Annotated in this window: 38 protein-coding genes and 3 pseudogenes (2 of these 41 only partly in view); 26 read left to right on the forward strand and 15 right to left on the reverse strand. The window is 73.2% G+C overall.

The genetic code is table 11. The features are described 5' to 3' along the window. Positions 1–664, reverse strand: the start of a protein-coding gene (locus tag OG272_RS03900) for a hypothetical protein (protein WP_405892553.1). It extends 1,466 nt beyond the left edge of the window; the window shows 664 of its 2,130 coding nt (coding positions 1–664); the start codon lies at positions 662–664; its stop codon lies off the left edge, out of view. A 409-nt stretch (positions 665–1,073) separates the two neighbouring features. Further along, complete coding sequence (locus tag OG272_RS03905) at positions 1,074–1,601, reverse strand: hypothetical protein (RefSeq protein ID WP_326584966.1); 528 nt, start codon at positions 1,599–1,601, stop codon at positions 1,074–1,076. A 625-nt stretch (positions 1,602–2,226) separates the two neighbouring features. Here OG272_RS03905 and OG272_RS03910 point away from each other — a divergent pair. From OG272_RS03910 to OG272_RS03935, 6 genes are all read left to right on the forward strand, one after another. Next, positions 2,227–5,028 carry a M4 family metallopeptidase gene (locus tag OG272_RS03910; RefSeq protein WP_405892554.1) on the forward strand — a complete coding sequence of 934 codons (2,802 nt, stop codon included), beginning with the start codon at positions 2,227–2,229 and terminating at the stop codon, positions 5,026–5,028. A gap of 467 nt (positions 5,029–5,495) precedes the next feature. Beyond that, positions 5,496–6,362, forward strand: a complete 867-nt coding sequence (locus tag OG272_RS03915) for a DUF4132 domain-containing protein (RefSeq protein ID WP_327731183.1) — start codon at positions 5,496–5,498, stop codon at positions 6,360–6,362. Next, positions 6,359–11,272 carry a DNA-binding protein gene (locus tag OG272_RS03920; protein ID WP_405892555.1) on the forward strand — a complete coding sequence of 1,638 codons (4,914 nt, stop codon included), beginning with the start codon at positions 6,359–6,361 and terminating at the stop codon, positions 11,270–11,272. Before OG272_RS03915 ends, OG272_RS03920 begins: the two co-directional genes overlap by 4 nt. An 82-nt stretch (positions 11,273–11,354) precedes the next feature. After that, positions 11,355–12,515 (forward strand): AAA family ATPase, encoded by a 1,161-nt coding sequence (locus OG272_RS03925; RefSeq protein ID WP_326584962.1) that lies wholly within the window; start codon positions 11,355–11,357, stop codon positions 12,513–12,515. Beyond that, positions 12,512–16,465, forward strand: coding sequence for a vWA domain-containing protein (locus OG272_RS03930; RefSeq protein ID WP_405892556.1), 3,954 nt, complete (start codon positions 12,512–12,514; stop codon positions 16,463–16,465). The genes OG272_RS03925 and OG272_RS03930 overlap by 4 nt, the downstream gene beginning before the upstream one ends. Then, positions 16,462–18,555, forward strand: coding sequence for a hypothetical protein (locus tag OG272_RS03935; protein WP_405892558.1), 2,094 nt, complete (start codon positions 16,462–16,464; stop codon positions 18,553–18,555). Before OG272_RS03930 ends, OG272_RS03935 begins: the two co-directional genes overlap by 4 nt. A 153-nt stretch (positions 18,556–18,708) precedes the next feature. Here the strand turns inward: OG272_RS03935 and OG272_RS03940 are convergent. After that, a pseudogene (locus tag OG272_RS03940) lies at positions 18,709–19,421 on the reverse strand (response regulator). Then, positions 19,418–20,344 carry a sensor histidine kinase gene (locus OG272_RS03945; protein ID WP_405892559.1) on the reverse strand — a complete coding sequence of 309 codons (927 nt, stop codon included), beginning with the start codon at positions 20,342–20,344 and terminating at the stop codon, positions 19,418–19,420. The pseudogene OG272_RS03940 and the gene OG272_RS03945 overlap by 4 nt, the downstream one beginning before the upstream one ends. Before the next feature lie 73 nt (positions 20,345–20,417). Here OG272_RS03945 and OG272_RS03950 point away from each other — a divergent pair. From OG272_RS03950 to OG272_RS03965, 4 genes and pseudogenes are all read left to right on the forward strand, one after another. Beyond that, a pseudogene (locus OG272_RS03950) lies at positions 20,418–20,828 on the forward strand (ABC transporter ATP-binding protein); the annotation flags it as partial. After that, complete coding sequence (locus OG272_RS03955; protein WP_405892561.1) at positions 20,825–23,137, forward strand: ABC transporter permease; 2,313 nt, start codon at positions 20,825–20,827, stop codon at positions 23,135–23,137. The pseudogene OG272_RS03950 and the gene OG272_RS03955, both read left to right, overlap by 4 nt. Positions 23,138–23,467: 330 nt before the next feature. After that, positions 23,468–23,611, forward strand: coding sequence for a hypothetical protein (locus OG272_RS03960; protein ID WP_327731176.1), 144 nt, complete (start codon positions 23,468–23,470; stop codon positions 23,609–23,611). Between the two features lie 52 nt (positions 23,612–23,663). Continuing rightward, on the forward strand, positions 23,664–24,518 hold the full coding sequence (locus OG272_RS03965; RefSeq protein ID WP_327731175.1) for an SDR family oxidoreductase: 855 nt from the start codon (positions 23,664–23,666) through the stop codon (positions 24,516–24,518). 255 nt (positions 24,519–24,773) lie between these two features. Here OG272_RS03965 and OG272_RS03970 read toward each other — a convergent pair whose 3' ends face one another. Continuing rightward, positions 24,774–25,352: a TetR/AcrR family transcriptional regulator gene (locus OG272_RS03970; RefSeq protein ID WP_405892563.1), complete on the reverse strand. Its 579-nt coding sequence runs from the start codon at positions 25,350–25,352 to the stop codon at positions 24,774–24,776. A 227-nt stretch (positions 25,353–25,579) separates the two neighbouring features. Further along, positions 25,580–27,238 carry a DNA alkylation response protein gene (locus tag OG272_RS03975; protein WP_327731173.1) on the reverse strand — a complete coding sequence of 553 codons (1,659 nt, stop codon included), beginning with the start codon at positions 27,236–27,238 and terminating at the stop codon, positions 25,580–25,582. 75 nt (positions 27,239–27,313) lie between these two features. On the opposite strand from OG272_RS03975, the gene OG272_RS03980 reads away from it, so the two are divergent. Continuing rightward, complete coding sequence (locus tag OG272_RS03980; protein WP_327731172.1) at positions 27,314–28,276, forward strand: PaaX family transcriptional regulator C-terminal domain-containing protein; 963 nt, start codon at positions 27,314–27,316, stop codon at positions 28,274–28,276. 187 nt (positions 28,277–28,463) lie between these two features. Beyond that, positions 28,464–29,669 (forward strand): hypothetical protein, encoded by a 1,206-nt coding sequence (locus OG272_RS03985; RefSeq protein WP_327731171.1) that lies wholly within the window; start codon positions 28,464–28,466, stop codon positions 29,667–29,669. Between the two features lie 89 nt (positions 29,670–29,758). On the opposite strand, the gene OG272_RS03990 is transcribed toward OG272_RS03985, so the two are convergent. Together OG272_RS03990 and lnt are read right to left on the reverse strand one after the other, a co-directional pair. Further along, on the reverse strand, positions 29,759–30,232 hold the full coding sequence (locus tag OG272_RS03990; protein ID WP_405892565.1) for an NUDIX hydrolase: 474 nt from the start codon (positions 30,230–30,232) through the stop codon (positions 29,759–29,761). Between the two features lie 67 nt (positions 30,233–30,299). Further along, positions 30,300–31,916: an apolipoprotein N-acyltransferase gene (gene lnt / locus OG272_RS03995; protein WP_326584948.1), complete on the reverse strand. Its 1,617-nt coding sequence runs from the start codon at positions 31,914–31,916 to the stop codon at positions 30,300–30,302. Between the two features lie 283 nt (positions 31,917–32,199). On the opposite strand from lnt, the gene OG272_RS04000 reads away from it, so the two are divergent. After that, positions 32,200–33,189 (forward strand): O-antigen ligase family protein, encoded by a 990-nt coding sequence (locus OG272_RS04000; protein WP_405892567.1) that lies wholly within the window; start codon positions 32,200–32,202, stop codon positions 33,187–33,189. A gap of 99 nt (positions 33,190–33,288) precedes the next feature. Here the strand turns inward: OG272_RS04000 and OG272_RS04005 are convergent, their stop codons facing one another. The 3 genes from OG272_RS04005 to OG272_RS04015 form a co-directional block, all read right to left on the reverse strand. Continuing rightward, entirely contained in the window at positions 33,289–34,566 is a 1,278-nt protein-coding gene (locus OG272_RS04005) for an IS701 family transposase (RefSeq protein WP_327728809.1), read from the reverse strand. A gap of 113 nt (positions 34,567–34,679) precedes the next feature. Continuing rightward, positions 34,680–35,237 (reverse strand): hypothetical protein, encoded by a 558-nt coding sequence (locus OG272_RS04010; protein ID WP_327731168.1) that lies wholly within the window; start codon positions 35,235–35,237, stop codon positions 34,680–34,682. 50 nt (positions 35,238–35,287) lie between these two features. Beyond that, on the reverse strand, positions 35,288–36,094 hold the full coding sequence (locus OG272_RS04015; protein ID WP_326584945.1) for an aspartate/glutamate racemase family protein: 807 nt from the start codon (positions 36,092–36,094) through the stop codon (positions 35,288–35,290). Between the two features lie 57 nt (positions 36,095–36,151). Between OG272_RS04015 and OG272_RS04020 the strand changes: the two genes are divergently transcribed. Then, positions 36,152–37,327 (forward strand): glycosyltransferase, encoded by a 1,176-nt coding sequence (locus OG272_RS04020; RefSeq protein ID WP_327731167.1) that lies wholly within the window; start codon positions 36,152–36,154, stop codon positions 37,325–37,327. Positions 37,328–37,364: 37 nt separating this feature from the next. Here OG272_RS04020 and OG272_RS04025 read toward each other — a convergent pair whose 3' ends face one another. After that, positions 37,365–38,657, reverse strand: coding sequence for a TerD family protein (locus tag OG272_RS04025; RefSeq protein ID WP_327731166.1), 1,293 nt, complete (start codon positions 38,655–38,657; stop codon positions 37,365–37,367). A 315-nt stretch (positions 38,658–38,972) separates the two neighbouring features. Here OG272_RS04025 and OG272_RS04030 point away from each other — a divergent pair, with 315 nt between their 5' ends. The 5 genes from OG272_RS04030 to OG272_RS04050 all read left to right on the forward strand — a co-directional run bounded on the left by OG272_RS04030 (position 38,973) and on the right by OG272_RS04050 (position 45,304). Beyond that, the gene (locus OG272_RS04030; protein ID WP_326584942.1) at positions 38,973–39,410 is read left to right on the forward strand and encodes a DUF6643 family protein; all 438 of its coding nucleotides are present in this window, start codon (positions 38,973–38,975) and stop codon (positions 39,408–39,410) included. Positions 39,411–39,464: 54 nt separating this feature from the next. Next, entirely contained in the window at positions 39,465–40,289 is an 825-nt protein-coding gene (locus OG272_RS04035) for an MOSC N-terminal beta barrel domain-containing protein (protein ID WP_327731165.1), read from the forward strand. 241 nt (positions 40,290–40,530) lie between these two features. Beyond that, positions 40,531–41,154 carry a hypothetical protein gene (locus OG272_RS04040; RefSeq protein ID WP_327731164.1) on the forward strand — a complete coding sequence of 208 codons (624 nt, stop codon included), beginning with the start codon at positions 40,531–40,533 and terminating at the stop codon, positions 41,152–41,154. Between the two features lie 111 nt (positions 41,155–41,265). Continuing rightward, a complete protein-coding gene (locus OG272_RS04045) occupies positions 41,266–43,698 on the forward strand; it encodes a right-handed parallel beta-helix repeat-containing protein (protein WP_327732344.1) in 2,433 nt (810 codons plus the stop codon). A 97-nt stretch (positions 43,699–43,795) separates the two neighbouring features. Next, positions 43,796–45,304, forward strand: coding sequence for an alpha/beta hydrolase (locus OG272_RS04050; protein ID WP_405892569.1), 1,509 nt, complete (start codon positions 43,796–43,798; stop codon positions 45,302–45,304). A gap of 24 nt (positions 45,305–45,328) precedes the next feature. Here OG272_RS04050 and OG272_RS04055 read toward each other — a convergent pair whose 3' ends face one another. Next, positions 45,329–47,785: a hypothetical protein gene (locus OG272_RS04055; protein WP_405892571.1), complete on the reverse strand. Its 2,457-nt coding sequence runs from the start codon at positions 47,783–47,785 to the stop codon at positions 45,329–45,331. A 350-nt stretch (positions 47,786–48,135) separates the two neighbouring features. Here OG272_RS04055 and OG272_RS04060 point away from each other — a divergent pair, with 350 nt between their 5' ends. Beyond that, positions 48,136–48,969 carry a DeoR/GlpR family DNA-binding transcription regulator gene (locus tag OG272_RS04060; protein WP_326584937.1) on the forward strand — a complete coding sequence of 278 codons (834 nt, stop codon included), beginning with the start codon at positions 48,136–48,138 and terminating at the stop codon, positions 48,967–48,969. A 70-nt stretch (positions 48,970–49,039) separates the two neighbouring features. Here OG272_RS04060 and OG272_RS04065 read toward each other — a convergent pair whose 3' ends face one another. Next, on the reverse strand, positions 49,040–50,170 hold the full coding sequence (locus OG272_RS04065; protein WP_328222346.1) for a PLP-dependent cysteine synthase family protein: 1,131 nt from the start codon (positions 50,168–50,170) through the stop codon (positions 49,040–49,042). A 354-nt stretch (positions 50,171–50,524) separates the two neighbouring features. Here OG272_RS04065 and OG272_RS04070 point away from each other — a divergent pair, with 354 nt between their 5' ends. From OG272_RS04070 to OG272_RS04080, 3 genes and pseudogenes are all read left to right on the forward strand, one after another. Then, positions 50,525–50,848, forward strand: a complete 324-nt coding sequence (locus OG272_RS04070) for a hypothetical protein (protein ID WP_326584935.1) — start codon at positions 50,525–50,527, stop codon at positions 50,846–50,848. Between the two features lie 275 nt (positions 50,849–51,123). Then, positions 51,124–51,675 carry an ATP-binding protein gene (locus OG272_RS04075; RefSeq protein ID WP_326584934.1) on the forward strand — a complete coding sequence of 184 codons (552 nt, stop codon included), beginning with the start codon at positions 51,124–51,126 and terminating at the stop codon, positions 51,673–51,675. A 393-nt stretch (positions 51,676–52,068) separates the two neighbouring features. Next, positions 52,069–52,131 (forward strand): annotated as a pseudogene (locus tag OG272_RS04080) (DUF1272 domain-containing protein); the annotation flags it as partial. Between the two features lie 178 nt (positions 52,132–52,309). Here OG272_RS04080 and OG272_RS04085 read toward each other — a convergent pair. Continuing rightward, positions 52,310–53,782 (reverse strand): ketol-acid reductoisomerase, encoded by a 1,473-nt coding sequence (locus tag OG272_RS04085; RefSeq protein WP_405892573.1) that lies wholly within the window; start codon positions 53,780–53,782, stop codon positions 52,310–52,312. Positions 53,783–53,872: 90 nt separating this feature from the next. Between OG272_RS04085 and ilvY the strand changes: the two genes are divergently transcribed. The 3 genes from ilvY to OG272_RS04100 form a co-directional block, all read left to right on the forward strand. Then, on the forward strand, positions 53,873–54,742 hold the full coding sequence (ilvY, locus tag OG272_RS04090; RefSeq protein ID WP_328222348.1) for an HTH-type transcriptional activator IlvY: 870 nt from the start codon (positions 53,873–53,875) through the stop codon (positions 54,740–54,742). Positions 54,743–54,903: 161 nt separating this feature from the next. After that, positions 54,904–57,570, forward strand: coding sequence for a YfhO family protein (locus tag OG272_RS04095; RefSeq protein WP_328222350.1), 2,667 nt, complete (start codon positions 54,904–54,906; stop codon positions 57,568–57,570). 22 nt (positions 57,571–57,592) lie between these two features. After that, a protein-coding gene (locus tag OG272_RS04100) for a glycosyltransferase family 2 protein (protein WP_327731157.1) crosses the window boundary here: on the forward strand, positions 57,593–57,671 show its start. The gene runs 917 nt beyond the window's last position; only the first 79 of its 996 coding nucleotides appear in the window; the start codon lies at positions 57,593–57,595; its stop codon lies off the right edge, out of view.

Below are 57,671 nucleotides of genomic sequence, written 5' to 3' on the forward strand. Positions count from 1 at the left end.
CGTGCCGGTACTCGCCCACCAGCGTGCCCCGCGTCGCCTGGCCGGGTATCGCCGCCTCGACATAGGGAGTGAAGTCGGCTCCCGTCACGGGCTTGGACAGGTAGGCGTAACTCTCGCCGACGGCCGGGTCGTTGTCCTCGAAGGGCACCGCGCCGTCGAGGTAGCCGAAGGGGCCCGTCCTCCCGGCGTCGGTCACCTGGGCCTCGGCGCCGTCGATGCTGCCGGAGTAGCCGCCGTGGACCGGGTACTGCAAACCGGCTTCTGGACGCGCGTAGGTGTAGGCGTCGACCTGGGGGATCGCGTACGTCTGCTCGTACGCCGCGAGGGCCGTCATCTCGGTGGAACCGGCCGGGAACGGGTTGTCGTTGGGCAGCACGACGGCCTGGAACCTGGCGCGTGGGCGGCCGTCGACGGTGTCCGCGAGGAAGCCGGCGTCGATCACGGGCCGGTCGGAGCTCGTCAGGTCGATCTCGGTGTACGGCGTGCCGGCCGCGGTCAGTTCGGCGGCGATCGCGTCGGTGGCCGGGCCACCGTCGCTCACCACCAGAACCCGCAGGTCGACACGGGGTGCGGTGTCGTCGGCCCGGGCCGGTCCGGCCGGCAGGCCGAGCGCGGTGATGAGCGCGCCCACCGTGAGCACGGTGGTGCGTGAAGTCCGCTTCATGCGGTGAAGTCCCCTCCCCGGGCAGGGGTGAGCACGCCTCTCCTGGAGCGGACGCACCCCCTTGCGTGACGCCGGCGTCCCCCTCCAGAACCCAGTCGTCGACGCATCCGTCGCGTCACATAGTGGTGTCTGTGTGTGGCTTTCGTGGTCATGCTGCGAAACATGACGGAAAAGTGCAGGTGTCCAACTGGGCGAACCTGGAACCGAATTGGTCGTTTTCTCATCCGCCGGTGAGCGTGGCGGGCGACGACCGCGAAGGCCCGGCGCGCTGGTCCGGGCCCCGCGAGGCGCACCGGCGGACCGCCCGGGTCCGCCGGCCCTGTCGCCAGTGGTCCAGACCATGACGGAAGCCTGATCGCAGATCATTTCAGGTCACTCCCGTCACGGCCGTCCATCTCCTCGGCGGCCGTCAGCCGCAGAGCACCCGGGTCTCGGGTGTGTACACCGGGCCGCCGCTGACGTTCGTACTGTCGCTGAACTCGGCGTAGAAGTACGAGTAGAAGCCGATGTTCCCGTTGCAGCCGGAGTCGGCGGCGACCTGGAGCGTCAGCGTGACGGTACGGCTCTGGCCGGGCGGGACGGTGGCGCCGTAGTTGGTGCCGAGGTTGGCGGGGCCGGTCCCGGAGCAGGGGGTGGCGCCGGCGGCCGTGGCGAGGCTGCAGCCGGTGAAGGAGTACTTCAGGTCCGGGCGTTGGTTGGTCAGCCAGGTGGGCTCGATGGTCTGGTAGATGAACCAGACGTCGTAGGTGTGGTTGTTCGTGATCGTCATCGACAGGTTCACCGTGCCGCCGGGCGTGGTGGTGGCGCTGTCGGTGGCGAACGTCAGCTCGGCGGGTGCCGCGGCGACCGCGCTCGCGCTGGGGGCCATACCGAACACGGCGAGGGCGAGGGCCAGGACGGCACCGAGGCCGAAGCGTCTCATCAGTGGTGATCGCATGGGCCGGGAGGCTAGGCATCCGGCGAGCGCACCGTCTGCCCCGACGGACACCGAACGGACGCCACTCGGCCGGAAGTGCATGCCACGTGAAGGCCGCGTGCCGGATCGGTGTCGACCACTCGGTGGCCCGCATAAGCGCACTGTAACGGCTGTGTGACGGGGGGTGCGAAGGGGAGCGGTGATGCCTGCCCGCCTCATGATGCGGACGGGGCCGCATTGGCGCGTATCGCACCGTGCGGGCCGCTCCCTCGTCGCCGCGTGGTGCGCGCTTTCTCGGCCATCCACCGATTTCCGGCCCCGCCCGACCGCGTGCCGCCCAGCCCTACGGCACCACGCCTCCCCCTGCCCTGCCTCCCGTTGCCCTCACGGGGCCGGAAGTCATCCGTGGAACCCCTCGCCCCGTTGATGCGTCGGCGCATCGCCTGTTCCATGGCCCTGCCCGGCGGTCGACCGCCGCCGGTTTTTCGATTCTTGGGGGAATGGGGGGACTGTGCGTCGGTCCACGACGAGCGGAAGAACCGGCTCGGGGAAAGCCGGTTCGGGGAGAGCCGTTTCAGGGAGAGCCGTTTCAGGGAGAGCCGTTTCGCGGAGGCAGGCAGGGTTGTCCAGGGCACGACCAAGCCGCATGTCCGGTGCGGCTGCTGCGCTGTTGGGCGTCGCCGCGCTCGTCGTCCCGGCGGTCCCCGCCGACGCGGCGACAGGGGGGACGACACCGCCGCCGCCCCCGGGAGAGCTGATCCCGGGACAACGGACGGCGACACCCGCGCTGGTGGAGGGCATCCGGGAGCCCGCCCCGGACGCCCCGAACGCGGTGGGCGCGGCCCGCGCCCACCTCGCCGAACAGCGGGGCCGCTACCGGATCGCGAACCCGGAACGGGACCTGGAACCGGCGGGGACCGTCACGACGGACGGCGGCCACGAGATCGTACGGCTCCGGCAGGAGCACCGGGGTGTACCGGTCCTGGGCGGGCAGTATGTCGTCCGCATGGAGAAGCGGGACGGCGAACGGGTCGTCACCGGCACCTCCGGCAGGTACTTCACCGGTCTGCGGACCGGCACCACCGCCGAGGTCGACGACGCGCTCGCCGTCGAACGGGCCGTGGACGCCGTGCGATCCGAGCTGGGCGCACAGGACTTCACCGCGTACGCGGAGGACGGCGCGGAGGACGCGACCCCGTTCACCGGAACCTCCCACGGCCTGGTCGTCCTGCCCACCGGCATGGGTGTGCTCACCCGGCACGTCACCGTGCGCGGCGAGCACCCCGCGGGCGGTGAACCGGTGCTGCGTGAGGTGTACGTCGACGCCGGGGCCGGCTATCCGGTCCTCCACTACAGCGGTATCAAGACGTTCGGCGCGCCCGGAACGGCCGCGGGAACAGCTCCGGGCACGGCCGCCCGGACGGCCGTCGAGGGGAACGCGGCCGACCGTCCCGCCCGGCGGGCCGACGCGGCGGGCTCCGGCGTCAAGCTGGACGGCCGGACCGTGGGCCTGGAGGTCACCCTCGACGAGACGCGTGGCGCCCACGTCCTGCGCGACCGGTCCCGGGCCGACCAGGAGACCGGCCGCCCCGTCCTCTCCACCTGGGACGCGCGCGGCAGGCAGGTCACCGACGTGGCCGGCCAATGGCCCGCCGACATGCAGGAGTTCGCCTCGCCCACCCCCGACTTCGGCGCGGAGGCGACCGAGGCGGGCGCGGTGGACGCGCACTGGGCGGCCGGGCAGGTGTACGACTGGTTCAAGGACAAACAGGGCCGGGACAGCCTCGACGGACGCGGCCTGTCGGTCGACTCCCTCGTGGGAGTGACGAATTACGGGCAGCCGTACGTCAACGCCTTCTGGGACGGCGCGAAGATGGTGTACGGCACCGGCGACGCCGAGTACCGCCCGCTCTCCGCAGGACTGGACGTCGTCGGCCACGAGATGACCCACGGCGTCATCGACCACTCCGCCGACCTCGTCTACGCCGGCCAGTCCGGCGCCCTGAACGAGGCGATCGCGGACTACTTCGGCAACGCCGTCGAGACGGACGTGTACGGCGTCCCCATGGACGACCCGGAGGCAGGGCTGCTGGGCGAACGGCTCTGCCGTACCAGGACACCGGGCGAGTGCGCCCTCCGCGACCTGAACGACGGGCGGACCACGGCCAAGTCCTTCCTCGGTGTGGGGTTCGGCACGGACAGCGGTGGCGTCCACCTCAACTCCACCATCTTCTCGGGTGCGTTGTGGGACATCCGCGAGGACCTCGGTGCCGAACTCACCGACAGGGTCGTGTACAAGGCGCTCACCGAGTACCTCACCCCGCTCGACGGGTTCACGCAGGGCCGGGACGCGGTGGTCGCCGCAGCCAGGGCGACGGGGGTCGACGGTCAGGATCTGAACGCCGTGGTGCGCGCGTTCAACGCCCATGGCATCGTGGCCAACTGGGAGCTCGCCCTGGGCGTCGACTCCGACCTGCTCCTCGAACGGGTCAACACCAGCGACTCCCGCCTGGGCGCGGGCGGTGACTGGTGGGTGGCCTCGTCCTCGAACGAGGCGGGCACCGAGGCGTACTCGGTGTGGGCCGGGCGCACGGACGGCACCGGCCGGCTGAAGCTGATGAGCCCCAACGACGGCCGCTACCACGTCAATCCGGCGACCGACGGTAGGACGGTGGTGTGGGCGGCGTACGGTTCCGGCCCCGTGGAGGTCCTCGCGCGGCCGCTGGCCGGCGGTCCCGTCCAGAAGCTGTGGTCCGGCCGGGACGTGGGGTCCTCGATGGCCGTCGAGGGCGACACGGTGGCCTTCGAACACCACAACCACGGCGGGCGCCGGGGCGTGACCTATCTGAGCCTCGAAAATCCGGCGGGCAAGGTCTCCGTCGGGGGCGGCACCTACCGCCGGGCGTCCTTCCCGTCGCTCAGTGACGGACGCGTCGTCTACCAGGACTACCGGCGCGTACGGGCGACGTACGCGTACTCCACCCGGATCATCGACGTCGCGACCGGCGAGGACACCCTGCTCCACCGGTCGGAGTCGACCACGAGCCTCGGCCCGACCGCCGTCAACGGCCGGTACGCGTACTGGCTCGCCAACGAGGTCCGAGGCGACGGCAGGACGCTGCTGCGGCGTGCCGCCCTGGACGGTTCCGGGGTGGTGGACCTGAGCCCGGAGACCGGCCCGAACGCCCTCAACGTCTTCGATGTGACGGCCTCCGAGAACACGGTCACGGCGGGGGCCCGCACGGGCGACCCCGCGATCCGCAACGAGTCCCTGGCCAAGCTCTGGCAGTTCTCCGGCGACGACGGCACTCGCGGCCGCGTCTCCTGCAACCGGGGCGAGCAGCTCTCCGCTGCGGCGGCCACCGGCACCCGGGTGGTCTGGCTCGACGCGACCACCGGCATCAGCCAGGTGGTGACACGGGCCCGGCCGAGCGGCAGGTGCGACTGACCCGACCCGTCCGGGCCAGAGGGTGAGCGCCCGGCCGAGGATCGGGCGCTCACCGTTCCGAGCCGCGTCCCCGATCCGGGGCGCGTCACCTGTTCCGAGCCGGGGCGCGTCCGGTGCGCGCACCCCCTCCGCGGCGGCGCCTCACCCGCGCGCCGCTGCGGAGGGTGAGCACGCCGACCGTACGGCGCCGGGATCGGCGACTGGCCGGTAATACGTACTCCGGTTACGTAGGTCTACGGATGCGTCGGCGTGCTCGCTTCGATTGGCTTGCCGGACGCCGGAGGGATCCTCTCGCGTGCCCGTTCGGCGTCGGGGTTCCCGGCGCGTCGCAGGGGGCTCGCGCGGAGGCTCCCGGACCGATTGTCAGTGCCTGCCGCTAGCGTTCCGCACATGGTCGCACTTGGGCCGGGATTCCCCGGCTGAACTGTGCTTTCTTCTTGTGGAACTGACGCGGAGGGCTGGGGAGCGTGGGTTGGCTGTCGGCGGGTGACGGGTATGAAGTCGCCCTTGTGGAGGGGCGGGTGGCGGCGCGAGCCACCTCGGGCCGGGCGGCGGGACGGCAGTTGAAGTCACTGCCGCGCGCACTGAAGGACCACCCGGAGGTGGACCGGCTGCGCCGGTTCGCCGAGTGGCTGGATCGGCACGCGGCGGCGTGCGTCACGCAGGTGGACGCCTGGATGGTGTCGTCACTGCCCGTACCCACCGGTCTGCTGGCCCGGGTGTGGCCGGACGAGGCGTGGCAGGCCGCGCTGCGCGACCTCGCGGTGGTCGGCGACGACCCGGACGAGGTCGGTTTCCTGCGGGGCGCCACCGACTCCGGCGAGCTGCGGGTGGTGAACCTGGACGGTGAGACGGTCCGCCTCTCCCCGCGTACGGTGACCCTGCCTCACCCGGTGCTGCTGCCGGACCTGGACGACATCCGGGAGTTCGCGGCGGAGCTGGGCATCGTCCAGCGCGTCGAGCAGATACACCGGGCGACCTGGCGGCGGCCGGACGGCCTCGCCGCCAAGGCCACGCAGGTGCGGGACTTCACCGGGGGACAGTTCCGCTCCCGCTTCGCCCTCGCCGCGCGCGCCACCTCACTGGGGTACCGCGTCTCCGGGGGTTACGCCACCGCCCGCGTCCGGGACGGCGAGCGCACCGTCGAGGCCTCCGTGTGGATCGGGGAGCCGTACTGGGACGACGAGGTGGAGACCGGCGGCCTCACCTGGCAGGACCAGGACGGCCGTGCCCTGCCACTGGGCGAAGTGGGCCCGGTCGCCTGGTCGGAGGGGATGCGGATGGCCGCGGCGCTGTACGCCGGGCGAGTGATCGAGGAGGGCAAGGACGCATGAGCGGGGGGACGCGGGTGTCGTACGAGGAACTGCTGGCGGCGGGCGGGGTGCTGCCGCCGGACACCGAGGAGGCCGGGGAGCGGGCGGTGCCGCTGACCGCGCGGACGTACCGTCATCCGGGCCTGGACGACCGGGTGGTCGTGCGGCTGGTCGCCGGGGAGCTGGGCGCGGCGGAGGATCTGGCCGCCGGGTTCCTCGGTCTGGAGCAGGACGCGGAGCCCGCGGTCGTGGGGCTGGGGCTGCGCCAGTCGCTGGGGTTCCCCGAGTGGGTGCTGGTGCACCACCCGGCGGACGGGCACCACGCGCTGGGCGTCGTGCCGGACCTGGAGCGGGCGGCCCGGCAGGCGAAGACCAAGCCGAAGCTGGCCATGGACGCCTACCTGGAGCTCGGCGAGCGGCTGGCGGCGTCGGTGCCGCACTTCCTGCCGACCTTCTACGAGCAGGCCGGGCGGGTGTTCCTCGAGGAGGAGAACGCCACCTACGCGGCGCAGTTGTTCACCCGCGCCCGCAAGGCCGAGGCGGAGCACGGGCTGACGGTCGAGGAGGAGCGGCTCGACGCCGTGTTCCTGGAGTTCGCGCTGGCCGGGGCGCTCCCGGTGAAGGTGCTGTCGGCGTACGCGAAGGAGCTGGCCGCGCGGGTCCCGGCCGAGGAGGCGCTGCGGCGCTTCACCACACTGTGCCTGCGTCGCACGGCGGGCGGTCTGCCGCCGTCGGCGCAGATGGCGGGCGATCTGCGCCGGCTGGCGCGAGCCGCCGGCCGGGACCCGGACCTGACCGAACAGGCCTATCTGGCCGAGCTGCTGGTGCTGCCCTCCACGCTGCGCGCCGCGGCGGGCTGGTGGAAGGGCCACCGTACGGCGCTGGCGGCGCTCGCGGTGCGCGAGCCGAGCATGCGCGGCACCCTGCTGGACACGCTCCCCTCGTCCCACGACGACGACATGCCCGCGATGTGGCTGGACATGTTGCGGGTCTCCGGCGCCACGGCCGGGCTGTGGGACGGCTCCCTGCCCGAGGAGCAACGGCCGCACGACGGCACGGCGGGCTGGCTGGAGCGGTTCCTGACGTACCGGGAGCGGGCGCGGTCCTGGCGCGGCTCCACCCGGATGCCTGAGCTGTACCCGCTGGTGGAGCGGGCGGCGGACCAGTTGCGTACCGAACTCTCCTCGTCCGGGCGGGAGTTGAAGGTCACCCACGACATCGACCTGATGGACCTGTTGCTGTCCCTGGACGTGCCCGTGGCCGCCCCGGGGAAGGGCGACGGGCTGCCGCTGGAGCAGTGGGCCTCGGGTGACGGGCACCGCGAACTGCTGTCGTTGACCGCCGACTCCCGGTTCCACGAGGCCTTCCAGCGAGGTGCGGACCGGTTCAGCGACGACGACTCCGGGCGGCGGGCGATCCGTGTGCTGGCCGCGTCGCCGGGCGGGCGCCCGCTGCTGGCGGAGTGGGTGAGCGGGGTCGTCCGACGGTTCGCCGCCGTGGGTCTGCCCCAGTTGCCCGACGCGCTCACCCGGCTGAAGTGGCTGCCCGCCGAGGCGTTGGCGCTCGCCGAGGACGAGGTGCGCGCGGCCGTCGCCACCGACCTTGCGCCGGTGCTGTCGCGCACGCTGCGCGCCGGGCTCTTCGACGAACTGGGCTGGCCCGCCTGGGAGGACGCGACCGCCGGCCTCGTCCCGAAGGACGACGTCGAGGACCTGATCGTCGCCGACGCCTGGCCGCACCTCGTCGTGGCGGGCGCCGCACAGGCCCGCGTGATCGGCGCCGAGGGCACGCTCCTCACGCACGACCTGCGTATCCCGGCGGACGACAAGTGGGGCGACCCGGGATTCCACCACGTGGACGGCGAACTGCTCGTCTACTGGCGGTCCCGCAACGGCGGCCTGCGCGGCTACTGGCACACCCGCGCCGACCACCCCCAGACCATGGAGGGCCCGGGCGGCACGCGGGGCACGGAGATGGACTGGTACAAGGCCGACCTGAAGCTCACCCTGCCCCTGCCGGGCGGCGGCCGCACCACCGGCGCGGGCGTCCTGCACGTCGGGGACACCACGATCCCCGACGAGCGGTGGCTGGCCTTCGACGGCGCCTCGTACTGGGTGTGGCACGCGGAGGGCGAGCAGGACACGCACGGCTGGTACGAGTACGACCCTGGGTCGGGCAAGCGCGGGCGCATGAGCATGCCCGCCTTCCTGGCCGACGCGCTGCGCGACGCCCCCGAGGGCAGCGCCTTCGACAGCGGATGGCTCGGCCCCTCGCCGACCGTCGGCCACGCGCCGGTCTCCGCGCCCGTGGACGGCGTGGTCGGTATCCGCACGGTCCAGCTGCCCGACGGCTCCCGGCGGACCCAGGATCTCGCCGGGCACTCCGTCACCCTGCCCGCGGGCCGGGGCAGGCCGTCCGCGCTCGTCGTGTTCCCGGGCGCCGACCGGGCCCGTGCCGTCGTCCGCAACGGCTGGCAGCTCGAAGTCGTCGACACGGACGGCGTCGTCACCTCCGTCGCGAAGACGGACCGTACTCCGGGCGTCTTCGGCGAGGGCACGCTGCTGCTGCCGCCGGTGCAGTTCTGGGAGTGCATGACGGCGCGCGACCCGGAGGGCTCCGCCGCGCTGCGCCGCATCGACGGGGGGACATCGGCGGCCCTCCTGGCGGCCGCCGCGAAGGACGACAAGGAGGCGCTGCCCGACGCGATCCGCGCCCTCCTGCCGGTCACGCATGACGCGCTCGTCGCGGGCATCGCCGGAGTCGTGCGTTACGCCGCCGGCCAGCAGGCGGTCCTCGACGCGGCGGCGGCCCGCCTCACCCGGGCGCTCGACGGAGGCGTGGAGGAGCTGGAGGGGCCCGCCGGGCCGGCGGACACCGTGCTCCAGGACGCGATGAGCGGCCTCGGCGAGTCGACGCGCTCCTGGTGGAACCGCGACGCGGAGGCCGACACCGTCTTCCGCACCCTGCGTGCGATGACCAGGACGGCCGGGCTCCTCCCCGGTACCGCCGCGCCGGAGGGGCCGACCGTGCGCCTCCACCTGGACGGGCCCGGGCTGCCGACCGGGCACCCGGAACTGGCGTCGCTGACCGACCGCGTGGCCGCCATCGCCTTCCGAGCGGCGGCCGGCACGACCGCGGAGGAGCACCGGGAGGCGCTGCGCGCCCTGCTCGACCGGTTCGAAGCGCTGGGGCTCGGTGTCGGCACCGCGTCCGAGCGGTGGCGCAAGGTGGTCCTGCACCTGACGGCCGATCAGCTGCGTACCCCGTCGGGCGAGTGGCGCGAGGGCTCGTGGAACGGGCTGCTGCCGCTGGGCGGCGGCGCCTTCGTCGCGATCGTGGGACGCCGCTCCCTGGACGACGACGGCTGCGCCTTCACCGGGTTCTTCCACGACCCGGCGGGCCGGTTCGAGGCACCGGAGCCGTACACGCTCCGAGAGTCCTCTCCGCTGGGCGGGAAGGGGGAAGCGGCCCGGCTCGGCGCGTTCCTCTCGGAGCTGGCCGCGCGCGGACCGGCGCCCTGGTTCCCGGAGGCCGCCGAGGAGTTCGCGCGCCGCACCGGCGTCACCGAGACGATGGCCAGGCTGATCGTGGCCGGGCTGCCGCGGATCGACGTCTACGAGCGCACGTTCCTGACCACGGAGGCACGTGGCACCCTCGGGGTGAAGGCCGCCCCGGCGGCCGTCGCCAAGGACGAACTGCGCGGCGTCGACGGCGGGATCCGTGCCGCGGTGGTGGCCGCGCTGCTGCCCGCCGACCCCGCCCGGCTGTGGACCGAGGGGCCGGACGTGGCCGCCGCGGCCGAGGTCTGGAACAGCGAGGTGGGCCGGCGGACGGCCGTCCCCGAGGAGCTGTTCGGCGACGCGATCCGCGCGGTCAAGCACTCCCCGTGGCCGGTGCGGAGCGCCCTGCCCGCACTTCTGCACCCGGCCGGTGAGCCCCGGCTCACCCGGGATCTGGAGTGGGCGGTGAACGGCGACCGGGTCCGGCCCGTCGGCGACGACGCGGTCGGGTTCACCGCAGACACACTGGTCGGCTCGGTCGGCCTCGCCGCCTGGCTCGCCCACCGGCTGCCCGCCGGCGATCCGCTCCGGGCCGCGCTGCCCGCCGCGCTCACCGCCGTACGCGAGCGGCTGGCCCATCCCGGGCTGGTGCTGGACCTCGGGCGGTACATCGGCCTCTCCCGGTTCCGGAAGACCGCGGGTCACCCGACCGAGGTCGGCGAAGGCTTCGAGCGGTACGGCGCCGTCATCCTGGCGACCCACGACGACCAGCCGGCGCCGGGCCTCCGGGTCGCCCTGCTCGACGAGGCCGGCCAGGACCCGTATCTGCCCGCGCTGCGCGTCGAGGACCAGCAGCCCTTCGCGGCCGAGGTGGCACTGCGCCTGGCCCGCGACCCCCGGTACGCGGCGCTCCTCTCCGACCCGGGCGACCCGGCGGCGGGCGAGCACGGCGTGGACGGCACCTGGTGGCCGCAGGACCCGAGCCGTTCCGTGCCCGAGCTGGTGACGGAGGTGGCGAAGGAGTACGGCGTGAGCGAGGACGCCGCCACGCTCTATCTGATGCTGCTCGCCATGCCCGACCCCACCGACCGTATGACGGCCCGTTGGACGGGGTGGAAGCCGGCCCGGCTCAAGGCTGCCCGTGCCGAACTGGCCGGGGGCGAGCTGGTGGTGGAGGCCAGCCGTACCCGGGCCGGGCGTTCGCTCTTCCTGCCCGGCGCCTGGGCCGACCCGAAGGCGCCGCGACTGCCGCTGGAGCGGTGGAAGCTGCCGCTGTTCGGCGAGCTGATGAGCGACGAGCACGCGACGTTCGGCGTGATCGTGCCGACCGAACCGGCCGCCGACCTGTACCGCAGGGCCTGGCAGCGGATCCAGGACGGCGACGCGCCCCGGTTCGAGGAGCTGAAGGTGCGGCGGGGCCGCCGCCGCTGAGGAGCCGGGGGCGCCCGGTCACCGGGCGCCCCCGGCCTCCCTCCCCATCTACGACCGACGGACCTACCGAGCAAGGACATTCATGACCCCGACCGACACGGCGACGGCCCTCCCGGCCCGGCAGACCCTGCCCGCCGAGGAGCGCCACGCCACCGAACTCGACTTCCTCGCCGCCCATGACGAGGGCCCGCGCCCGCCCGGCTGGCGCCTGACGCCGCGTTCCGTGGTCACCTTCGTCTGCGGCAGCGGCGGCGAGACGCTGAAGCTGGCCAAGCCGCACGAGACACTGCCCGACAAGCTGGTGATCGCGCCGAAGTTCGTCGGCGAACGCGCCTTGGTGGAACGGTGCGTGGTCACCCTCGCCGGTGAGCGCGGGCTGCTGCTCGTCGGCGAGCCCGGTACGGCCAAGTCGATGCTCTCCGAGCTGCTGTCGGCCGCCGTGAGCGGCACCAGCGCGCTCACCGTGCAGGGCACCGCCGGCACCACCGAGGACGCCTTCCGCTACGGCTGGAACTACGCCCTGCTACTCGCCCAGGGCCCGTCCCCCGCGGCGCTGGTCGACTCGCCGGTGCTCGGCGCCATGCGCTCCGGCCGGGTGGCGCGGGTCGAGGAGATCACCCGCTGTCTGCCCGAGGTGCAGGACGCCCTGGTGTCGATCCTGTCCGACCGCCGGGTGAGCGTGCCCGAGCTGTCCGGCACGGACGACGCCCAGGTCCCGGCCGCGCCCGGTTTCACCGTCATCGCCACGGCCAACCTGCGCGACCGTGGGGTCTCGGAGATGTCGGCCGCGCTCAAGCGCCGCTTCAACTTCGAGACCGTGCACCCGATCGCGGACGTCGACGCCGAGACGGCCCTGGTCCGGCGGCAGGCGGAGGCGGCCGTCCAGCGGGCGGGCGCGGCCTTCGGCGTGGACGACGCGGTGCTCGACGTGCTGGTCACCGTCTTCCGCGATCTGCGCGAAGGGCGCTCCGCCGAGGGCTGGGACGTGGAGCGGCCCGGCACGGTCATGTCCACCGCCGAGGCCGTGCAGGTCGCGGCCTCGCTCGGGGTGGCCGCCGCGTACCTGCCCGGCGGGGACGCGCTCGACCTCGTGCCGGGTCACCTCCTGGGCGTGGTCCGCAAGGACGATCCCGCCGACCACGCCCGGCTCCTCGGCTACTGGGACGGTCCGGTGCGCCGCCGTGCCGAGGACGGCTCGGCGATGTGGCGTCGCCTCTGGGACCTGCGGGAGAACCTTCGGTGACGACCACTCAGGACCCCCGGGCGGCCGTCACGGCCCTCGCCGACTCCGGGCTGCCGTATCTGCTGGGGGTACGGCACCACAGCCCGGCCCTCGCCTCGGCCGTGCCCGCCCTGCTGGACGCCTCCGGCGCGGAGGTCGTCTGCGTGGAACTCCCCGCCGACTTCCAGCGCTGGCTCCCCCACCTCGCCGCCCCGGGCACCCTCGCCCCGGTCGCCCTGGCCGGGGCGAGTGAGGGCGGACGGCTCGGCTTCTACCCGTTCGCCGACTTCTCCCCCGAACTCGCCGCGCTCCGCTGGGCGCGTGAGCGGGGCGTGGAGGTGGTGTGCTGCGATCTGCCGATGTCGGATCCGGCGTGGAGCGCGGACCGAGCGGAGTCGGGCGCGGGCCGTCAGGGGGCGAGCGCGGACGGGCGGGCGTCGAGCCCGGACGGACCGTCGAAGGACACGGCCCGGCCGACCCCCGGCCCGGGCGGGCCGGGGGCGGACGCCGACCATCCGGAGTCGGGCGCGGGCCGCCCGGGGAAGAGCACGGAAGCGGCGGAATCGGGCGCGGGCCGCCCGCGGTCGGACACGGGTCGCCCGGGAGCGGCCGCCGACCGCCCTGAGGAAGCCGCGGACGGGCCCGGCCCGGCCAGGGACACGCGGAGCGCACTCGCCGATGCCGCTCCCCTCGTCTCGCCCACCGCCTTCGCGGCCGCGCTCACCGCCGCCGGGACGGGACGCGACGGGGACGATCTGTGGGACCGCTGCGTGGAGGTGCTCGCCCCCGGCTGCGCCCCCGAAGCGATCCGCCGAGCCGCCCTCGGCGTGGGATGGGCGCTGCGTCGCGACGCCGAGTCGGCGGGCGGCGTGCCGCCGGTGGACCTGGCCCGTGAGGCCCACATGCGGGACACGATCGCCCGCGCGGCGGCGGGCGGACGCCGGGTGGCGGCGGTGATCGGCGCGTTCCACGCCCCGGCGCTGACGGACGTGGCCGGAGCGGTGGGGACCAGCGCCGACAGTGCCGGGGCCGAGAGCGCGGCATCTGCCCCGCTCGCCGTCGGCGCCTCGCCCGGGGCCCGGGGAGCAGGGCTCGTCGGGGAGCACCCGCCGGTCGTCACCTCGCTCGTGCCGTACGCCTTCGACCTGCTGGACTCCCGTTCCGGGTACCCGGCGGGCATCCGGGACCCGCGCTGGCAGCAGGCGGTGTTCACGGCCGGGGGCGATCCCGAGCTGCTGCACGGCGCCGCCGCGCGGGCGATCACCGATGTGTGCCGGGAGCTGCGCGCGGCCGGGCACACCGCGGGGACGGGTGAGGCCACCGAGACGCTGCGGATGGCGTGCGACCTGGCCAGTCTCCGGGGGCTCGCGGCCCCCGGCCGGGGCGAGGTGCTGGAGGCGCTGACGGCCGTGATGGGCCAGGGCGAGCCGCTCGGCCGTGGCCGGGCCCTGGCCCGGGCTCTCGAAGTGGTCCTGGTGGGCACCGACCGGGGCCGGATCGCGCCGGGCACGCCGCGTTCCGGTCTCGGCCCGTCCGTGGAGGCGGAGTTGGTCGCGCTGCGGCTGCCCGGCCCGGACGACCCCGCCGCGCGCGAACTCCGGCTCGACCTGCTCCGCTCCGCCCTCGACGGCCGCCGCGAGATCCTGCTCCAGCGCCTCGCGGTGTGCGGCGCGGGGTACGGCGAGGCCGTGGAGGTGGCGGGCACGGGCGACGGTACGGCGCTCACCACCCGGTGGCGGCTGTCGTGGACGCCCGCGGTTCCGGTACGGCTCGACCTGGCCGGGATAAGGGGCGTGACGGCGGCCCTGGCCGCCGAGGGCACCCTGCGGGAGACCTTCCGCCGGGAGGCCTCGGACGGCGGGCCCACCTGTGCCCTGGTTCTCGCCGGGCTCCGGGCGGCGGCCCGCTGCGACCTGCCCGCGCTGGTCGCCGACCGGCTGGCCGACGCCGCCGCCGTGCTCCCCGCCGCGGCCACGCTGCCCGAACTCCTCGAAGCGCTCGACCTGTTGGAGGCGCTGCGCCGGGGCCATCTGCCCGGCACCACGCCCGAGGGCAGGCGGTCGGCCGCCGAACTGGCCGTCGATCTCCTGGAGGCAGCCGTCCGCGCGCTGCCCGGCCTCGCGGGCAGCGACCAACCGGAGGACGCCGCCGCGCTCGTCGCGCTCGCCTCGCGGGCGGGCGAACACCGCCTCGGCCTGCGCATGGACGACGCCCTGGGCACGCTCGCGCGCACCGGCTCCCCGCTGATCCAGGGTGCCGCCCTGGCCGCCCGGGTCCTGCTCGACCTCGACGCCGCCGACGTCCTCGGCGCGCGTGCCGCCGGCTGGATCGACACGGCCACCGGCCCCGAAGGCCGCCTCGCGCTGGCCCGCCGACTCACCGGCCTGCTCAGCGGTGCGGCCCCGCTCCTTCAGTCCGCGCCGACCGCGCTGGATCCGCTGCTCGACCGTATCGACACGCTCACCGACCAGGGTTTCCTGGACCGGCTGCCCGCCCTCCGCGGCGGCTTCGACACGCTCACCCCGGCCGGCCGCGACCGCCTCCTCGACACCGTGACCGAGCGTCTCGGCGACCGCCTCGACCTGTCCCTCACCGCCTCACCGACGCTCCTCGCCCTGTGGACGGCGGCGGACGCGGCGGGCCTGGCGGCGGTCGACTCCCTGCGGCTGCCGACCGGTACGGACACCGTGGAGCCGCCCACAAGCACCGGCGTCCCGGAGGCCCCGGTGATCACCGAGGCCACCGGCGCTCCGGTCCTCGTCGGCACGTCCCGCCCTGCCGCAGCGACTCCTCGGACGGCCCCCCGTCCTGCGAAGACGCCCCCCGTCACGCCCCCTTCCCTCCTCCACCTCACCCCCACCGACCGCTGGCGGCTGCTCCTCGGCCGGGAGAGCGAGAAGCTGCCGCAGGGCGCCCGTCGTTACGCGCACGCGCTGGACGAGTTGTACGGCACCGGCCGCGGCGAGGGTTCCTCGGACCTCGGCCGGGGCGGCGGGCGAGGTCGGGGCGGCGGCCAGGACGCGTCCTTCCCCACGGCCCGGGAGTGGGCCGAGGAGTTGGACGCCCTGTTCGGCGCGGAGGTCCGCGAGGAGGTGCTGGCACGGGCGGCCGACCAGGGCCGTACGGACGTACTGGCCGAGCTGGACCCCGAGGCCGTGCGCCCGTCGGTCGACCTGCTGTCCTCCGTGCTGTCCCTGGCCGGCGGGATGCCGGAACAGCAACTGGCCAGGCTGCGCCCGCTCGTACGGCGTCTGGTCGACGAGCTGGCCAAGGAGCTCGCCACCCGTATGCGCCCGGCGCTCACCGGTCTGGCGACTCCGCGCCCCACCCGCCGCCCCGGCGGCCGGCTCGACCTGCCCCGCACCCTGCGGGCCAACCTGGCCCACACACGCCGGACGGCGGACGGCCGCACCGTGGTCGTACCGGAGCGGCCGGTGTTCAGCACCCGGTCCCGCAAGGAGGCGGACTGGCGGCTGGTCCTCGTCGTCGACGTGTCCGGGTCGATGGAGGCCTCCGTCATCTGGTCGGCGCTGACCGCGGCCGTCCTGGGCGGGGTGCCCACGCTGTCGACGCACTTCCTGGCGTTCTCGACCGACGTGATCGATCTGACCGACCGGGTGGACGACCCGCTGTCGCTGCTTCTGGAGGTACGGGTCGGTGGTGGCACCCACATCGCGGCGGGGCTCGCGCACGCCCGTTCCCTGGTGACCGTGCCCAGCCGGACCCTCGTGGTGGTGGTGAGCGACTTCGAGGAGGGGTATCCGCTGGGCGGGCTCCTCGGCGAGGTACGGGCCCTCGCGGGTTCCGGGGTGCACCTCATGGGCTGCGCCGCCCTGGACGACACCGGCACCCCGCGCTACTCGGTGCCCGTCGCCCAGCAGCTCGTCGCGGCCGGTATGCCGGTCGCCGCCCTCAGTCCCCTCGCCCTCGCCCGCTGGGTGGGCGACCGCCTCCGCGGAGAGACCCGATGAACGCCGAACTGCCCCCGGCGGCACCCGACGTGGTGGCCGCCGCCGTCGAGAGCCTGACCTCTCGGCTGCGCAAGAAGCTGGACGCCGCGATCGAGACGTACGCGGCCGTGCCCGTCACCGTCGACGGCGGCGCCCTGCGCGTCCGGTGCGGCGAGGACGCCGAGGTGATACTCACGCCCGGACCTACGGGCACGGTGACCGACGCCGAGCGGGCGGTGTGCAGCTGCCTGCTCGCACCCCGCTGTCTGCACCGCGCCGCCGTCCTGAGCGCCTGCCCGGTGGCCGACGCCGACGCGGACGCCGACGGGGAGACCGAGCCCGGACCGTCCGGCACGGCAACGGGTCTTCACGGAAGCCGAGGTGAGGCCCCGTCGGCCGACGGCCCGCAAGCCGCGGGCGCGATCGGCACACCGGCGACCGGCGAGCCCGTCGAAGCCGGCGTACCGATCGCGGGCACAGCTCCGCTCCACGCCGTCGGAGCCACCCGCGCTGCCGGAGCCGACCCCATCGGCACCACCGGCGCCCAGGGCTCCGACGGCTCCGGAAGCACCAGCGGCACGGGACGCGGCGAGAGCACCACGGACGCGCCCCGCACCACCGAAGCCCAACCCCCCACCCCCGCCCAGGTCGCCGCCGCGGCCGGCCTCTGGGCGGCGACCGCGGCCGTGCTCGCCGCCGGAGTCCCGGCGGCGGGAGCGGTGCCGCAGGCGGAGTTGTTGCGGGCCGCGCACACCGCCCGGCTCGCCGGGCTGCACCGCGCCGAGGCGGCCGCCCTGCGGGTCGTGCGCGGGCTGCGGGGCGCCCGTGCCCGGCACGACGGCCACCGGCTGGCCGACCTGGTCGCCAACCTGCGCGAACTGCTGCTCACCACCGGCCTGTTGTCGGCGGCGGACCCCGAGCCCGCCCTCGTCGGCACGGCCCGCCGCGCCTACCGGCCGGGCGGCAGCCTGCGGGTGCACGGCGTGTGCCGGGAGCCGGTGATCTCGGCCACCGGATACGGCGGTGTCGTCACCCATCTCGTCTCCGACGACGGGGGCTGGTTCTCGATCGCCGACGTCAAGCCCGGGGGCCCGGCCCGCGCCCGCGGTGCCGCCACAGCCACGGTCGCCCTCGGCTCCGGGACCCTCGACCACGCCCAGCTCTCCCGCGGCGGACTGTTGATCTCCGGCGCCACGCTCTCACCGGACGGCCGCCTCGGCTCCGGCAAAGGTGTGCGGGCCACGCCGCTCGCCGGTCTGTCCTGGACGTCGGGGCCGCTGGCCGCCCTGTTCACGCGTCCCTTGGCGGAGGCGGTCGCGGAACGGCTGACGGGCAGCCCCGGCGCCGACCCCGAGCAGGCGGAGCAGACGGCGCGCAGGCTGATCGGCTGCGACCTGGTCCTCGTCGGCGCGGCGGGCGACCACCTGCTCGCCCGCGAAGTGTCCTCCGCCGGAAATTCGGCCGACGACGGCCTCCTCGTCCGGCTGACACCGGCCCATGGCCACCCCGACCTCGCCCACACCGCCAACTTCCGTCAGCTCGCCGCCCGGCCCGGTCTGCGGCTGCGCGTGCTCGGCCGCCTCGAACCCGACCGCGCCGCCACGCTCCGCCCCCTCGCGATCGGCCCGGCCCCGGACGCGGAGGCGACCCTGCGGCTGCCGGACGACTGGCAGGGCCACGCCGACCTGGGCTACGACCGCCTCCAGGGCGCGCACTTCCCGCCGCCGGACGCCCTGCCCACCGTGGACGGCCTCGCCGGCCTCGCCGGCGTCCCGGCCGACCCGCTCGCCGAGGCCCCGTTGTGGCGACTGCGCCGGCTGGTCGAGGTCGCCGTCTCCGGGGGCCGCCGCGCGGTCGCCGAGCCGGCCCGCGACGGCGACCGGAACGGCGGCGGCGCGGCCCTGCGGCGCAGCGGGTTCCGGGCGGCCGCCGACCTGGCGACCGCGCTCACCGCGGAGGCCGACCGCCGCTCCCGCGATGTCTTCGGCCGCGTCACCGACCCCGATCCGGACCGCTACGCCCGCGCCTGGCTCGCCACCGCGGTCTACCTGGCCGGCACCGAACGCGCCCTGGTCCAGGCCACCTGGCGGCACCAGCCCTCCGATGCCTGACCGTCGGCCTCCCTCCACGGCCGCCCTCCACGGGCTCCCGCGACGGCCTCCCTCCACGGGCTCCCTCCACGGGCTCCGCCACCCGTGGAGGGAGCCTCGGGCGTGTGGCTGAAGCAGCCCGGACCAGACGTGGCGCAGCCGACCGATCCCCGATCACCCGGACCCGGCGCGGCGCTCCCCGCCGCTTCCGGAGTCGCTGGCTCTGACCAGCCCCTTCTCGTACGCGATCACGACGGCCTGGGCGCGGTCGCGCAGGTTGAGCTTGGAGAAGATCCGGGCCACGTGGACTTCACGGTGGCTTCGCTGAGGGTGAGTTCGACGGCGAGTTCCGCGTTGGACAGGCCGCGGCCGAGGAGGGTCAGGACCTCCCGTTCGCGGGGTGTCAGGGTCTGGAGGTCGGCGTGCACGACGGCCGGGTGGGCGGCTTCCGTGGCGAAGCGCTCCACCAGTCGCCGGGTGATGGTGGGGGCGAGGAGGGCGTCACCGGTGTCGACGAGCCGTACGGCGGCCGCCAGGTGCTGCGGGGTGACGTCCTTCAGGAGGAAGCCGCTGGCGCCGAGGGACAGGGCCGCGTAGACGTAGCGGTCGAGGTCGAAGGTGGTGAGCATGAGCACCCGGCACTCCGGGGCACGGTCCAGGATGCGGCGGGTGGCCTCCAGACCGTCCATGTTCGGCATCCGGATGTCCATCAGCACCACGTCGGGTTCCAGCTCGCGGGCCATCGTCACCGCTTCCACACCGTCGGCGGCCTCGCCCACCACCTCGATGCCCCGGGCGGTGAGGATCAGCCGGAACCCGGTCCGGATCAGCGTCTGATCGTCGACGACCAGCACCCGGGGCGCCGAGACCGTGTCCGCCGCCGTCACGGCCGGTCCAGAGGGAGACGTGCCCGGACCCGGTAGCCACCGCCGAGACGGCGTCGGGCGTCCGAGTCGCCGCCGTACACGGCGACCCGCTCGCGCAGGCCCAGCAGCCCGCGCCCGGTGCCGTCCCGGTGGCGCGGGGCGGTCCGTGCGGGGTGCGGCCGGGTGGGGTCGCCGCCGGTCAGCACGCTGGGGCCGGTGTTCAGCACCTCCACGCGCAGCGCGTGGTCGGCGTACCGCACGGTGACCTCGGCCTTGCCGCCGTCGCCGTGTCGGAGCGCGTTGGTGAGCGCCTCCTGCACGATCCGGTACGCCGTCACGTCGATGCCCTGCGGCAAGGGGCGCGGGTCACCGGAGATCCGTACCTCGACGGGCAGACCGGCGAACGAGATCCGGTCGACGAGCGGGCCGGGCCGGTCGAGTCCGGGCTGTGGCGCCAACTCGGCCAGCTCGCCCGAGTCGGCCGAGTCGCCGCCGAGTCGGCCCGCGCCGGACTCGACCACCGCGTTCCCGTCCCCGGCCATGTTCTCCTCCGTCTCCTCGCCGTTCTGCGAGGGCGCCAGCAGACCCAGCAGATGCCGCAGGTCGGTCATCGCGCCGCGCCCCGCGTCCTCGACGGCCAGCAGCGCCGCCGCGGCCTCGTCCGGCATGGTGCCCAGCACCTCGCGGGCCGCCCCCGCCTGGACCACCATGAGGCTGACGTTGTGGCTGACGATGTCGTGCAACTCCCGCGCGATACGGTCGCGTTCGGCCACGACCGCGGCCGACGCGGCACTCTCCCGCTCCCGTTCGAGCAACCAGCCGCGCTCGCCCACGGCCCTCTGCCAGCGCCGCCGTGTACGCACCAGCTCCACCGCCAGCCAGGCCGCGACCGCGCACGCCACCGCCAACGCCGCTGTCGTCGCGTCAACCCCCCACTCCCACATGGGGTTCACCTTCGCAGACCGGTGCGCCGCTCCGCATCGGCCCAGGGATGCGGGCCCCTGCATCTCCGGGATGCTCATCGACGACCTGTCGGCGCTCGACAACGTGGCGCTGGCCGCCCAGTTGACCGGCACCCCGTCCCGGCAGGCCCGCCGCCGCGGGCTGGAACTGTTCGACGAGCTCGGCATCGCCGACCGGCGCAACGCCTACCCGGCGGTCCTCAGCGGCGGCGAGCGACAACGCGTCGCCGTGGCACGGGCGTTGATGAACCGGCCGGCCCTGCTGCTGGCCGACGAGCCGACCGGCGCGCTGGACAGCCGGTCCGGAGAACAGGTGATGGACCTGCTGCTCGACCTCAACCAGATCGGCCAGACGCTGATCCTGGTGACCCACGACGAGCATCTGGCCCGCCGCTGTGCCAGCCGTCTGGTCGAGTTCGCCGACGGCCGGGTGACCGGCGAGCACACCCTGGAGCCGTCCGCATGAGGGCGGTGTGGCGCGCCGCGCGCGCGGCGGTACGGCGGCGCAGGCTGCAGACGCTGGTCATCGGTCTGGTCACGCTGACCTCGACGGCGGCGATCGTGGTGGCGCTCGGTCTGGTCGACGCGGCCTCGTCCCCGTTCGACAAGGCCTTCGGCGAGCAGCGCGGCCCGCATGTCATCGCCGCGTTCGATCCCGCGAAGGTCTCGGACGGCCGACTGACGCGGGCGGCCCGGCAGTCCGGTGTGGCGGCGACCGCCGGTCCCTTCGCCCAGGCCACCGTGGAGCTGCCGAGGGAGGCCATGGACTTCGGCCTCGGCGGCGAGCTCACCGTCGTGGGCCGGTCCGAACCCGGCGGCCCGGTGGACCGGTTGGACGTGTGGGCGGGCCGTTGGGCCACCGGGCCGGGCGAGGTCGTCCTCAACCGGCCGTCGGACCGGACGGCGGACGACCTGGGCAAGAAGCTCCGGGTGCCCTCGGGTCCGGCCCTCACCGTCGTCGGCTTCGTCTTCGACCTGAGCCGGACCGCCGACGCCTGGGTGGCACCCGGGCAGATCGCAGCCCTGAACCCCACCGCCACCCAGATGCTGTTCCGCTTCACGGACGCCTCGTCGGAGAACCGGCTCCGCACGCACCTCGCCACGGTCACCGAGGAGTTGCCGAAGAACGCGCTGACCGGCTCACGGTCGTACCTCACCCTCAGGGAGCAGATAGGCAGTTCGGCGCGGGCGTACGCCCCCTATCTGCTGGCCTTCGGCGTCCTCGGCATCGTGGTGGCCGTGCTCATCGTCGCCAATGTGGTGAGCGGCGCGGTGATCTCCGGCTTCCGGCACATCGGCATCCTCAAGGCACTGGGGTTCACGCCGGGACAGGTGGTGGCCGTCTACCTCGTGATGATCTCCGTCCCCGCGGTGCTCGGCTGCGCGCTCGGGACCGTCGCGGGCAATCTGGCGGCACGGCCCCTGCTCCGGTTCGCGTTCACGGGACCGGACGCGGGGGTCTTCCACAGCAGTGTCTCGCTCGCTCCCTGGGTGAACGTGCTCGCTCTGACCGGCATGCCCACCGTGTGCCTCCTCGCCGCGCTCGCGCCCTCGGTGCGCGCCCACCGGTTGTCCGCCGCGCGGGCGATCAGCGCGGGCAGCGCGCCGCGCGCCGGTCGGGCGCTCGGCGTCCAGCGCCGGCTGGCGGCCAGCCGACTGCCGCGCTCGGTAAGCCTGGGTCTGGGGCTGCCGTTCGCCCGCCCCGGCCGCAGTGCCCTCACACTCGCCGCCGTGGTCCTCGGTGTGACCACCGTGACGTTCGCGACCGGCCTGGCCACAACGATGGACCGGCTCGGCAACGCGGGCCGCGACGCCTACCAAGTCACCGTCTACGTGGGCAGGTACGACAACGGCAAGGAGAGGAAGCCGGACCACGACGACCTCGAACTGCACTCCCTGCTGCGCTCACTGCCCGACGCGCGCGAGGTCACCGCCAGGGCGAACACGGAAGCCCGCCTGGCGGGTTCCGCGGAGAAGCTGATGCTCGAAGCCCGCCGAGGCGACCGGTCACAGCTGGACAGCGTGCTCACCGAGGGCCGGTGGATCCGGGGCACCGGTGAGGTCGTGGCCGGATCGGCCTTCCTGCGCCGGAACGGGCTGCGCGTCGGCGACCACCTCCGGGTGGAGAAGGGCGATCGCGGTGCGAACGTGGTCGTCGTCGGGGAGTTCATGGAGACCAACGCCCGTGTCGTCGTGGTCGACTGGTCGACCATGGGGTCCGTGGCCCCGCGGGAGAAGCCCATCGCCTACCACGTCAAGCTCCGTGACGGCGCCGACCAGAACGCCTACGCGCGGGCGGCCGGTGCGGCCGACCCGGGGCTCAGCCCGTCGCCGACCGGCGCCAACTCCGTCACCGGGACCATCATCGGCTCGGCCACCGCACTCACCTTCCTGCTCGCCGTGGTCGCGTCCCTCGGCGTGTTCAACACGGCCGTCCTCAACACCCGCGACCGCCGCCGCGACCTGGGCATGCTCAAGTCGATCGGCATGACACCACGCCAGGTCACGGTGATGACGGTGGCCTCGATGGCACTGCTCGGCGCCCTCGGCTCGCTCCTCGGCATCCCGCTCGGCATGGCGGGCCATCAGCTGGTCGTACCGCGCATGGCGGACGCGGTCGACATCACCCTGCCCTCGTACATGACGGACGTCTGGCACGCCCCGGCCCTGGCCGGCCTCGCCCTCGCGGGCCTCGTCATCGCCGTCCTGGGCGCGTACGTCCCGGCACGCCGCGCGGCGCGGCTCACGATCGCGGAGGTGCTGCACAACGAGTGAGGCGGCACCTCATCGGGTGAGAGAGCCGCCTGGAAGCATCCAGGGCGACGGCGCCTGTCGGATTCCGGCCCTCACCCGGTCCCGATCAGACCCGCGCCCCGGCGGCTCTCCACCCCGGGTCGAGGGGGAACCCGCCTGCGGTGCCCCGTGGCCCGTGCCCCGTGCCCCGCGCCCCCGTCCAGGATCGAAAGGATCTCGGCAGATGACGGTCCAGAACGACGCCGCGCACGACCGGCTGATCCACCGGCGCGGCGACGCGCCCGGCACCGCCCGTCAGCTCGTCCTGGAGACCGGCGCCGGTTTCCATACCCCGGCGTGATCAGGTGGCCCATGGAGAACGCCGTGCGGTACACCGCCGGGGTGCATCCGGTGCGGGTCAGTCCCGACCACCCGGAGGCCCCCGCCGACCTCGGGGACCCGGTCCTGGCCGTACCGTTCGGGGCGGACCTGCTTCTGGGCACGCTCGCCACGTGAGGACGCGCGGTCGTGCCCGGAGTACATCGACCCCTCAGGACGTGATGCACCCATGACAGAACTCTCGGAAGCGACGATCGCGGTCACCGGAGCCACGGGACACCTCGGCGGGCGTGTTGCCCGCCTCCTGGCCGAGCGGGGCGAAGCGCAGCGGCTGCTGGTGCGCAGCCCCGAGCGGGCACCGAAGCTGCCCGGCGCGACGGTGCTCCCCGGCGGTTTCGGCGACCGTGACGCCGTCGTACGCTGCCTCACCGGTGCGCGGACCGTGTTCATGGTGTCTGCCTCCGAGAGCGCCGACCGGGTCGACCAGCACAAGGCCTTCGTCGACGCGGCCGTGGAGGCGGGCGTCGGGCACCTGGTGTACGTGTCCTTCTTCGGTGCCGCGCCCGAGGCCGCCTTCACCCTCGCGCGCGACCACTTCCACACCGAGGAGCGCATCCGGGCGAGCGGCCTGGACCACACCTTCCTGCGCGACAACCTCTACGCGGAGGTCATTCCCCACCTGGCCGGAGAGGACGGCGTCATCCGTGGTCCCGCCGGGCAGGGGCGGGCCGCCTTCGTCTCCCGGGACGACATCGCCGACGCCGCGGTGACGGTCCTGACCCGGCCCGCCGACCACGCCGGTATGACCTACGACCTGACCGGCCCCGAGTCGCTCACGCTGGACGAGGCGGCGGCGATCCTCTCCGAGCACCTCGGGAGCCCCGTCCGCTACCACCCCGAGACGATCGAGGAGGCGTACGCCTCCCGTGCCTCCTACGGCGCCCCGCCCTGGCAAGTGGACGCCTGGGTCTCCACCTACACGGCCATCGCGACCGGCGAAATGGACGGCGTCAGCAGCGCCGTCCCCGATCTCACCGGCCACCCCGCCCGCTCCCTCGCCGACGTCCTCCGTACCCTCCCCTGACGATGTGACGGACCCGGCCCCCGGACCCCAGCCCCCGGACGAAGGACGACGGACGACGGACGACGGACGACGGCTCGACCTGACACGAGGCCCGGCCTTCGGCGTCGCCGCCGGCAACCTGATCGGTAGGGGGATGCTGCCGCCGGACTTCACCGAGGGCTCGCCGCGTCCCTCTCCGCCGCGGCGGCATCCCGCCGTACGTCGTCCGCCGCGCCCGAGCCGGTCCTGAAGCGGCACGAACGCCGCGCGACGACCTCACGTCCGTCCGGGGGCTCCCGTGCGCAGGCCGCGCATGACGAGGTCGAAGAGGCGGGCGGCTCGGGGTCGCCAGTCACCCTGGGGGTCCAGCTGCCAGATGCCGGCGATGGCGAGGACGAAGTCGTCGGCGGTCACGCCCGGGCGGATGGTGCCGGCTTCACGGTTGGCCTCAAGCAGGAGTTCGACCGCGGCGACCAGGAGCGGGTAGCCGGGTTTCGCCGGGCCTCCCGCCGCGGCCGTGGCCCGGCGCAGCGCGTCCGCCAGACCGGCCTTGGCCGTGGCGTAGCGGGCGAGGCCGTCCATCCATTCCCGCAGGGCCTGGTCGGGCTCCCGGGTGCGCAGCAACTCGGCGGCGCTGTCGACGAGTTGCCGCACCTCCTGGCGGTGCACCTCCAGGACGAGGGCCTCACGGTTGGGGAAGTTGCGGTAGAAGGTGGCCTGCCCGACTCCCGCCTTCCTGGCGATCGTGCTGAGCGGGACGTCGGCGCAACGCGACAGTTCGGTCAGCGCCACCTCCAGGATGCGCTCACGATTCCGCTGCGCGTCGGACCGCTGGGCCGCCTGACTCGTCGACACCACTCGCCCTCCCCTCGCACTGACGCACACCTGTCTACTTAGGCATACCTTACCGCGAGCCGCGACCAGCGCGGACGCGCTCTCACGGTGCGCACCGCTGCGAGAACCGTCGTCACGTGAGAACCATCGTCACGTGAGAACCGTCGCCATGGTGATCGATCTGGCGTGACGGAGAGGGACCGGAATCACGAGGTCCACCTACGGCACCCGGGGCGACGGCCGTCGGATCAGCCGGCCGGCAGGGCTCGGCGCAGGATGCCGTCCAGGTCGGCGGAGCCGGGGAGGGTGCCGAAGGCGTGCCCCCAGTCGCCGTCGAGCCGGGTCGCGCAGAAGGCGTCGGCGATCGCGGCCGGAGCGTGCCGGACCAGCAGGGAGGCCTGCAAGGTCAGGGCCATACGCTCCACCAGGCGCCGGGCACCGGTCTCGTCGGCCTCGCGCACCGCGTCCTTCAGCCGGGCGGCGGCCGCGTCGAGCCGGGCGTCCGCACCCCGGGCCAGGGCGAGTTCGGCGAACAATGCCTCCGCCGTCCCCGGGCTCCGGGTCAACGCCCGCAGCACGTCGAGGGCGTTGACGTTGCCCGAACCCTCCCAGATCGACAGCAGGGGCGCCTCACGGTAGTGGCGGGGCATGCCCGAGTCCTCGACGTAGCCGTTGCCGCCCAGGCACTCCAGGGCCTCCGCGGTGAAGGCCGGGCCGCGCTTGGTCACCCAGTACTTGCCGACGGCGGTGGCGATGCGGCGGAACATCCGCTCACCCTCGTCCCCGCGCACCGACCGGTCGGCGGCGCCGGCCAGGCGCAGGGTGAGGGTGGTGGCCGCCTCGGACTCCAGCGCGAGATCGGCCAGGACGTTACGCATCAGGGGCTGGTCGAGCAGCCGCGCGCCGAAGGCGCTGCGGTGCCGTGCGTGGTGCCCCGCCTCGACGAGTGTCTTGCGCATCAGCGTCGCCGAGCCCATCACACAGTCGAGGCGCGTGCAGTTGACCATCTCGATGATGGTCTTCACGCCCTGCCCCTCGGGCCCGACCCGCCAGGCGACGGTGCCGTCGAACTCCGGCTCCGAGGAGGCGTTGGAGCGGTTGCCCAGCTTGTCCTTGAGCCGCTGGATGCGGAAGGTGTTGCGGCTGCCGTCGGGCAGGACGCGCGGCACCAGGAAGCAGGTCAGCCCGCCCGGCGCCTGGGCCAGCACCAGGAACAGGTCGCACATCGGCGCCGACGTGAACCACTTGTGCCCGCGCAGGGTGTACACACCGGGCTCTGAACTGGGCGTCGCCGTCGTGGTGTTCGCGCGTACGTCGCTGCCGCCCTGCTTCTCGGTCATGCCCATCCCGGCGAGCAGACCACGCTTGTCGGTGGGCACCCGCAGGACCGGGTCGTACTCCCGGCCGGTCAGCAGCGGTTCGTACACGGCGGCCAGCTCCGGCTGCCGGCGCAACGCGGGCACGACGGCGTACGTCATCGAGGTCGGGCAGGTGTGCCCGGCCTCCGTGTGGCCCCACACCAGGGCGCCCGCGATACGCGCGACATGGGCGCCGGGCCGGCCGTCCGCCCAGGCCGCGCCCGCCAGGCCCTCGCCCACCGCGGTCCGCATCAGGTGGTGCCAGCCGGGGTGGAAGTCGACCTCGTCGACGCGGTTTCCGTAGCGGTCATGGGTGCGCAGCTCCGGCTCGTACCGGTTGGCCTGCTCGGCCCACTCCTGCGCCTCGACGCCACCGGCGACGAGCCCGAGCCGCCGCACGTCCTTCTCGGCCCACTCCGCGCCCTCCCTGCGCAGCCCCTCCAGCAGGGCCACGTCCTCGGAGGCGTCGTACGGAGCGAGGGGCGGGGGCTGGTTGGTGACGTCGTGGGTGGCGTACTGCGGCTGCGTGTGCGCGAGTATCGAGACCATGAGGCGAGTATTGCATTATTTCTGCAACCGTAGCCATGACGTAACAGTGATCGGGCGCCCGTAAGGTACCGGGTCATGCAGACGAACGTGTCCGGGCGGCCCACCGAGCTGGAACTGCGACCGCTGTCCGCGCGGTCGGTCGTCCTGAGCCTGCTGCTGGGCATGGATCCGCCCGAACTGCCCGTGAAGGATCTGGTGCGCCACGTGGAGGCGTTCGGGGTCGCCGGGTCCACGCTGCGGGCCGCACTCAGCCGGATGGTGTCGGCCGGGGACCTGCGACGCGCCAACGCTGTCTACGGTCTCAGCGACCGGCTCCTCGACCGCCGGCGCCGCCAGGACGAGTCGGTGCACCCCGAGACCCGCCCGTGGCACGGCGACTGGGAGATGGTCGTCGTCACCGCGACCGGCCGGGCGCCCGCCGAACGCGCCGACCTGCGCGCCCGCCTGTCGGCCCTCCGGCTCGCCGAACTGCGGGAAGGCGTCTGGCTCCGCCCGGCCAACCTGCACCGCACCCGGCCACCGGGCCTCGGCCCGACGGTCCAGTACTTCACGGGCCACCCGGACCAGCCCGCCGGTGGCATGGCCACCCGGGGCCGGGTCGGCGAGGGCCTTGAAACCGGGGACCTGGAAACCGAGAACTCGGCGGCTGAGGGCCCGGCCGCCGGGAGCTCGGGCACAAAGGGCCTGCGCACAGGGGACTTGACGCCCGAGGACCCGACCCCCGCGGACCACACCGCGAAGGACCCGGCCGCCGGAGGATCAGCGGCCGCCCACTCGGCCGCCAGGGACCTGGCGACGAGCCTGTGGCCGCTGGACGCCTGGGCCGCCACCGCCGAGACGCTGCTCGCCCACATCGAGCGGACCCGAGAGCCCGCCGACCGCTTCACGGCCCTCGCGGCCGCCGTACGGCACCTGCTGGCCGACCCCGTCCTGCCCCCCGAGCTCCTCCCGGAGGGCTGGCCGGGGCCCGAGCTGCGGGCCACATACACGGCGTACCGGAGGGAGCTGGTCGAGACGGTGCTGGGGCGCACGGACTGAGAGCCGCGCGGCGCGCCTGCTTCCCTGCGCCGCGTCGACCCCGACCCCGACCCCGACCCCGACCCCGACCCCGACCCCGCGACGGAGCGTGCGAGCCGCACCCCGTGATCCCCATGTGATCAGCGCGACGTAGTCTCCCCTCGCCCGGGAACTCAGCCGGGTACGCGGTCAACCGGGGGGATGACACATGACATACAGGCGTGCGGCGATACCGGCCGTGGCCGGAGGGCTGCTGCTCCTCGCGCTGTTGTGGTGGGCGGGGGCGAGCGAGAGCGCGCTGCGGCTGCGGGGGGCCACGGACGTGCTGGGCGCCCAGGCCGCCGCCGATCTCGAACGCTGGCTCGCCCCGTGGTCGTACGACCCGCCGGCCTCGTCACAGCTCGGCGACGCGGCGGTGTCGGGCGGGGGCGGGGACCCGTTACAGAGCGACGGCTCCCGTTATCTCTCGCTGTACTCGACCGCGCTCCAGATCCGGTTCGCCGCCGTCTTCGCCTTCTTCGTGCCCGGGGCGCTGCTCCTGGTCCGCAGGCTGCCGCCGGTGCGCGGCCGGCTGACGGCGGCGCTGCTCGCGGTGTGGGCCTGGGGCATGGTGGCGGGAACCCTCGCGGTCACCGTCTCCGCGCCGTGGCTGATCGCCTCGCAGGGACACGGCAGTTACCGCTTCCTGCCCCAACTCGCGGACGTGATCTCGTCCGGGCGGCAGGTCCTGGTGGCGACGGCGCTGGTCGCCGCCGTGGTGACGGTGCTGGTGGCGCGGGTCACCGCCAAGGGTGCCGGCCCACTGCCGCAGGAGGTCGTCCCGGCACGCGCCGCCCGACTGGCCGCGACCGCCGCAACCGTGGTCGTCGCCGTGTCTCTCGTCGTCCTCTCCCACCAGTCGGTCGCGGCCTCCCTCCAGACGGCCTTCTCCGGCGCCGGACTGCTCTCCGAACCGGGCGACCTCCTGCGCCAGTGGCTGCTGCTCGGCGCCTGGACGGGCCCGGCGGGCACACCGCTCGGCGACTGGCTGCTGTACCGCGCCGCCGACGTCCTGCTGCTCGCGGTGGTCTGGTGGGCCCTGCGCCTGCTGCCCGGCCTGCTCACCCGGGCCACCGTCCCCGCGCTGGCGGTCGGCGCGGTCTGTGCGACCGTCCTGGGCCTGCTGGCGAGCCAGTTCCTGCGGATGCTGGTGGAGGGGACGCAGATGCGCTGGGACCTGTACGTGACCGCCGGCTTCGGCGGCGGCGTCACGGCGGCCCTCACGTGGGGCCTGCCGGCCGGGATCGCCGCCGCCGTGACGCTCCGGCTGACCGTGGCCCGCACGGACACCACAGACGCCGCGGACCACACGGACTCTTCGGATGCCAGGGGCACCGGGAAGACCAACGACCCCACGGCCTCCACCCAGCCGTAGCGGTGACGCGCCCGGGGAAGCGCCTCGCCCGGGCAGGCGTCAGCGGACCATGAGGCCTCCGCCGAAGGACCGGCTCCCGTGGTTCCGTCTCAGACCACGGGGTCGAACCACGTGACCGTGCCGGACATCGTCTGCTTGATGCGGAACAGAGCGAACTCGCTCAGATCCGGCAGGGCGTCCAGCGAGAACCAGCCGACGTCCAGCGACTCGTCGTCGTTGACCCGCGCCTCCCCGCCGACGGCCCGGCAGTGGAACGTGGTGTCCATGTACTGGCAGACGTCCCCGTTGTCGTACCGCACCGGGTCCGACGCCTGGACGAGGACGATCCGCTCGGCCACGCACCGGACCGCCGTCTCCTCGTAGACCTCCCGCACGGCACAGGTCGCCGGCTGCTCCCCCGGGTCCGGGATGCCGCCGATGAGCGACCACTTGCCGTTGTCGGACCGGCGGTTGAGCAGCACTCTGCCCTCGTCGTCGAAGACGAGGGCGGTGACTCCGGGGAGCCAGAGCAGCTGGTGGCCGGCGGAAGCACGGAGTGTGCGGATGAAATCAGGGGTAGCCATGGAGCCGACCCTAACGGGCCGGTTCCGTCACCCCCGCCGTTCCGGGACGCGCACGCGAGGCGTACGGCTACACGCCACCGGCGCGCCTCCCGCGCACACCGGCCCCGATCGCCCAGCCGAGCCCACCGGCCGCGACCAGCACCAGCAGCATCTCGGGCGCGATGCCGAGCCTGGTGGCGGGTGTCTCCGAGGAGCGCAACGGCACCTTCTGGACCAGGGAGTCCGGGACGAACATGCCCGTCCGCTGTGTGATCCTCCCGTCCGGCATGATGATCGCGCTGACGCCGCTGGTCACCGGCACGGTGACGGTGCGGCTGTGCTCGACGGCGCGGACCCGGGACATGGCGAGCTGCTGGTAGGTCATCTCGCTGCGGTCGAAGGTCGCGTTGTTGCTCGGCACCGAGATCAGCTGCGCGCCGTCGGTGACCTCGGAGCGCACGGCCCAGTCGAAGGCCGCCTCGTAGCAGGTGACAAGACCGATCTTGGCGCCGTCCATGGTGAACACGCCCGGCTCGGAGCCCCGGCTGAAGTCCTGGCGGACCATGGACGTCCACTCACTGTTGATGGCGCCGATGAGCGACCGCAGGGGCAGATACTCGCCGAACGGCTGGATCTGCCGCTTGTCGTAGGTGTCGACGGGGCCCTTCTCCGGGTCCCACAGGATCTGCTCGTTGTAGAGCTTGCCGTCCCGCTCGACGACACCGCCCACGGAGATGGGGGCGCCGATGGCGGTGGCCGCTTCGTCGATCACCGCGCGGGCGTCGGAGTTGGCGAAGGGGTCGATGTCGGAGGAGTTCTCCGGCCAGAGCACGAAGTCGGGCTGTGCGACCTTGCCGGCCTTGACCTCGGCGGCCAGCCGCTCGGTCTCCTTGGCGTGGTAGTCGAGCACGGCCCGCCGCTGGGAGTTGAAGTCCAGTCCCAGGCGCGGGACGTTGCCCTGGATGACCGCCACGGTCGCGGTGCCGTCCTCGGCCTTGTCGCTCACCAGGGCACGGGACGCGAGGGCGCCCACCAGGGGGACGGTCACGGACAGCGCCGCCACGACGGCGGTGCCCCGGCGCACGGCCTCACCGGTGCGCCGGTTCTCGACGACCAGCCGTACCAGTTCGTACAGGCCGAAGCCGCAGAGGACGACCGCGAAGCCGAGCACCGGGGTGCCGCCGAGCGCGGCCAGCGGCAGGAAGGCACCGTCCGCCTGGCCGAAGGCGATCTTGCCCCAGGGGAAGCCGTTGAACGGGGCACGCGCGCGTGCCGCCTCACCGGCGATCCACAACGCGGCGGCCCACACCGGCCAGCCCGGCAGCTTCGACACGACGGCGACGCCGGCGCCGACGAGCGCCACGAACACCGCCTCGATCACGACGAGCGCGAGCCACGGACCGGGACCGACCTCCACGCCGGTCCACACCAGCAGTGGCAGCAGGAACCCGAGGCCGAAGAGGTAGCCGAGACCGAGCCCCGCCTTCCAGCCGCGCCCCCGCAGCACCCAGCCGAAGACCGCGAAGGCCGGCAGGGCCAGCCACCACAGGGTCCGGGGCGGGAAGCTGACGTAGAGCAGCACCCCGGAGAGCGCCGCGGCGGCGGCCGGAAGGAGCCGGCTGACCCATCGGGAGGCCCGGGACACGGGCGCGGCCTGGGGTTCGAGCTGTTCCGGCTCGTCTACGGGAGTGGTGGTGACGGTCACTCGGGGAGTGTACGGCGCGTCGCCCCGCCGCCGACAGCGCGGCCCGTGCGTCCCTGGTGAGGCTTTTGTCGCACACCAGCCGTAACGTTCCTGCGCAACTCGTCCACAAACCGGCGCATCACCCGTTACGGTGTGCGCGAGCCTCTGACGTGCGGCCGGATGGGGTCCGGACGGTCGAGGCCCGTCACAGTCGGGGGGCTACGGGTTGAGGTCCACGGGGACGGAGTCCGCGGCCGGAGCGTCGGCCGCGCAGGAGAGACGGAACGTCTCCGATGTCACGGGTGTGCTCATGCTCGGGGTGTGCGCGGCCTGGTCGTTGATCACGGCGGCGGCGCGGGGCGGCCGCCCGGAGGGGGTGCTGCTGGCGGTGCTCGCGGTGGCGGCCGGTTATGCGGCGGGCCGGATCTGCGGGGCCCTGCTGCCGGTGGTGGCGCCGTCCGCAGGAGCGCTCGCCGGTCTCGGTCTGGCGGTCATCACCCCGCACACCACGGCGGGCTCACCGCTGATCTCGCCGTTCGGTCACACCGGCGCGACCGCCGCGCTGCTGGCCCTGTCCACCGGCGCCGCCTGCTGTGCCGCCTGGGCGGCCCGCTCCCCCGGACCGCGGCTGGCCCTGCGCCTGCTGGCCTGCGTGATCGCGGTGACGGCGGCCGCGCTCGGCTCGACCACCGGCTTCGCCGCGTGCGCCGGAGTGCTGCTGTGCTCGCTCGCGGCGGCCCGGATGCGCCCCCGGGGCCTGGGGCTCGCGGGGCTCGCGCTCGCCACGGCCCTGGTGACGGCGACGATCTGGGCGATCGCCGAGGACGTACTGCCGGCCGGGCTGACCGACTCGCTGGAGGGGCAGCTCACCCCGCACCGGGTCCTGCTGTGGCACGACGCGCTCGGTCTGGTCCACGACGAACCGCTGCTGGGCGCGGGCCCGGGCCGCTTCGGGGAACTCAGCCCGACGGTCGCCCAGGCGCTGTCGGCCGACGACAGGCCCCACTCGGCGCCGTTGCAGCTGGCGGCCGAGCAGGGGCTCGTCGGTGCCGCCCTGCTCGCCGCGGTGTTCGGCTGGGTCCTGTACGTCCTGTGGCGGAGCCCGCGCTCCACTCCGGTGGTCCTCACCGCGGGCGCCGCCCTGACCGCGCTGGCCGCGATCGCCGCGGTCGGCAACGCGCTCAGCTTCACGACGGTGACGGCGGGCGCGGGCCTGCTCGCGGGGATCGCGACGGCCCGACCCCTGACGGACGGGGAGGACGGAGTCGCGGCACAGGACCTCGACGACCGCTAGTAGGACTCCGTTAAGTTGCTCTGGCTCTTGGGTTCTGGCTGGTGGTGGATGTTCTGGGCAGGGGGCGGTGGCAGGTGGTGCAGGTGCCGGTCCAGCAGTTCAGCAGGTCCTGGATGGTGTCGAGGATCTGGTAGAGGGTGAGTCCGCTGTATCGGCTTTTGGGGCCAGGCGCTGTTCGGTGAGGAACGCGTGGGCGGCGGTGACCAGGGTGACGTGGTGGTGCCAGCCGGTCCAGGAACGTCCTTCGAAGTGGTCCAGGCCGAGGCCGTGTTTGAGTTCCCGGTAGTCGTGTTCTATGCGCCAGCGGATCTTGGCCAGGCGGACCAGTTCAGCGTGCGGGGTGTCGGCCGGCAGGTTCGACAGCCAGTAATCGGTGGGTGCTTCGGCGCCTTCGGGCCATTCGACCAGCAGCGTGACGTCGGGCAGGACACCGTCCCACAAACCCTCCTGCGCGGTGGCGGCGGCCTGGGCAAGGCGGCGGGACCGGACACCGGCCGGCCGCACGCGCAGCGCCAGAAAGCGCGAGCGCATCGGCCCGCGTGAGCCTTCACGCCAGGTCACCTCGGTGAAGGCCTGCCGCCCCTGGTCCGCCGCGAGCGCGGCCACCGGGGACGGCTTGTCGCGGTAGCGGGGCTGAGGCTTGCGGCCGTTGCCGGACCAGGGCGGGGCAGCGGGCACCGCATCGTGCGGGTGGACGGTCACGTCCGAGCGGATCGCCACCACGTAGCCGATGTTCCGACGTTCCAGCCCGTCGCGGAAGTCGGCGTTCTGCCCGTAGCCGGCGTCGGCCACCACCGCCGGCGGCACCAGCCCCCACCCGGCCAGCTCGTCGAAGACGTCCAGGGCCAGGCGCCACTTCTCCCGGTGCCCGACCTCCTCAGGAACCCCCGTCCTGCGTCGGCGGACCGGATCATCCGCCCACTCCCGGGGCACGAACAGGCGCCACTGCAGCGGACAGGACGCGGTGTCGGAGACCGCGTGCACGCTGACCGCGACCTGACAGTTGGCCTGCTTGCCCAAAGCCCCGCAGTACTGGTGAGCGACAGCGACCGACATCTTCCCGTCCTTGGGAAACGACACATCGTCGACCGCCCAGGCATCCGGGCCGATTCTCGGCACCATCCGTTCCGCGATCCGCCGCCGCACCGGCACGGGATCCCAGGTCGACTGGTTCACGAACTGCTGCAGGTTCTGCTCGTTGCCGTCCGGCAGCCGCGAGGCCATGGCCTGGATGGACTTGCGGCGACCGTCCACCATCAGTCCCCGCAGATAGCAGTCACTCTTGGCCCGCTGATCCTTGCGCGGCACCGACGCGAACACATCGGCCACGAACAACGCCAACTTCGCCCGGGCACGGTTCACTTCATGTGCATCCACACACCCACCATGCCCCCAAACAGCACCGCGAGACAGACCTAACGGAGTCCTACTAGAAGGCCCATGAAGATCTTGGGCCTTCTAGGGGAACGCGCCGGTCAGGACGGAGTGCGTCAGCGCGCGGCGCCGGACGCCTTCGGGGTCAGCCGGGCGCGGATGACACGCACGGCCGTCTCCGCGTTGTCCACGGTGATCGTGAACGTGTGGCCGTCCCACAGGCGCAGCACCACGGCCTCGCCACGGCGTACGACGACGGCGGTGCCCTTCTCGGGCCGCCAGCGGTAGCCCCAGCCGCCCCACTCGTGGGGGGTGACGCACGGGGCGAAGTCGGCGTCGGCGACCTGGGACAGGGGGATGCGGCGGCGCGGCACGCCGATGTGGCCGCAGCGGACTTCGAGGAAGTCCTCGTCGACCTTCACCGAGACGTGCACGAACGCGAGCGTGCCGAAGAGGACGAGCAGTCCGGCCGCGATGCAGCCGACGACGGCCATGATGAGCGGGGCGGCACCGGACGTCCACGCGGAGTCGACCGCGAGTTCGATGCCCAGTGCCATGCAGGCGGCACCGCCGACCGCCAGCAGCCATTGGCCGCGGTTGGTCGCGCGGCCGGTCCAGACCTCGGGGTGCGGGCTTTCGGAGGTGCCCGGCTCGCCGTGGGGGTGCTCCCTCATGGCTTTGAGACTACTCAGATTCCGTAGCGCGGGCACCTGGTCGCGGAACGTTACTGCTCCGTGCGGGCGGCCAGCGCCAGACTGGTGATCTGGAGCAGTTTGCCCTCCTCGTAGGCCAGGGCAGGGGCGGGCAGCGCGCCCTCGCGGCCACTGAGGAGGACGGTCAGCGTCGACTCGGTCCAGTCGGCCTCGGGCTTCGGCAGCTCCCCGATGCGGCGCAGCGCCTGGGCGGCCACGGCGCCGGCGGAGCCGTGCAGGACGAGGGGCGGGAGGCCGGGCTGCTGGACGGCCGCGCGGATGCGTTCGGCGACCAGTTCGTAATGGGTGCAGCCGAGGACGACGGTCGTCACGTCGTCGGGGGTGAGCGCGGCGGCCGCGGCGATCGCGGCGTCGATCGCCGCGTCGTCGGCGTGCTCCACCGCTTCGGCCAGTCCCCAGCAGGGCACCTCGGTGACCGCCACACCGTCGGCGAACTCCTCGATGAGGCCGCGCTGGTAGGGGCTGCCGGTGGTGGCGGGCGTCGCCCAGATGCTGAAGGGGCCGCCGCCGGACGCGGCCGGCTTGATCGCCGGGACCGTGCCGATGACGGGCAGCCCGGGTTCGAGGAGGGCGCGCAGGGCGGGCAGGGCGTGCACGGACGCGGTGTTGCAGCCGACGATCAGGGCGTCGGGCCGGTGCGCGGCCGCCGCCTCGGCGACGGCGAGGGCGCGCTCCGTCAGATCCTCCGGGGTGCGCGGGCCCCAGGGCATGCCGTCCGGGTCCGAGGAGATCACCAGATCCGCGTCGGGCCGCAGTCGCCGTACCGCGGCGGCGGCGGGGAGCAGACCGATACCGGAGTCCATGAGCGCGATCTTCACCCGGCCACGATAGACGATGGCCTCGGTAGGGCCGCTCCGGTGGGGCAGACTTCGGGCGTGAGCGCCATCGCGTGGACCGCCGCCGGATCACTCGCCGCCTGGCTGTGGCTGCTGCTGGGCCAGGGCTTCTTCTGGCGCACGGATGTGCGCCTGCCGCCCCGTCGGGATCCCGACGACTGGCCGTACGTCTGTGTCGTCGTCCCCGCCCGTGACGAGGCCGCCGTGCTGCCCGACAGCCTGCCGTCGCTGCTCGCCCAGGACTACCCCGGCCGGGCCGAGGTCTTCCTGGTCGACGACGGCAGCTCGGACGGCACCGGTGACCTGGCCCGTGAGCTGTCCCGACGCTTCGGCGGGCTGCCCCTGACCGTGTCCTCGCCCGGGGAGCCGCCCGCCGGCTGGACGGGCAAGCTCTGGGCCGTACGGCACGGAATCACGCTGGCACGCGCGCGTGGACCCGAGTTCCTGCTGCTGACGGACGCGGACATCGCGCATCGGTCGGACAGCCTGCGCTCCTTGGTGGCGGCCGCGCGCACCGGCGGGTTCGACCTCGTGTCGCAGATGGCCCGGCTGCGTGCCGAGAGCGTCTGGGAGAAGCTCGTCGTCCCCGCCTTCGTGTACTTCTTCGCCCAGCTGTATCCCTTCCGCCGGATCGGCGTACGGGGTTCGCGTACGGCGGCGGCCGCGGGTGGCTGTGTGCTGCTGAGCGCCGAGGCCGCCGAGCGGGCGCGTATCCCGGACGCGATCCGGCAGGCGGTCATCGACGACGTGGCCCTGGCCAGAGCGGTCAAGAGGAGCGGGGGCCACATCTGGCTCGGGCTGGCGGAGCGGGTGGACAGCGTGCGTCCCTACCCCCGGCTGCACGACCTGTGGCGCATGGTCTCGCGCAGCGCCTACGCCCAACTGCTGCACAACCCGCTGCTGCTCGCCGGCACGGTCCTCGGTCTCGCGCTGGTCTACCTCGTCCCGCCGGTCGCGTTCCTGACGGGTCCGGCCCTGGGGGACTGGCCGACAGCACTGCTCGGCGGGCTCGCCTGGCTGCTGATGACGGCGACGTACGTGCCGATGCTCCGCTATTACCGCCTGTCCCTCCGGCTCGCTCCGCTGCTGCCGTTCACCGCGTTCCTGTATCTGCTGATGACGGTCGACTCCGCGGTGCAGCACTACCGGGGGCGCGGTGCGGCCTGGAAGGGCCGCACCTACGCGCGCCCGCAATCGGTGCCGGAAGAGGGCTAGTCCCGCACCGGAGCTCCGCCCGTACGGAGGCGGCGGGCTATTTCCTGCCGGGGGTCCAGTTCATCCCCCACCCGTAGGCGTAGTCGACCGTGCGCTGCGGGCTCACGCCGCGGTCGGGGACGAGGTAGCGGGCCTCGCGCTGGACGATGAGGTCGCCGCCCTGGTTGGTGATGAGGGCGAGGGCACAGACGGTGGAGGGGACGGTGCACTCGTCGAGGGAGAAGTCGATGGCTGCGCCGTGCTGCGGCTGGAGGGTGACGGTGGCGTGCAGATCGGCGAAGGAGCGGGCGCCCTCGTAGATGGTGACGAAGATGAGGATGCGCCGGAAGGCGTTGATGTGGTCGAGGTTGACGGTGAGGTTCTCGCCACTGCTCACGGCGCCGGTGCGGTCGTCGCCGTCGAGGTGGATGAACGGCGGCTGGCGCAGCGACCCGAAGGCGTTGCCGAGCGACTGGACGACGCCCTTGCTGCCGTCGGCCAGTTCGAACAGCGCGCACAGGTCGAGGTCGAGGTCCGCGTGCATGGCGACGGCCCGGCCCAGCTTGCTGCCCCACCCCTTGAACTGCTTGCGCACCTCCCAGTTGAGGTTCACGCGCAGGGCGCCGGAGGTGCCACCCTGCTTGGTCAGGGAGACCGCCGGGGCCTCCTTGGTGAGCGTCACCTTGGTGAGGCGGACCGGGGTCGGGGGTGCCACGGGCGGGGTGGGCGGCGGGGGCGGGGCGGTCGTCACCGGGGGCGGCACGGTGACGGGAGGCGCGACGGGGGCGACGGGCGCCGGCGCGGGTGCGGCCGTCGTCGTGTGCTGCGGCTCGTCCACCGTGATGCCGAAGTCGGAGGCGAGACCCTCGAGCCCGCTGCTGTAGCCCTGGCCGACGGCGCGGAACTTCCAGGCGCCCTGTCGGCGGTAGAACTCCCCGAGGACGAAAGCGGTTTCGACGCCGGCGTCCGCGCTGTCGAAGCGCGCGACCTCGGTGCCCGCCCGCTCGTCGAGCACGCGGATGTACAGCCCGGGCACCTGACCGAAGGTGCCGCCGTCCGCCGACGCGACGAGCACCACGGTTTCGATGGCGGGCTCCACGCGGGCGAGGTCGACGACGAGCGAGTCGGTCACCTGGCCCCCGGCCTCGCGTTTGCCGTCGTGCCGGATCGCACCGGAGGAATGCGCGGGCTGGTTGTAGAAGACGAAGTCGGCGTCCGAGCGCACTTTCCCGCCGACGAGCAACAGCGCCGAGGCGTCCGTGTCGGGCACGCCCGGTCCGGAGCGCCAGCCCAGTTCCACGCGTAGCGCGGTCGTCGGCACCGCGGTGTTCGATCCTTTCGGCATTGACATGTCCGCCCCCATCAGAAGGTCACCCAGAAGATCGTCACCAGGCCGCGTCGCTTGCGGTCCGTCGGATCCGGCCGGATCCGCTGTCGGCCAAACCTATTCCCCCGGGGCCCGGAACCCCCAGAACCCGTACCGAAAGATCCTTGGCCAACCGCCGGTAACCCACTGGGAACTCTGCCTTTACACGATCAGAACGCACTTTGCCGCCCCTTTTCGCCGAGTTCGCTCGCATTGGGGATCCAGCGTCACTGCCGACACGGAAAACAACCCTCTTATCGGTCTCCCCAACCAGCACATCGTGGGCTTAACTTATGTGCCATGACCTCCCCCCGCTCCACCTACGGCGGCGGTTACTACTCCGCCTCGTCCTTCGCGGACACCCCGATCTACGACTCTCTCGTCGCCGAGCGGGGAACCCCTCAGATCGCCCCGATCCGGGTACCCGCCCAGTACGACACCCCGGGCAGCAATCTGCCCGCGCTACCGTCGGCGCTTCCCGCGCTGCCGGCGGGCCCCTCCCAGCCGTCCCCCGCCTACGGTTATCCGCAGGCCCAGCAGCCCTCGCCGCTCCAGCAGGCGCCGAACGCGTACATCCCGCAACAGGCCGCCGCGCCGCGCGGCTACCCGGGCGCACAGCCGCAGCAGCAGCGTCCGATGGCCGGCTACGAGGCCATGCGCCCGGCGGCTCCGCGCCCGGCCCAGGCGGCCCCGTACCAGCAGGACCCGTACAACGGTCAGCAGTACCGCGGGTACTGAGGCACTTGGAATATTTCGTGTGGGGTTGTCACGGCCTGCTGGCAGGATGACCCCATGGGGAATCCGTCGCTGCACTCGATCCATGTCCACCCGCTCAAGGCGGCCCGGGGCTTCGCCCCCGACGAGGCCGTCGTGGAGCCCTGGGGACTGGCGGGCGACCGCCGTTGGGTGCTGGTCGACGACTCGGGCAAGGTCATCACTCAACGTCCGCATCCGCGTATGGCGTTGGCCGCCGCCGGGCTGAAGCCCGACGGCGGTCTCTTGCTGTCCGCGTCCGGCCGTACGCCGCTCACCGTCCCCGTGCCCGAACCGGACGGCACGGTCACCGTGGAGATCTGGCGGGACAAGGTGGAGGGGGTCCCCGCCGACGCCGCGGCGCACGCCTGGTTCAGCGACTACCTGGGCGTCCCCGTGCGGCTCGTGCACCTCGACGACCCGGCGACCCGCCGCCCGATCGACCCCGAGTACGCCCGCCCCGGCGAGACCGTCAGCTTCGCCGACGGCTACCCCCTGCTGCTCACCGCACTCTCCTCGCTGGACGCACTCAACTCCCTGGTCGCACAGGGCGACCACCCCGAAGAGGGCCCGCTCCCCATGAGCCGGTTCCGGCCGAACGTGGTGGTCGACGGCACGGACGCCTGGGCCGAGGACGACTGGCGGCGCGTCGCCATCGGCGAGGTCACCTTCCGGGTCGCCAAGATGTGCGGCCGGTGCGTGGTGACCACCACCGACCAGGACACCGCCGAGCGCGGCCGTGAGCCGCTGCGCACGCTTGCCCGCCACCGCCGCTTCGGCGACAAGCTCGTCTTCGGGCAGAACCTCGTTCCGGAATCCGGGGGCACGGTACGGATCGGCGATCCGGTCCGGGTGCTCGAATAGCGAGTTCGATCTCGATGAGATCTGGGCGTTCTCGCGGCAACCCCGGTGCCCCACTTGAAAATTCAATCTCCTACGATTCGGTTCGCGTGTAGGGAACACGCGCCCTGGGTCCGGCCGTTGAGTCTTCGTGAGAAGTTCATGAGAAGGCCGGTGGGAGGGTGATTTCCCTCTCTCTTGAACGGGACCGCACGTGGACGGCTCCGCCAGGGGTTATCACGGACGCGGAAGGGGGTGTGGGGCTGTGCGGGCAATCGGTGGGCTACGGGCGTTCGGCGGGCTGTGGCGCTGGCGGCACAATCCGCTGCGGCGGACGACCGATCTGGTCGAGGCCTGGCTGGCGTTCTCGGCCCTCGTGCTGATCCTCGTCGCCGCACCCCTGATCGGCGCCGTCGTCGGCACCACCGCCCAGGGCGCCCTGCAGCAGGCCGTGCGCGACCAGATGCAGACCCGCTACCGGGTGACGGCCACTGTCGTCAAGAAGGTCGACGGCTCCCCGCTGGACCCCGATCCCGAGACCGCCACGAACCGCGACCGGCAGAGCCGGGTCGTCGCCGACTGGACCGGCCCGGACGGCACCGACCGGCACGGCACGGTCATGGCGAACCTCAAGATCCCGAAGCCCGGCGACCACTTCACGCTGTGGACGGACCGGCAGGGCCGCATAGTGGGCCGCCCCCTGGACACCGCCACCGCGACGACCCACGCGGTGCTGGCCGGATTCGGCTCCACCGTGCTCGCCGCGGGGCTCGTCGAGGGCGGCAGACGACTGATCGTCTGGCGCATGATCCGCCGCCGGTACGCCCGTTGGGACCGGGCATGGGACAAGGCGGGGCCGGACTGGGGCAGGACGGGCACGGGCAGCTGACCGCCTTCCCACTCCGGTCAACTCCCCATGCCCGCGCACGCTACGGTGGACCGACCAGCCGAACTCTTCGGCATCGACCCGCGTTCCACGAGGTGGGGGCACAGCAACGCCATGGCACAGGGCACGGTCCAGGTGACGCACACCGGTACATCGCGGTGGCGGCGCCGCACGGGTGAGTACACATCGCTCGCCGCAGCCCTGGAGGCCGCGAGCGACGGCGATGTGCTCATCGTCGCCCCGGGCACGTACCGGGAGAACCTCGTCGTGCAGCGCGGGGTCACGCTGCGCGGCCCCGAGGGCTCGCCCGGCTCGGTCCGCATAGCGCCCGTGGACGGGGTGCCGCTGACCGTGTCCGCCTCGGCCGTGGTGCAGGACCTGCATGTCGAGGGCCAGGACGCGGCGGCGCCCGCGCTGCTCGTCGAGGACGGCACGCCCGAGCTCCTGGACCTGCGGATCGTCACCCGGTCCGCGGCCGGCATCGAGGTGCGCGGCGGCGCCCGCCCCACGGTGCGACGCTGCACGGTCGACAACCCGGCCGGGATCGGCATCGCCGTGGTCGACGGCGGCGGTGGCGTGTTCGAGGAGTGCGAGGTCGTCGCGGCCGGCCAGGCCGGTGTCGCGGTGCGTGGCGGCGGCCATCCGCGCCTGGAGCGGTGCCGCATCCACCACACCTCGGGCTCGGGCCTGACGGCGACCGGGGAGAACTCCGCGCTGGAAGCGGTCGGTTGCGAGGTCTACGAGGTCCGCGGCAGCGGAGTGCAGATCACCGGGCGGGCCACGGCCCATCTCACCGACTGCGATGTGCACCGTACGACGGCCGACGGGGTCACGCTCGACACGGACGCCGTACTCACCCTCGCGGACTGCCGTATCCACGACATCCCGGAGAACGCGGTGGACCTCCGCTCGCGCTCCGTCCTCACCCTGACCCGCACGACGGTACGGCAGTTCGGGCGCAACGGACTGTCGGTGTGGGACCCGGGCACCCGCGTGGACGCCAACCAGTGCGAGATCTTCGACAGCACCGGCGACTACCCGGCCGTCTGGGTCAGCGACGGCGCGACGGCGGTGCTGGAGTCCTGCCGGGTGCACGACGTGCCGGACGCGCTGTTCGTGCTGGACCGGGGCTCGCGCGTGGACGTCGTCGACAGCGACCTGTCGCAGGTGCGGAACACGGCCGTGTCGGTGAGCGACGGGGCGACCGCCCAGCTCGACGACTGCCGGATCCGGGACGCCGCCACGGGCGCCTGGTTCCGTGACCACGGCAGCGGCGGCACGCTCAACGGCTGCACCGTGGACGGCACCCAGACCGGCGTGATCGTCACCAAGGGCGCCGACCCGACCGTCGAGCGCTGCACGGTCACCTCGCCCGCCGAGGCCGGGTTCTATGTCTCCGCCGAAGGCCGCGGCAGTTTCCTCAACTGCCGGGTGACGGGGAGCGGTGGCTACGGCTTCCACATCATCGACGGCTGCCGGGCGACGCTGCGCAAGTGCCGTACGGAGCGTTGCGCGCGGGGTGGTTACGAGTTCGCGGACGGCGGCTCCGGCCCCGCGGGCGGTGGCCCGGTGGTCGAGGACTGCACCAGCGACGAGAGCGCGGGGGTACGGCCCCCGGCCGCGCCGGAGACCGCCACCCAGACCACGGTCCGGTCGCCCGGCCTGCTGGGCTCGATCCCGGCCCAGCGCACCACCGATCAGCCGCTTCCGGCCGCCGTGCAGCCCGAGACGCCGACGCGGGCCTCGAAGGCCGTGCTCGGTGAACTCGACGCGCTGGTCGGTCTGGACAGTGTCAAGCGTGAGGTCCGCGCCCTCACCGACATGATCGAGGTGGGCCGCCGCCGCCAGCAGGCCGGCCTCAAGGCGGCGTCGGTCAAACGGCACTTGGTGTTCACGGGCTCCCCCGGCACCGGCAAGACGACGGTCGCCCGCCTCTACGGCGAGATCCTGGCCTCGCTCGGTGTCCTGGAGAAGGGGCATCTCGTCGAGGTGTCCCGCGTGGACCTGGTCGGCGAGCACATCGGCTCCACGGCGATCCGCACCCAGGAGGCCTTCGAACGGGCCCGTGGCGGTGTGCTGTTCATCGACGAGGCGTACGCGCTGTCGCCGGAGGACTCGGGGAGGGACTTCGGCAAGGAGGCCATCGACACCCTGGTGAAGCTGATGGAGGACCACCGGGACGCGGTGGTGGTGATCGTCGCGGGCTACACGGCCGAGATGGAGCGCTTCCTCACCGTCAACCCCGGAGTGGCGTCCCGCTTCTCACGGACCATCACCTTCGACGACTACGTCCCCGACGAACTGCTGCGCATCGTGGAGCAGCAGGCCGAGGAGCACGAATACCGGCTGGCGGCGGGCGCGGGCGAGGCGCTGCTGAAGTACTTCACGGCGATCCCGAAGGGCCCGGCCTTCGGCAACGGCCGTACCGCGCGGCAGACGTTCGAGGCGATGGTCGAGCGGCACGCGAGCCGGGTGGCCCAGGTCGACGAACCGAGCACGGACGACCTGACGTTGCTCTACGCGGAGGACCTGCCGGAGCTGTCGTAGCGGACGTTCCTGGGGTTAACCCCAGGGGGCGAACCCCACCACAGGTGTGCTGTCGGCCGGATGGGACCGGAGTGATCCGGCGGACAGCATGATCCCCATGACGCATCGCACCCGACGAGCCCTGGTCCTGGCCCTCTCCGTCTCGGCCGCCGCCACCGCGCTGACCGCCGTCACCGGCCCGGCGGCCGCCACGGCCACCCCCTCCTCCCCCACCCTCACCTGGCGCCCCTGCCCCCAGTCCGACGGCCCCGCCGGTCAGGAGTGCGCGGAGCTGCCCGTTCCGCTCGACTACCGCGACCCGGACGGCCCGCAGCTCACCCTCGCCGTCTCACGGGTGCGCAGCGAGAACCCCGAGGCACGGCGCGGCACACTGCTGGTGATCCCGGGCGGGCCGGGCGGCTCCGGCCTCAGGCGGCTCACGCAGCAGGGAAAGGCCCTGCAGCGGGAGCTCGGCGACGCGTACGACATCGTCGGCCTCGACCCGCGCGGTGTGGGCGGCAGTACGCGGACGAGCTGTGAACTCTCCGCCAACGACCGGCACTTGACGACGCTGCGGTCCTGGCCGGCGCCCGACGGCGACATCGCCGAGAACGTGGCCCGGTCCCGGCGTATCGCCGAGGCCTGTGCGACGAACGGCGGGGCGGTGCTGCGCAGTCTCACCACCGCCAACGAGGTACGGGACATCGAGCGCTTCCGACAGGCACTGGGCGAGGACCGGCTGTCGGCGTACGGCGTGTCGTACGGGACCTATGTGGGCGCCGTCTACGCGCAGAAGTACCCGGAGCGGACCGACCGTTGGGTGCTGGACAGCAATGACGACCCGAATCCCCGGCGGGTCGCGCGGGGCTGGCTGGCGAACATGGCGAGGGGTGCGGAGGACCGGTTCCCTGACTTCGCCGCCTGGGCCGCCGACCCGGCACAGGAGACCGCGGGCCTGCGGCTCGCCGAACGGCCGGAGGACGTAAGGCCGTTGTTCCTGTCCCTGGTGGCCGAACTGGACCGCGCGCCGAGGGCGACGACCACCAAGGGCGTCCCCCTGACCGGCAACCGGCTGCGACAGGCCGTGCAGACCGCTCTCTACAACGACACCTCGTTCGACGAACTGGCCCGGCTGATACGGCAGGCCATGGACCCGAAGGCGACACCGGTCCTCACACCCGACGTGGCCGGGCCGATGAGCGACGAGGACGCGGCGGTGACCCTCGCGGTGATCTGCAACGACGTGCGCTGGCCCGCGTCGGTGGACGCGCACGAGCGGGCCGTGGCCGACAGCCGGGTGCGGTATCCGCTCACGGCCGGGATGCCCGTGAACATCACACCGTGTTCCTTCTGGAAGAACGAGCCGGTGGAGAAGCCGACCCGGATCACCGACGACGGGCCGTCCAACATCCTCATGGTCCAGAACCGGCGGGACCCGGCCACCCCCTACGCCGGTGCCCTGAACCTGCGGGCCGCGCTGGGCGACCGGGCCCGGCTCGTCACGGTGGAGAGCGGCGGGCACGGCGCGTATCTCGGGACGGGGAACGCGTGTGGCGACCGTACGGTCACGGCATTCCTCCGCACGGGACAGCGGCCGGCGCGGGACGTCTCGTGCCCGGACGACTGACCTGGGCCGTGGGCGGAGCGTGTGCTAGGACGGCCGGGGCTTGGGCAGCTCCGGGCCGATGCGCGCCAGCAGGTGTTGCCGCTCGTGGGCGAAGGCCGGGTCCGCCTGGTAGTCGGAGTGGCCGAGGATCGGGGCAGGCAGCGGGTGGGCGCCGGTGCGGCCGTAGGCGAGCGGGTCCTGGAAGGGCTCCGCGTCGACCTGCGGCGCGCAACCGCCGCTCAGGTGCACGGGGCCGCCGATGGGATCGGTGAGGCGGTACAGGTTGCGCCAGCAGTCGACCTCGCGGTGCAGGGAGGCGAGCGGCTCGGGACCGAAGTGGGCGGGGAACCAGCGCCCGTACAGCCGCTCCAGCGGTGAGCCGTAGGTGAGCAGTGCGACCCGCTTGCGGACCGAGGGGGTCAGCTGCCAGGCGGCGGCCGCCGCGAGGACACTGCCCTGGGAGTGTCCGGAGATGACGAGCCGGCCGCCCGTGGTGCGGGTCCAGGTGGCCATGCGCCAGGTCAGGTCGGGTACGGCCCGCTCGGCGTAGCAGGGCGGTGCGAAGGGGTGTGCGGCGCGCGGCCAGAACGTGCCCACGTCCCAGAGGATGCCGATCGTGCGGCGCGCGGAGGCGTCCTTGTAGGCCCGGCGGCCCCAGGTGACGAACAGCAGGAAACCCACGCCGATCAGCCAGGACCCCAGTGCCTGCGCGGTCTGGGCGGCGCCCGCGACGACGTCGTACGAGTGGTGCGCCGCCTTCGCCGGTGTCTGGCGCGTCGCCAGGGCGCCGGTCAGGGCTCCGGCACCGAGCAGCAGGGTCACGGTGGAGGTGATGCCGATGATGCGGGGCGCCCGGTCGGTGAGGGCCGCCATGGCTCGGGTCCGGGCGATGCGGCGGGTGCGGCCGGCGTCCTGGGACTCGCGCTCCTCGGCCGGCGGGTCCGCGGATTCCTGCCTCGCTCGTCCTTCCGCCGCTCCGTCCCCTTCCTTTTCCTTCAGTCGCTCTTCCGCTCGGTGCGTGTGTTGGTGCCGGCCCTCCACGAGGCCGTACTCCCGCTCCACCGCCGCCGTCTCCGCCCGCCGCAGGACCCAGGTGCGGCGGGCCAGCCAGCCGAGGAGGCCGAGGACGACCAGGAGGAGGGGCGGGATGACGGAGGCCTGCCAGGTGAGGAGGACGGGCGGGCCGGGCAGGGCGTCGTCGGTGCCGCCCAGCCAGTCGGCGACGCGTTGGGCGACGCCGGCGGACATCACGCCGCCGAGGGCGCAGGCGAGCATCGCGACGGCGGGGCCGGCCAGCCCGTACATGGCGGTGCGCGGCTCGGGGCGGGAGCGGTACAGGATGTGGGCGACCACGCCGAGCGCGACGACCAGCAGGCCCTGGACCAGGGTGATCCCGCCGAAGGTCATGTCGCCCGGCAGCCGCCCCGCCGACCGCCAGCCGGGGCGTGACCACCCGGCGTACACCATGGACAGGACGAGCAGGGCGATCGAGCAGGCAGGCAGGCGGCGGATCAGATGCTCGTCCAGGTGCTTGTCGAGGCGCCGCTCGCTGCGGCCCCGGCGGCACACCACCCACACCACGCTCACCGCGAGCAGGACGAGTGCCGTGTTCAGCAGCCAGCCCAGGAGCTCCAGGACGGCGGGGCCGCCCGCCCGGCGGTCGTGGCGGGCGGCGGACGTGCCGACGGCCGCCGCGACCGTCAGGAAGCCGGCCGCCACGTGGGCGGCGCGCAGTCTGGCCACGAGGCGGCGCCCGTACCAGAAGCCGGGCCGGCCGAGTGCGACGCGTGCCGAGTCCTCTACGTCGGGTGCGACTCCTGCCGGCTTCTCGTCGTCGGGACGGGCGTCGTCGCGGTCCATGGGACGCTGGGACTCGTACTCGCTCCAGGTGCGGTGGGAGAGGTACCACAGGAGGCCGGTCAGCGCGGTGGGCACCAGGGCCGCCAGGGCGAGGCGGCGGCCGGGCTGGCTCCACCAGCCGCCGTCGGAGACGGCCGGAGAGAGGAAGCCGAGCCAGGTGTGCGCCTCCGCGCACGCGCGTGCGCCCGCGCACTGCCAGGCGGTCAGGTCGAGCGCGACCTCGCAGGCCGCCGCGACGAGCAGCACGGTCAGGGTCAGGCCGGCCAGGCGGACGATGAGGCCGTAGAGGCGTACCGTGCTTCGGCGGCCGCGGGTGCTGGGGCGCATCCAGTGGGCGAGGTTGACGACCATGAACGGCAGCAGCAACAGCCACAGGGCACGCGAGCTGTTCCCGGAGGTGAGGTTGCACCAGACATAGGCCTCGGGGACGGGCTTGCCGCGGTAGTCGGCGGGACGTTTCTCCGCGTCGGCGTCGTCGATGCGACGGAAGACCGCGGCCGTGTCGTCGCCGGTGATCCGGATCGTTCGGGGATCGTCCAGCATGCGTTCGGGAGTGGTACCACCGACGCCGTGGACGAGCAGCTCAAGGGCGTTCCCGTCCGTCGTGGACCGGCCGGAATACGGCTGCCCGCCCTCTTCCATGGGCTCCGGATGTTCCCTGGGTTCCGTATGTGTCGTATGTTCCCTCGCACGATCCACTGTTCCGCTTCCCCCGTGATGCGCCGCAAGTCAGGTGTGATGTGCAGGCACTGATGATCGCCCCTGCGGGGGCCTCGTACACCTGTGGTCACCGAATCTCCCCGATCCGTGTGATAGTGGCGGGCGCGAGGAACGGAGCGTGATGTGCTCGCGACTGGGCAGGTAGTGGCGTCACCGGTGGTGGGGCGTGCGAATATGGGGCGTCCTCGGGACCGGGGACAGGGGGAATGTCCTCGTCGGAGGGGGTATGGAAGGCGTGTCGGGTGTGATGGGGCGAGAGGACCGGAGCGGGCGTGAGTGAGAACCAGAACCTCCTCGCGGAGCAGCGCCGAGCCCTCATCCTCGACGAGGTACGACGGCGGGGCGGGGTCCGGGTCAACGAGCTGACACGCAAACTCGGCGTGTCGGACATGACGGTGCGTCGCGATCTGGACGCACTCGCCCGCCAGGGCGCGGTGGAGAAGGTGCACGGCGGCGCGGTGCCGGTGGCCGAGGCGAGCACGCACGAGCCTGGCTTCGAGGCGAAGTCCGGGCTGGAGCTGAGCGCCAAGGAGGACATCGCGCGTGCCGCCGCGGAGCTGGTCGCTCCGGGTTCGGCGATCGCCCTGTCGGGCGGTACGACGACGTACGCGCTGGCGCACCGGCTGGTGGACGTGCCGGATCTGACCGTGGTCACCAACTCGGTGCGGGTCGCCGATGTCTTCCATGCCGCCCAGCGCACGACCGGCCCCCGCCAGGGGGCGGCGACCGTGGTGCTCACCGGTGGGGTGCGGACGCCGTCCGACTCGCTGGTGGGGCCGGTGGCCGATCAGGCGATCGCGGCGCTCCACTTCGATGTGCTGTTCCTCGGGGTGCATGGCATATCGGTCGAGGCGGGGCTGTCCACGCCGAATCTGGCGGAGGCCGAGACCAACCGGCGGCTCGTGCAGTCGGCGCGGCGGGTCGTGGTGGTGGCCGACCACACCAAGTGGGGGACGGTGGGGCTGAGTTCGTTCGCGGCACTCGAGCAGGTGGACACCTTGGTGACCGACGCGGGGTTGCCCGCGCAGGCGCGGGCCGAGATCGCCGAGCACCTGCGGCGGCTGGTGGTGGCCGGGGAGGACTCCGACGACGACGCGGATGCCTGAGCGTCGTTCCGTCGACGGCGGTCCGCGAACCGCGAGTCGTTCGTGCCTGGTGGCGCAGTCCCCCGCGCCCCTAACGGGGCGCTGCCCACACGCCTGTGTGCAGCAGTGACTCGATGGCTGCCACGTAGGGGTCGATGTCCAGGCCCTGCCCCCTCAGCCACTCGTCGGAGTAGTACTTGTCCAGGTAGCGGTCGCCCGGGTCGCACAGGAGGGTGACCACGCTGCCGTGGCGGCCCTCCGAGACCATCTCGGCGATGATCTTGAGGGCGCTCCAGAGGCCCGTTCCCGTCGAGCCACCGGCCTTGCGGCCGATGGCGTTCTCCAGGGCGCGTACGGCGGCGACGCTGGCGGCGTCGGGCACCTTCATCATGCGGTCGACGGCGCCGGGGACGAAGCTGGGCTCCATGCGGGGGCGGCCGATGCCCTCGATACGGGAGCCGCAGTCGCAGGTGACGTCGGGGTCGCCGGTGGTCCAGCCCTCGAAGAAACAGGAGTTCTCGGGGTCCGCGACACAGATGCGGGTGTCGTACTGCATGTAGTGGACGTAGCGGGCGATGGTCGCGGAGGTGCCGCCGGTGCCGGCGGTGGCGACGATCCAGGCCGGCTCGGGGAAGCGTTCCAGCCGGAGCTGGCGGAACACTGATTCGGCGATGTTGTTGTTGCCGCGCCAGTCCGTGGCCCGCTCGGCGTAGGTGAACTGGTCCATGTAGTGGCCGCCGGTCTCCCCCGCGAGGCGGGCCGACTCCTCGTACATCTTCCGTGAGTCGTCCACGAAGTGGCAGCGGCCGCCGTGGAACTCGATCAGGCGGATCTTCTCGGCACTGGTCGTGCGGGGCATGACAGCGATGAAGGGGACGCCGATCAGTTTGGCGAAGTACGCCTCGGAGACGGCCGTGGAGCCGCTGGATGCCTCGATGACGGGGCGGCCCGGCCGGATCCAGCCGTTGCACAGGCCGTAGAGGAAGAGGGAGCGGGCGAGGCGGTGCTTGAGGCTGCCGGTGGGGTGGGTCGACTCGTCCTTGAGGTACAGGTCGATGCCCCATCTCTCGGGCAGCGGGAAGCGCAGCAGATGGGTGTCGGCGGAGCGGTTGGCGTCGGCCTGGACCTTGCGCACGGCTTCTTTGAGCCAGGTGCGGTACTCGGGGTCGCTGTGATCGACGTCGAGGGTGGCGCCAGGACGGGTGGGGCGGGGGGTGCTCACGGCGTGCTCCTCACGCATTGCGCCGACGGCGGATCGCGGCGTCGGACACCCCGATGATAAACACCTTCCGCACGCTTCTCACCTGCATAAACATGCCTTTGAGCCCCTCAAAGGCACTCCTGTGGCAGTCATGCGCGGGGCGCATGGGGGGCGCATGCCGCGCGTGCGCCGGAACCCCGCCCCCGACCCACCGTGCGCACTGGTGCTCGACGCGAGGGACGTGCAGACTTCACCGCACGGGCCAGTAGACGCCGCCGGGGCCGCGCAGGGGGAAACGACCTCGGGCACACTGGATCACGGTCCGCGACGGACCAGACGACGGAGACAGCCGAAGCGCACTAGGGGGCGGGGTACATGGCCGAGCCGGAGTTCACGGCCACGGGCGTGCGGATCGGAAAGAGGCTGCGGCAGCTCACCCGGGCGGGGCAGGTCCGGATCGAGGGCGGCCGGCTGCAGTTGCTGACCAGTTACGGCAGCGAGATCGACAGTGCCCCGGTGCAGGCGGTGCGCGCCTCGAAGCCCTGGTTCGCGAACGAGGACCGGGCGTTGGCCGACGTCAACGGCACCAGGTACACACTCACCCTGAACGAGCACGACCCGGCTCCGGGGAAGCCCGGTCCGCCCTCGGCGCGGCGGTTCATAGAAGCGGTGCGCCGGGCCGCGGGGCGCAGCGGCTGACGGATCGCGAGTTGCGGGACCGGACCCCCTGAGTCACTCTGGTCTCACGTCACTCTGGGTTTACCGGCGATAACGCTGCGAACCAGCCCGCCGGCCACGTCAGCGGGCGGCGGTCGTAGACAGCCACCCCACGAACAGGCGGCAGCCCCGGCTTCCGCCCACACCAGGCGGCAGTCGTAGGCGGCCGCACCACAGCAGGCGGCGTTTTTCGCCCAGCCACCTCGCTGGATCCGTACTCCGATCTTCTTCCGGACTCAATTCGGGGAGTCGCAGCCGTGATCAGCCAGCAAAGCAGGCACTGCACGGTGGAGCTCCAAGCCCTGCCGTCGCGGATCGGCCAGGTCCGCAGAATCGTATCTGCGCAATTGCGCTACTGGCATCTGGATCCCTTGATAGAGCGGGCCGCACTCGGGGTGACCGAGCTGCTGTCCAACGTCCACCGGCACGCGGAGCCGGACAAGATGTGCACCGTGGAGATGGAGTTGCTCCTCGGCCGGCTCACGGTCTCGGTGCACGACAACGACCCCCGCCTCCCGGTCGTCCAGGACGCGGAGCCCTTCGCCACCTGCGGCCGCGGTCTCGCCATGGTCGCCGCGGTGAGCGAGAGCTGGGGCGTGCGGCCGCACGGCGAGTCGGGGAAGGTCGTCTGGTTCACGCTGCCGGCGTCCTCGGCCGCGGTGCCGAAGATCTCGCCGTACGACGCCGGACAGACGCTCGACGTCGGCCAGACACTCGACGCCGGACAGCCGTACGACACCGGACGTCGGCCCGCCGCGCGTGGGCGCAGGCCCGAACACGCTCCCGCCCGGTCGGCCGTCGCAGGCTGACCGGGCGGTGACCCACTCGCCGTCCATCGGCAACAGGTCGCGCATCGCCACCTGTTCACACATGGCGGTTGTCCGTACGTCATTTGGTGCCGACGGCCAGCGGAACGTCCAGGCGTGCCGCCCGCCGGGCCGGATGCGGCCCCGCGGGCGCTCCGGCCGCGAGTCGCACGGGTCGCAGCGCGAAGATGCACCCACGTCGAGGACATCGAGGAGCGCAAGCGGCGTGAGCTGCGGGGCTGGCGTACGAGGCGGGCGGCGCCGCCGGCTCCCCCGCTCGGGTGGCCGTGCGGGGGCGGCGGCCGGTGCCGGGCGGGGTGCCGTTGGGAAGTGACAGGTCACCGCACCCCGATCCGTACCCCGATCCGAGGAAAGGCCCCGCCCCTGGCACTGGAGATGCGCGACCGCTGCGAGCGCTGGGGGACGACGACCCTGCCCGTCGGCGCCCCGGCCCGTATCTGCCCGTACGAGTGCACGTTCTGTCTGTCCTGCGCGAGGCCATGGGCGAGGTCTGCCCCGATTGCAGCGGGGAACTGGTGGCCAGACCTCGCCGCCGGGCGGTCGCATAGAGGCGTCAGGCGTCAGGCGTCAGGCGTCAGGCGTCAGGCGTCAGGCGTCAGGCGTCAGGCGTCAGGCGTCAGGCGACCGAGATGTCCGACGGCCGGAGCTTTGCCGCCGAGGCGAGGGCCTCGTGGACGGGATGGGTGTCGAAGGACGCCAACAAGGCCTGGTCGGCGGGGTGTTCGGCAGCAGGGTAGGCGATCTGCTCGTAGGCGGTCTGGAAGCGCGGGCCCCAGCGGCGGGCGCCGAGGCGCGCCGTGCGGGAGCAGTTGTCGACCATGTGCGCCACATCGCGGGCGTGCATGTAGGGCAGGAGGGAGTCGACGGCCTCGATGACGGACTCGTTGACGATCTCCGACCACGGGTGGCCGCGTTCGGCGAACTCGTCGATCTGCGCGGTCATGGTGGCGACGAAGACGCCGGCGGTGAACGGGTCGACGGGCAGGTCACGTTCGCCCCGGCGGGCACGGACCCGGTCGCTCACGGACCACATCGGTGAGCCGCCGATCCCGCTCATCGGGCGGGCGCCGAGGCGGCGTTCGGCCAGGATGACGCTGCGCAGTTCGGTGCCGTCTGCGACCTCGTCGTAGATCTCCGCGACGATCTCACGGGCGGGCCCGTACGTGGCCGTGAAGGCGCGGTCGAAGACGTCCCGGCCGACCGTGTCGAGGCCCTCGCGGACCGCGCGGAGCCCGGTGTGGGAGACGGTGCGGGCGATGGGGCCGGTGATGTTCTCGCAGGAGCGTTCGTACGAGGTCAGTTCGTCGTCCCCGGCGAGCCGGTAGCGGGTGTACAGGCTCTCGACGATGCCGTGGACGGCGCCGAGCAGGATGGCGCGCTCGCCGACGATGTCGGAGAGGTACTCGCTCTCCAGGGTGGTGCGGAAGGTGTACGGGGAGCCGAGGGCGACCGACCAGGCGAGGGCGCGGTCGGTCGCGTTGCCGTCGGGGTCGGCGTGGACGGCGTAACTGCTGTTGATCCCGGCGCCGTTGATGTCGGCGCCCTGCTCGTACAGACGGCGGACCGAGTCGCCCATGCCCTTGGGGCAGACGGCGACGACTCCGTGTCCGGGCGGGAAGTCGCCGCCGGTCTCCCGCAGGTGGCCGAGAAGGAAGCCGTGGGAGAGGCCGATGGTGGCGCCGGGCTTCAGGGCGGCGAAGATCTCCCGGTGGTGGGCGGCGAGGGCCGCGTCCGCGATCAGGAGGACGACGAGGTCGCTCTCGGCGGTGACGGCGAGCCAGTCGCCGAGGGTGCCGTCCGCCTCGGTGAAGCCGTGGGCGCGGGCGTCGGCGGCCGATGCGGAACCGGGGCGCAGTCCGACGGCGACGGTGATGCCGGAGCCGGAGAGGGAGTCGCGCAGGTTGCGGGCCTGGGCCCGGCCCTGCGGTCCCCAGCCGATGACGCCGATGCGGCGCACCCCGGCGAAGGCCTGCGGCAGCAGTGGGAAGAGATGGCGGCCGCCACGCAGGATGCTCTCGGTGCCGCCGGGCACGTCCATGGTTTCGAGGGCGAAGACAGTAGAGGTGGAGGTGGAGGTGGAGGTGGTCATGGGGGAGTTGTAGGGTCCCGGCGAGTGTTGCGACAAGCGCAACCTTTGCAGCGGAGTGTTGCAGAAGGTGAAAGATCCAGGTGGGCGGGTATGCGGGACGATCATCGCGAGCTTCGGCTGTTCCTTCATCTGGCCCGGACGCTGAACTTCGGCCGGACCAGCCTGGACTGCCATGTCAGCCCGGCGACCCTGACCCGTACCGTGCAGCGGCTGGAGTCCGACCTCGGGCACCGGCTCTTCGACCGGGGGCCGAGGGGCGTCTCGCTGACGGCCGAGGGGCATCGCTTCCGGGAGTACGCCGCGCGGGCACTGGAGTTGTGGCGCGCGTTCCGCGAGGAGCATCCGGACCCCGCCGAACTCACCGGGCGGCTGGCCGTGTTCGCGACGGTGACGGCATGTCAGGCGCTGCTGCCGGATCTGCTGACGCCCTTCCGTGCGGCCCATCCGCAGGTCCGCCTCGATCTGCGCACCGGTGACGCCGCTGCCGCGCTGGCCAGGCTGGACGAAGGCGAGGTGGACGTGGCGGTCGCGGGCATCCCGGTACGGCTGCCGGAGCCGCTGGTGAGCCGGACGGTGGCGACGACGGACCTGGTGTTCGTCACCGCGCGCCACCGTGCGGACCCCGGACTCGACGGCCCCTTCGTCCTCCCCCACCGCGGTCTGGTCCGCGACGCCGCCGACCGCTGGTTCCGCACCCGCGGAACCGCACCCGCCCTGGCGGCCGAGCCGGAGGGCCACGAAGCGCTGTTGACCCTCGTCGCGCTGGGCTACGGCACCGGTGTGGTCCCCCGGCTGGTGCTCGACCACAGCGCCGTACGCGACCGGCTCACGGCCATCGCCGCCGACACGCCTCCGGAGCCGTTCCCGATCGGACTGTGCGTGCGGCGGGCGGATCTGCGGCGGCCACAGGTGGCGGCGTTGTGGAGTCTCACGGCGGAGTTCACCTTCCGATCACCCTAGGGACAACTTCCGTCCCCTCCAATGCAATTGCCCATTTCCCGCCCCCCTCCGAATTCGGAATTACCGCTTTCACTTCTCACCGGCGGCACAACCATCGTCGAGCGACAGACCTCTAATTCGGCGAATCGACGATGCACGGGGAATGGCGGGGTCCAAAGAAAATGAAGTGGGTCGCTCAACGGCCGCAGGGAAAAGCCGCTCTGTTCTCCGCCGCGTTCGCCGTCGCCGTGCTCTGCGCCGCCGATTTCGTCGCCCGCAGCCATCCGTTCGGGCCGCGCACCCGGAGCGTCAACGACCTGGGCAACCAGTACGTGCCGTTCCACGCGCACCTGTGGGACCTGCTGCACGGCAGGGGCGACGGCGGTCTGCTCGTCAACTGGCGGTCCGGGTTCGGCTCCAGCTTCCTGCCCGACCTCGGCACGTACGTCAGCAGCCCGTTCGCCCTGCTCGTGGCGGTGTTCCCGAGGGACGAGATCGACCTCGCGGTGTACGTGGTCACTCTGCTGAAGGTGGCGTCGGCCGCCGCCGCGACGGCCTGGCTGCTGCTCGCCCTGCGCCCGGGCCGCTGGTGGGCGGCGGGCCTGCTCGGCTCGTCGTACGCACTGTGCGGCTGGACCCTGGCGGACGCGGTCCACAACCCCATGTGGCTCGACGGCCTGATCTGCCTGCCGCTGCTGTGCCTGGTCGGCGAATGGGCCCGGCGGGGGCGGCGTCCGTTCCTCTGTGTGCTGATCGTGGCGCTCGCCTGGACCGCCAACTTCTACACCGCGTACATGGCGACCCTCGCCGCCGGCCTGGTGCTGCTGCTCCGGCTGTGGCTCAGCGACCTCTCGCGCCGGCAGCGGCTGCGGGCGGTGGGCCGCGCCGCCCTGGTCACCGTCCTCGGCACGGGCCTGGCCGCGCCGCTGGTGACAGTCGTGTACTTCGGCACCCGGCACTCCTTTCCGGGCCGCAAGCGGCAGTTCGTGCCCGTCCCCACCGAGGACCTGCTCGCCCGGCTGCTGCCGGGGACGTACGGCTACGGGACGCCGGCCGTGTTCGTGGGCACCACCGCGCTGCTGCTCGCGCTCGCCCTGCCCTTCCACCGGGCGGCCCCGGCCCGGGTGCGCGCCGGGTGGACGCTGCTGGTGTTGGGGGTGGCCCTGTCGATGCAGTGGGGGCCGACGCATCTGCTCTGGCACGCCTTCGCCACCCCGCAGGGCAGCTCGTACCGTCAGGCCTTCGTGCTCTGCGCGCTGCTGGTGATCACCGCCTGGCACACGCTGTCGTACGGCGTCCCCGGCCCGCGTGCGCTGGGCGCGGCGGGTGCGCTGCTCGCGCTGGTGATCGCCTTCGCGAGCGGCGGGGAGCGGACGCTGCGCGCCTTCAGTCTCCCGCTCGCCGTGCTCGCCGCCGTCGGCGCGCTGGGCGGTCTGGTCCTGCTCGGGGTCAGGCGCGAGGGCGGCCGGCCCCTCGCGGTCCTCGCCGTGGCGCTGCTCGTGTGCACGCAGTTCGGCGAGGCCGCCGTGACCTCCGCCGCGGACACCCGGCTGCGGCTCGGGCACATGGACGACTACGCGCCCTGGGGCGCGCGCCAGCGGGACCAGGCGGCGGCGATCGCCGGGGCCGACGGCTGGCCCCGCTACCGGATCGACCCGGGTCGGGAGCAGACCGTCGGCAACGACCCGCTGCTGGTGGGCGGGCAAGGTGCCCAGTACTACAGCAGCCTCACCTCGGACGTGCTCAGCCGGACGCTCACCGCCCTCGGGGGCGGCTGGACCTCGCGCGGGCGCAGTGTGCAGAGCCTGGACAACGCCGTCACGGACGCGATCTTCTCCGTCGGGGCCCGCGTGCACTCCCCGCCGGACCCGCACCAGAACTGGTTCCCGCAGGACGGCAGCCGGGTGACCGTGACCCGGCAGGACGTGCCACCGCTGGTGACGGTGCGGCCGCACGCCGACCGCGCCGACGGCCCTACGGACCTCTCCGCCTTCGGGCCGTCGCCGTACCGCAACCAGGAACTGCTGCTGGGCGCGCGGGTGTACACGGTGCCCCGGCTCACGGTGCGCACCGCCGCCGGGAAGCCGCCGTCGGCCGGTGACGACGGGCGGCCGGGTGTGCGGGTGGGCCCGCTGCCGTATGCGAGCGCAGCGCGGAAACCGACGATCACGGGCGGTTGCCCGGCAGGGTCCGAGCTGTATCTGTGGGCGCCGCACCTTTCGGGGACCGCGCGGCTCGCCGACGGTTCTGCCTCCGGTGCGGAGCCGACCGGGCGGTTCCGGTCCGACCAGCCCGTCACCAAGATCGCTCCCATGCAGCGGCTGGGCAGGGTCGGCGACCTGGGGCGGTTCCGGATCGAGCTGTCGCCGAACAGGACGAGCCTCGTCCCGGAGGGCGCCGTCGGCTGCCTGGACACCACGCGGCTGCGCACCGCGGTCGAGGAGCTGAAGGCCACGGGCGCCACCCGCGTGAGCGTGTCCGACGGCACCATCAGGGCCGAACTCCCGGCCCACAGCACGGGGGTCGCCGTCGTCGCGGCGCCCCGGATCTCCGGCTGGCGCTGTGCCGCCGACAGCGCGCCCGCCGTACCCGCCAAGAACTTCCACGGGCTGATCGCCGTCCCCCTGTACGGCTCCGCCAGCAGCGTGACCTGCACGTTCCACCCGCCCGGACTGCGCCTGGGCACGGCGGTCGGGGCCGTCTCGCTGACCGCCGTGCTGCTGCTCGGGGCGACGGGCGCGGTCCGCCGCCGTCGGGCCCGGGTGGCGCTCACCCGCGTACGCCCGGCCATCGCCCGGCCATCGCCCGACGACCCGACCGCACGCGAGCGCGTGACCACCGCTCCTTGAACCGCATCCCTGGGGGACCAGCATGCTCATCTCGATCGTCGCACCCTGCTACAACGAGGAAGCCGTCGTCGCGCGCTTCCACGAAGAGATCCAGAAGGCCG

It is taken from the genome of Streptomyces sp. NBC_00104 (assembly GCF_045160825.1).
In the GTDB taxonomy this organism is placed as follows: domain Bacteria; phylum Actinomycetota; class Actinomycetes; order Streptomycetales; family Streptomycetaceae; genus Streptomyces.

Bases quoted from the DNA above. Each gene is read 5' to 3' on its own strand.
- OG272_RS04045 (WP_327732344.1), top strand. From the start codon at position 41,266: ATGGCACAGGGCACGGTCCAGGTGACGCACACCGGTACATCGCGGTGG.
- OG272_RS04010 (WP_327731168.1), bottom strand. From the start codon at position 35,237: ATGAGGGAGCACCCCCACGGCGAGCCGGGCACCTCCGAAAGCCCGCAC.
- OG272_RS03965 (WP_327731175.1), top strand. From the start codon at position 23,664: ATGACAGAACTCTCGGAAGCGACGATCGCGGTCACCGGAGCCACGGGA.
- OG272_RS04070 (WP_326584935.1), top strand. From the start codon at position 50,525: ATGGCCGAGCCGGAGTTCACGGCCACGGGCGTGCGGATCGGAAAGAGG.
- OG272_RS04030 (WP_326584942.1), top strand. From the start codon at position 38,973: ATGACCTCCCCCCGCTCCACCTACGGCGGCGGTTACTACTCCGCCTCG.
- OG272_RS03905 (WP_326584966.1), bottom strand. From the start codon at position 1,601: ATGCGATCACCACTGATGAGACGCTTCGGCCTCGGTGCCGTCCTGGCC.
- OG272_RS03935 (WP_405892558.1), top strand. From the start codon at position 16,462: ATGAACGCCGAACTGCCCCCGGCGGCACCCGACGTGGTGGCCGCCGCC.
- OG272_RS04055 (WP_405892571.1), bottom strand. From the start codon at position 47,785: ATGGAAGAGGGCGGGCAGCCGTATTCCGGCCGGTCCACGACGGACGGG.
- OG272_RS04085 (WP_405892573.1), bottom strand. From the start codon at position 53,782: ATGACCACCTCCACCTCCACCTCCACCTCTACTGTCTTCGCCCTCGAA.
- OG272_RS04050 (WP_405892569.1), top strand. From the start codon at position 43,796: ATGACGCATCGCACCCGACGAGCCCTGGTCCTGGCCCTCTCCGTCTCG.
- OG272_RS03990 (WP_405892565.1), bottom strand. From the start codon at position 30,232: ATGGCTACCCCTGATTTCATCCGCACACTCCGTGCTTCCGCCGGCCAC.
- OG272_RS03925 (WP_326584962.1), top strand. From the start codon at position 11,355: ATGACCCCGACCGACACGGCGACGGCCCTCCCGGCCCGGCAGACCCTG.
- OG272_RS03980 (WP_327731172.1), top strand. From the start codon at position 27,314: ATGCAGACGAACGTGTCCGGGCGGCCCACCGAGCTGGAACTGCGACCG.
- OG272_RS03960 (WP_327731176.1), top strand. From the start codon at position 23,468: ATGGAGAACGCCGTGCGGTACACCGCCGGGGTGCATCCGGTGCGGGTC.
- OG272_RS04025 (WP_327731166.1), bottom strand. From the start codon at position 38,657: ATGTCAATGCCGAAAGGATCGAACACCGCGGTGCCGACGACCGCGCTA.
- OG272_RS03985 (WP_327731171.1), top strand. From the start codon at position 28,464: ATGACATACAGGCGTGCGGCGATACCGGCCGTGGCCGGAGGGCTGCTG.
- OG272_RS03910 (WP_405892554.1), top strand. From the start codon at position 2,227: ATGTCCGGTGCGGCTGCTGCGCTGTTGGGCGTCGCCGCGCTCGTCGTC.
- OG272_RS04035 (WP_327731165.1), top strand. From the start codon at position 39,465: ATGGGGAATCCGTCGCTGCACTCGATCCATGTCCACCCGCTCAAGGCG.
- OG272_RS03920 (WP_405892555.1), top strand. From the start codon at position 6,359: ATGAGCGGGGGGACGCGGGTGTCGTACGAGGAACTGCTGGCGGCGGGC.
- OG272_RS03975 (WP_327731173.1), bottom strand. From the start codon at position 27,238: ATGGTCTCGATACTCGCGCACACGCAGCCGCAGTACGCCACCCACGAC.
- OG272_RS03945 (WP_405892559.1), bottom strand. From the start codon at position 20,344: ATGTGGGAGTGGGGGGTTGACGCGACGACAGCGGCGTTGGCGGTGGCG.
- OG272_RS04095 (WP_328222350.1), top strand. From the start codon at position 54,904: ATGAAGTGGGTCGCTCAACGGCCGCAGGGAAAAGCCGCTCTGTTCTCC.
- OG272_RS03955 (WP_405892561.1), top strand. From the start codon at position 20,825: ATGAGGGCGGTGTGGCGCGCCGCGCGCGCGGCGGTACGGCGGCGCAGG.
- ilvY (WP_328222348.1), top strand. From the start codon at position 53,873: ATGCGGGACGATCATCGCGAGCTTCGGCTGTTCCTTCATCTGGCCCGG.